Origin of the sequence: Halomonas heilongjiangensis, assembly GCF_002879645.1 — a bacterium.
GTDB lineage: Bacteria > Pseudomonadota > Gammaproteobacteria > Pseudomonadales > Halomonadaceae > Halomonas > Halomonas heilongjiangensis.
Window position 1 is genome coordinate 1 of the sequence record NZ_PNRE01000067.1, and the last position, 41,068, is coordinate 41,068.

34 protein-coding genes are annotated in these 41,068 nt (G+C 68.6%); 19 read left to right on the plus strand and 15 right to left on the minus strand.

The annotated features are described in order from the left end of the window. Together C1H66_RS22930 and C1H66_RS15200 are read left to right on the plus strand one after the other, a co-directional pair. Positions 1–269, plus strand: a 269-nt coding sequence (locus C1H66_RS22930) for a DUF4129 domain-containing protein (protein ID WP_205738675.1), incomplete at its 5' end; no start/stop codon positions are given. A gap of 74 nt (positions 270–343) precedes the next feature. Next, positions 344–829, plus strand: a complete 486-nt coding sequence (locus C1H66_RS15200; RefSeq protein ID WP_102628758.1) for a glutathione peroxidase — start codon at positions 344–346, stop codon at positions 827–829. 11 nt (positions 830–840) lie between these two features. On the opposite strand, the gene C1H66_RS15205 is transcribed toward C1H66_RS15200, so the two are convergent. After that, positions 841–1,227, minus strand: coding sequence for a DUF7079 family protein (locus tag C1H66_RS15205; protein ID WP_102628729.1), 387 nt, complete (start codon positions 1,225–1,227; stop codon positions 841–843). Between the two features lie 171 nt (positions 1,228–1,398). On the opposite strand from C1H66_RS15205, the gene fabV reads away from it, so the two are divergent. From fabV to zapE, 12 genes are all read left to right on the plus strand, one after another. Further along, entirely contained in the window at positions 1,399–2,610 is a 1,212-nt protein-coding gene (gene fabV / locus C1H66_RS15210; RefSeq protein ID WP_102628730.1) for an enoyl-ACP reductase FabV, read from the plus strand. A 77-nt stretch (positions 2,611–2,687) separates the two neighbouring features. Beyond that, positions 2,688–2,903, plus strand: a complete 216-nt coding sequence (locus C1H66_RS15215; protein WP_102628731.1) for a hypothetical protein — start codon at positions 2,688–2,690, stop codon at positions 2,901–2,903. Between the two features lie 122 nt (positions 2,904–3,025). Further along, positions 3,026–4,003, plus strand: a complete 978-nt coding sequence (locus tag C1H66_RS15220) for a GlxA family transcriptional regulator (protein ID WP_181423475.1) — start codon at positions 3,026–3,028, stop codon at positions 4,001–4,003. A 107-nt stretch (positions 4,004–4,110) separates the two neighbouring features. Next, entirely contained in the window at positions 4,111–4,668 is a 558-nt protein-coding gene (locus C1H66_RS15225; protein ID WP_102628732.1) for an isochorismatase family protein, read from the plus strand. Then, a complete protein-coding gene (locus C1H66_RS15230; RefSeq protein WP_240618353.1) occupies positions 4,652–5,623 on the plus strand; it encodes a GlxA family transcriptional regulator in 972 nt (323 codons plus the stop codon). The genes C1H66_RS15225 and C1H66_RS15230 overlap by 17 nt, the downstream gene beginning before the upstream one ends. A 189-nt stretch (positions 5,624–5,812) precedes the next feature. Further along, entirely contained in the window at positions 5,813–7,027 is a 1,215-nt protein-coding gene (locus C1H66_RS15235) for an aspartate aminotransferase family protein (RefSeq protein ID WP_102628733.1), read from the plus strand. Positions 7,028–7,077: 50 nt separating this feature from the next. After that, positions 7,078–8,151, plus strand: coding sequence for an arginine N-succinyltransferase (locus C1H66_RS15240; RefSeq protein WP_102628734.1), 1,074 nt, complete (start codon positions 7,078–7,080; stop codon positions 8,149–8,151). Continuing rightward, entirely contained in the window at positions 8,151–9,197 is a 1,047-nt protein-coding gene (gene astA / locus C1H66_RS15245; RefSeq protein ID WP_102628735.1) for an arginine N-succinyltransferase, read from the plus strand. The genes C1H66_RS15240 and astA overlap by 1 nt, the downstream gene beginning before the upstream one ends. Continuing rightward, the gene (gene astD / locus C1H66_RS15250) at positions 9,197–10,666 is read left to right on the plus strand and encodes a succinylglutamate-semialdehyde dehydrogenase (RefSeq protein ID WP_102628736.1); all 1,470 of its coding nucleotides are present in this window, start codon (positions 9,197–9,199) and stop codon (positions 10,664–10,666) included. Before astA ends, astD begins: the two co-directional genes overlap by 1 nt. After that, on the plus strand, positions 10,663–12,030 hold the full coding sequence (astB, locus tag C1H66_RS15255; protein WP_102628737.1) for an N-succinylarginine dihydrolase: 1,368 nt from the start codon (positions 10,663–10,665) through the stop codon (positions 12,028–12,030). Before astD ends, astB begins: the two co-directional genes overlap by 4 nt. Before the next feature lie 89 nt (positions 12,031–12,119). After that, positions 12,120–12,596, plus strand: coding sequence for a GNAT family N-acetyltransferase (locus C1H66_RS15260; protein WP_102628738.1), 477 nt, complete (start codon positions 12,120–12,122; stop codon positions 12,594–12,596). After that, entirely contained in the window at positions 12,593–13,732 is a 1,140-nt protein-coding gene (gene zapE / locus C1H66_RS15265; protein WP_102628739.1) for a cell division protein ZapE, read from the plus strand. The genes C1H66_RS15260 and zapE overlap by 4 nt, the downstream gene beginning before the upstream one ends. Before the next feature lie 52 nt (positions 13,733–13,784). Here the strand turns inward: zapE and C1H66_RS15270 are convergent, their stop codons facing one another. The 5 genes from C1H66_RS15270 to C1H66_RS15290 form a co-directional block, all read right to left on the minus strand. Then, positions 13,785–14,834, minus strand: a complete 1,050-nt coding sequence (locus C1H66_RS15270) for an SPFH domain-containing protein (RefSeq protein WP_102628740.1) — start codon at positions 14,832–14,834, stop codon at positions 13,785–13,787. Positions 14,835–14,836: 2 nt separating this feature from the next. Next, positions 14,837–15,331, minus strand: coding sequence for an NfeD family protein (locus C1H66_RS15275; protein ID WP_102628741.1), 495 nt, complete (start codon positions 15,329–15,331; stop codon positions 14,837–14,839). 121 nt (positions 15,332–15,452) lie between these two features. Continuing rightward, positions 15,453–17,351, minus strand: a complete 1,899-nt coding sequence (gene ftsH / locus C1H66_RS15280) for an ATP-dependent zinc metalloprotease FtsH (protein WP_102628742.1) — start codon at positions 17,349–17,351, stop codon at positions 15,453–15,455. 123 nt (positions 17,352–17,474) lie between these two features. Continuing rightward, positions 17,475–17,750 (minus strand): hypothetical protein, encoded by a 276-nt coding sequence (locus C1H66_RS15285; protein WP_102628743.1) that lies wholly within the window; start codon positions 17,748–17,750, stop codon positions 17,475–17,477. A gap of 116 nt (positions 17,751–17,866) precedes the next feature. Continuing rightward, on the minus strand, positions 17,867–19,342 hold the full coding sequence (locus C1H66_RS15290; protein ID WP_102628744.1) for an alpha-amylase: 1,476 nt from the start codon (positions 19,340–19,342) through the stop codon (positions 17,867–17,869). Between the two features lie 230 nt (positions 19,343–19,572). Between C1H66_RS15290 and malE the strand changes: the two genes are divergently transcribed. Genes malE through malG form a run of 3 tightly spaced genes read left to right on the plus strand, consistent with a single transcriptional unit; the run spans position 19,573 to position 23,329 of the window. Then, a complete protein-coding gene (gene malE / locus C1H66_RS15295; protein ID WP_102628745.1) occupies positions 19,573–20,763 on the plus strand; it encodes a maltose/maltodextrin ABC transporter substrate-binding protein MalE in 1,191 nt (396 codons plus the stop codon). 60 nt (positions 20,764–20,823) lie between these two features. Beyond that, complete coding sequence (gene malF / locus C1H66_RS15300) at positions 20,824–22,413, plus strand: maltose ABC transporter permease MalF (protein ID WP_102628746.1); 1,590 nt, start codon at positions 20,824–20,826, stop codon at positions 22,411–22,413. Positions 22,414–22,438: 25 nt separating this feature from the next. After that, the gene (gene malG, locus C1H66_RS15305; RefSeq protein WP_102628747.1) at positions 22,439–23,329 is read left to right on the plus strand and encodes a maltose ABC transporter permease MalG; all 891 of its coding nucleotides are present in this window, start codon (positions 22,439–22,441) and stop codon (positions 23,327–23,329) included. A gap of 163 nt (positions 23,330–23,492) precedes the next feature. On the opposite strand, the gene ugpC is transcribed toward malG, so the two are convergent. From ugpC to malT, 3 genes are all read right to left on the minus strand, one after another. Next, positions 23,493–24,608 (minus strand): sn-glycerol-3-phosphate ABC transporter ATP-binding protein UgpC, encoded by a 1,116-nt coding sequence (gene ugpC / locus C1H66_RS15310; protein WP_102628748.1) that lies wholly within the window; start codon positions 24,606–24,608, stop codon positions 23,493–23,495. After that, a complete protein-coding gene (locus C1H66_RS15315) occupies positions 24,596–26,272 on the minus strand; it encodes an alpha-amylase family glycosyl hydrolase (protein WP_102628749.1) in 1,677 nt (558 codons plus the stop codon). The genes ugpC and C1H66_RS15315 overlap by 13 nt, the downstream gene beginning before the upstream one ends. A gap of 133 nt (positions 26,273–26,405) precedes the next feature. Next, positions 26,406–29,129 (minus strand): HTH-type transcriptional regulator MalT, encoded by a 2,724-nt coding sequence (malT, locus tag C1H66_RS15320; RefSeq protein WP_102628750.1) that lies wholly within the window; start codon positions 29,127–29,129, stop codon positions 26,406–26,408. A gap of 139 nt (positions 29,130–29,268) precedes the next feature. On the opposite strand from malT, the gene C1H66_RS15325 reads away from it, so the two are divergent. Both C1H66_RS15325 and C1H66_RS15330 read left to right on the plus strand, forming a co-directional pair. Next, on the plus strand, positions 29,269–30,018 hold the full coding sequence (locus C1H66_RS15325; RefSeq protein ID WP_102628751.1) for a trimeric intracellular cation channel family protein: 750 nt from the start codon (positions 29,269–29,271) through the stop codon (positions 30,016–30,018). After that, positions 30,015–31,088, plus strand: coding sequence for a DUF3541 domain-containing protein (locus tag C1H66_RS15330; RefSeq protein WP_102628752.1), 1,074 nt, complete (start codon positions 30,015–30,017; stop codon positions 31,086–31,088). The genes C1H66_RS15325 and C1H66_RS15330 overlap by 4 nt, the downstream gene beginning before the upstream one ends. Here C1H66_RS15330 and C1H66_RS15335 read toward each other — a convergent pair. The 6 genes from C1H66_RS15335 to C1H66_RS22935 form a co-directional block, all read right to left on the minus strand. Beyond that, the gene (locus tag C1H66_RS15335) at positions 31,083–31,889 is read right to left on the minus strand and encodes a PEP-CTERM/exosortase system-associated acyltransferase (protein WP_102628753.1); all 807 of its coding nucleotides are present in this window, start codon (positions 31,887–31,889) and stop codon (positions 31,083–31,085) included. The genes C1H66_RS15330 and C1H66_RS15335 overlap by 6 nt on opposite strands. Before the next feature lie 58 nt (positions 31,890–31,947). Then, entirely contained in the window at positions 31,948–34,785 is a 2,838-nt protein-coding gene (locus C1H66_RS15340; RefSeq protein ID WP_102628754.1) for a bifunctional diguanylate cyclase/phosphodiesterase, read from the minus strand. 47 nt (positions 34,786–34,832) lie between these two features. Next, positions 34,833–36,050, minus strand: coding sequence for a hypothetical protein (locus C1H66_RS15345; protein ID WP_170064163.1), 1,218 nt, complete (start codon positions 36,048–36,050; stop codon positions 34,833–34,835). Next, entirely contained in the window at positions 36,019–36,414 is a 396-nt protein-coding gene (locus C1H66_RS15350; protein ID WP_102628761.1) for a hypothetical protein, read from the minus strand. The genes C1H66_RS15345 and C1H66_RS15350 overlap by 32 nt, the downstream gene beginning before the upstream one ends. Before the next feature lie 419 nt (positions 36,415–36,833). Then, on the minus strand, positions 36,834–38,318 hold the full coding sequence (gene nhaD, locus C1H66_RS15355; protein WP_102628756.1) for a sodium:proton antiporter NhaD: 1,485 nt from the start codon (positions 38,316–38,318) through the stop codon (positions 36,834–36,836). A gap of 150 nt (positions 38,319–38,468) precedes the next feature. After that, positions 38,469–41,068 (minus strand): hypothetical protein (locus C1H66_RS22935; protein ID WP_170064164.1); only part of this gene is annotated, 2,600 nt, incomplete at its 5' end.

The following is a 41,068-nucleotide window of genomic DNA, read 5'->3' on the forward strand; positions in this document are numbered from 1 at the left end:
AGCGGGCCCTGTTGCTGGCCCTGCAAGCCTGGCTGACCCGGCGTGGCCTGGGGCCGGAACCCGGTGAGTCTCCGGCGGCGCACCTGCGGCGTATCGCGCCACGGGCGGGGCCGGCCGGCCCGGCCCTGGAGGAGAGCGCCCGCCATCTCGAGCGACTCGTCTATGCCCCGGTGGGGAGCGCGGAGCGTCGCGAGCGGCAACGCCGACTGGCGCGGCGGGTGGCAGAGGTGCGTCGGCGACTGGAGCGCCGGAGCGCCCCGGCCCCATGAACCGAGGGCGGCGAGGCTGGCGTGCGGCCGGCGAGCGTGGCATCGTGGACACCATCACCCCTGAAGCTTCGACCATGTCCATTCACGATTACCAATGCCGCAACTATCGCGGCGAGCCCTTCAACCTCGGTGCCCTGCGCGGCCAGGTGCTGCTGATCGTCAACGTGGCCAGTCGCTGCGGCTTCACCCCTCAGTTGCGGGAGCTCGAGCGGCTCTACCGCCGCTATCGCGACCGGGGGTTCACCGTGCTGGGCTTTCCCTGCAACCAGTTCGGCCACCAGACGCCGGAGTCGGCGCTGGACTTCTGCGCCTTCAGCGAGCGGGAGTACCGGGTCAGCTTTCCGCTGATGGAGAAGGTCAAGGTCAACGGCGCCGACGCCCACCCGCTGTTCGAGGAACTCAAGCGCGAGGCACCTGGCGTGCTGGGCACCACCCTGATCAAGTGGAACTTCACCAAGTTCCTGGTGGGCCGCGACGGCCGGGTGATCCACCGTTTCTCGCCCCGGGACGGCGAGTTGGAGCTTCGCGAGGCCCTGGAGAAGGCCCTCGATGAGCCCTGAAGGTCGTTCGGTCAGGGCATCTCGCCGCGCTCGACCATCAGCCGTACCACCAGCTCGTTCCAGCGGTGACGCGTCATCATCGTGGTGAGCCCGGAGAACAGCGCCCAACTCTTGCGGCGCCAGCCCGTGAGGCGCAGGTTGTGGGCCACCAGCTGCTTCATCAGCTTGTGGTCGTCGAAGTGGCGCCACTCGCCGACCACCGACATCTGGTGGCGTGCCAGCACCGGCGCCAGCTCCAGCCGGAAGATCCACTCCAGCTCGCGCAGCGTCAGTTGGTGACGTTCGATGATCTCGATCATGCGGGCATAGTCGCGTTCGCCGGGCTCGCGTTCGAGCCACAACGGCGCCAGCGTCAGCCACAGCTCGCCGCGCTCGTCGACCAGGGTCTGTGCATCCATATCGTGACTCCAGCAAAAGAGGTCGTGCCCGGGAAGAGCATCCTGCCCCAGCGTCGCGCGCGGCTCAAGGGCGGACAGGATGCGGCGTGGTCGCTAGAATGTGCCCACTGCCACTCCGAATCAACGGGCGCGGCCAGGTGCCATGCCCGACACCCATCAGCGAGGTCTGTCGTGATCATCAAACCCAAGGTTCGCGGTTTCATCTGTACCACCACCCACCCCCTCGGTTGCGAGAAGAACGTGCTCGAGCAGATCGAGGCCACCCGGGCCCGGGGCCTGGACAAGAGTGCCGGGCCGAAGAAGGTACTGGTGATCGGGGCGTCCAGCGGCTACGGCCTCGCCGCGCGCATCACCGCGGCCTTCGGCTATGGCGCCGACACCCTGGGGGTGTTCTTCGAGAAGCCGGGCAGCGAGAAGAAGCCGGGTACCGCCGGCTGGTACAACGCCGCGGCCTTCGACAAGTTCGCCAAGGCCGAGGGGCTCTACAGCAAGTCGATCAACGGTGACGCCTTCTCCCACGAGGCCCGCGACACGGCGATCGAGCTGATCAAGCAGGACCTCGGCCAGGTCGACCTGGTGGTCTACTCGCTGGCCTCGCCGGTGCGCAAGCTGCCCGACTCGGGCGAGCTCAAGCGCTCGAGCCTCAAGCCGATCGGCGAGACCTACCGGGCCACCGCCATCGACACCAACAAGGACACCATCATCGAGGCCGAGGTCGAGCCAGCCACCGAGCAGGAGATCGAGGACACCAGGGCGGTGATGGGCGGCGAGGACTGGGAGCTGTGGATCGATGCCCTGGCCGAGGCCGGCGTGCTCGCACCCGGCGCGCGCAGCGTGGCCTTCAGCTACATCGGCACCGAGATCACCTGGCCGATCTACTGGCACGGTGCCCTGGGCAAGGCCAAGGAGGACCTCGACCGGGCCGCCGGCGAGATCGACAGGCGCCTTCGCGAGACGGGTGGCGGCGCCAACGTGGCGGTGCTCAAGTCGGTGGTGACCCAGGCGAGCGCGGCCATCCCGGTGATGCCGCTCTATATCGCCATGGTCTACAAGGTGATGAAGGAGCAGGGGCTGCACGAGGGCACCATCGAGCAGCTCAACCGCCTGTTCGGCGAGCGGCTCTATTCGCGTGAAGGCCAGGGCGGGGCGTTCATCACCGATGAGGCGGGTCGCCTGCGCCTGGACGACTGGGAGCTGCGCGATGACGTCCAGCAGGCGTGCAAGGCCCTCTGGCCCCGGGTGACCACCGAGAACCTGTTCGAGATAACCGACTATGCTGGTTACAAGCACGAATTCCTCAAGCTGTTCGGGTTCGAGCGCGACGACGTGGACTATGACGCCGACGTGGACCCCGTGGCGGAGTTCGATGTCGTAAACCTGTAGGCGGGCATTTCCGACCCGGCGTCTTCCCGGGCCACGCGCCTGCCACTCATCGACGACGGGATGCGCAGGAGGTCCGTATGGATACCAGGGAAAGCAAGACCCCGGAGGAAGAAAGGGACCACGTGATGGGACAGCGTACGCCGGAGGACTACGACAACCCCGAGCCGGACGAAGAGCAACCCGAGGCCAAGGCCCCCTCGCACGGGCTCCACCGCGTGTTGCCCATCGTCATCGTCGTCCTCGGCCTGCTGGTGGCGGCGATGCTGATCTTCAGCGGGGGCATCTTCGACTGACCTCCCGCCACCGGGCCGACCGGTCCGGTGGCGCCCGGTCCCTGGCCCGTCGTGAGGCGGGGCTGTGGTTCGCCCCGGCCTTGGGTAAGATAAGCCTTTGCCCGGCCAAGGCTCCGCTTCGCATGTCCGACTCCGTATCTCCTTCCCGCACGTCGACCCTGACGCGGCATGTCGGTGTCGTGGTGCTGCCCGGCTTCTCGCTGCTCGCCCAGGCCTGTGCCACCGAGCCGCTGGCGGTGGCCAACCAGCTCGCCGGCCGGCCCCTCTACCGGCTCACCACCTTCGGCCTCGACGCCCGCCCGGTGACCAGTAGTTCCCAGCAGGCGCTGCTGGCCCATGAGCGGGCCGGCGAGGCCTTCGTCGGGCTCGACATGCTGCTGGTCTGTGCCACCGGGCCGCTGGCGGCGGGGGTGCCCGAGGCCCTCTTCGAGTGGCTGAAACGGCTGGCGACCCGTGGGGTGGTGCTGGGCGGCATCGGCGGCGGGACCGAGGTGCTGGCCCGGGCCGGGGTGCTCGACGGCTACCGAGCCACGCTGCCCTGGCAGCGCTTCGACGCCTTCGCACGCGCCTACCCCCGGGTGAGGCTTTCCCAGCAACTGTTCGAGATCGACCGCGATCGCCTCACCTGCGGTGGCGGCACCGCGGCCATGGACATGATGATGACCCTGATCGGCAGCCAGCAGGGCAGCCAACTGGCCGAGCGGGTCTCGGAGCACTTCGTGCTCGAGCGGGTGCGCATGGGTGACGAGCCCCAGCAGGTCTCGCTGCGCTCGCGACTGGGGCATGCCCCCCAGAGCCTGATCGAGGCGGTGGCGCTGATGGAGGCCAACATCGAGGAGCCGCTCACCACCCATGAGCTCGCCGAACACCTGGGCATCTCGCGGCGCCAGCTCGAGCGGCTGTTCAAGAAGTACCTGCAGGCGGTGCCGAGCCGGTATTACCTTGACCTGCGACTGCAGCAGGCACGCAAGCTGCTGCGCGAGAGCGACCGCCCCGCCGGGGAGATCGCCCTGCAGACCGGTTTCTCCTCGGCGGCGCATTTCTCCACCGCCTACCGCAACCACTTCGGCATGACGCCCCGGGAGGAACGGCTGGGGTAACCATAGTGATATGGCCGAAATTGTCCGATGATGAGCCGCTCGTGGCCTGAGCGGGACTCTCGAGGACCGCTATGCTGGCATGACCATTCACAACGGAGACCATGCCGATGAGCAGCGCACTATTGATGATCGACGTTCAGGCGTCCTTCCCCGCCCGCGACTACTGGGACGAGGCCCTGGCAGCGCCGTGGCGCCCGCGGCAGCGCGCCTTGCTGGATAGCGCCCGGGAGGCAGGCATCCCGCTGGTGCGCATCTTCCACGAAGCGCCGGGGAGCGGTACGCCTTTCGATCCCTCGAATGGCCTGATTCATCCGCTCGAGGGTTTCGACGACCCCGCTGCGACGACCTTCCACAAGCGTGCTCACAACGCCTTCACCGATACCGAACTGGCAAGCTGGCTGCGCGAACGCGGCATCGGGCACCTGGTCGTCAGCGGCATCCGTACCGAGCAGTGCTGCGAGACCACCACCCGCGTTGCCGCGGATCTCGGCTTCAGGGTGGACTTCGTGAGCGAGGCCACGCTGACCTTCCCGATGCACCGTGCCGGTAGGACCTGGAGCGCCGAGGAGATCCGTGCGCACACCGAGCTGGTGCTGGAGGGGCGCTTCGCGCGCATCGTCGACGTCGCCACCCTCGGCGAGGAGTGGCGTGCACGGGTCGCCTGAGGGGCGGCCGATCCGGGTCGGGGTGCTGATGCTCCCCGGCCAGGTACCGCTCGACCTGATCGGCCCGTTGCAGGTGCTGCACAGTGCCCAGCGGCACTGCGAAGGCATCTCGATCCGCTACTTCGGGCCCTGCGCCTCGCTCGACTGGCTGGGGCCGCTGTCGCTGTCGGGCATCGAGCCCCTGCCGGTGCGAGTCGAGTCGTGGGACCTGTTGCTGGTGCCGGGGCAATATCGTCGCGGCATCGATCCCGCCTTCCAGTCGGCCTGCGTCGACTGGTTGAGGCGCGGGGCCGCCGGCGCCGACACGCTGATGGCCGTGTGTTCGGGGGCGCTGCTGCTGGGGGAGGCGGGGCTGCTCGATGGTCGTCGCTGCACCACCCACCATACCTTGCTGGATCGCCTGCGGGACGTGGCGCCCGGGGCCCAGGTACAGGGGGACTGTATCTTCATCGAGGATGGCCCCGTGCTGACCAGCGCCGGTATCTCCACCGGCGTCGACACTATGCTGCACTGGGTGACCCGTCGTCTCGGCCATCGCCTGGCGCTGGGCGTGGCCCGCGAGATGGTGCTTTACCTGCGGCGCAGCGGCCAGGAACCCCAGCTGGCCGGCTGGCTGGAAGGGCGCAACCATGTCGATGAGCGCATGCACCGCCTGCAGGATGCCCTCTGCGAGCGCCTGCGAGAACGCTGGACCCTGGAGGACATGGCCGAGGTGGCGGTGATGAGCGAGCGCCACCTGCGGCGTCGCTTTGTCGAGGTGGCCGGGATGTCGCCGCTGGACTATCTGGCGCGACTGCGCCTGCAATTGGCGCGACAGTTGATCGAGGAGACGCCGTGGAGCCTGGCGCGCATCGCCGAGGAGGTCGGGCTGGGCGGCGACCGGCAACTCAGGCGCGCCTGGAAGCGCTATGCGTCGGGCTCCCCCGGCGAGTGGCGGCGGTCCCGAGCCGGCTGAGCGCCACCACCGATTCTTGCCGGCCGGCCACGCAGTCACGGAGGGGCGCCTGGCGATCGTCGCGCAGGCGGCTCCCCCCGCCGCTGCGTTTTCACAAATTGGGGTCCCATTGCTGAAAGCTTCCCTCGACGCCGCTCCCTATACTCGAGTCTCATCCAGTGATTCCCGACCGATGGAGTGGAGACCGACATGAGCCAGACCCCGACCCGCGCCGATTTCGACCGTTACATGGTGCCCAACTATGCCCCCCAGAAGGCGATACCGGTGCGCGGCGAGGGGAGCCGCCTGTGGGACCAGGAGGGGTGCGAATACATCGACTTCGCCGGCGGCATCGCCGTCAACTCGCTCGGTCATTGTCATCCGGTGCTGGTCGAGGCCCTCACCGCGCAGGCGAGCCGGCTCTGGCATCTCTCCAACGTCTACACCAACGAGCCGGCGCTGGCCCTGGCGCGCTGCCTGGTCGAGCGCACCTTCGCCGACAAGGTCTACCTCTGCTCGTCCGGCGGCGAGGCCAACGAGGCGGCCCTGAAGCTGGCCCGGCGCTGGGCCCATGACCGCCATGGCGAGCACAAGCACCGCATCGTCTCCTTCGCGCAGTCCTTCCACGGCCGCACCTTCTTCACCGTCAGCGTCGGCGGCCAGCCCAAGTACTCCGCCGGTTTCGGCCCGGTGCCGGGCGGCATCGTCCACGGCGAGTACAACAACCTCGACAGCGTGCGCGACCTGATCGACGACGACACCTGCGCGGTGATGGTCGAACCGATCCAGGGCGAGGGTGGCATCGTGCCCGCCACGCCGGAGTTCCTCCAGGGCCTGCGCGAGCTGTGCGATGCCCACGACGCCCTGCTGATCTTCGACGAGGTGCAGACCGGCGCCGGCCGTACCGGCTCGCTCTACGCCTACCAGCAGTACGGCGTGACGCCGGACATCCTGACCAGCGCCAAGTCGTTGGGGGGCGGTATCCCGGTGGGCGCCATGCTGGCCACCGATGCGGTCGCCGGGGTCTTCACCCTGGGCACCCACGGCTCCACCTACGGCGGCAACCCGCTGGCCTCGGCGGTGGCGCTCGCCGCCGTCGAGTTCATCGATACCCCCGAGGTGCTGGCGGGCGTGACGCAGCGCCACGACCTCATTCGCGAGCACCTGGAGGCGATCAACCGCAAGCACGGCGTGTTCCGCGAGGTTCGCGGCATGGGGCTGCTGATCGGCGCCGAGATGGCCCCCGACTACGAAGGGCGAGCCAAGGACATCCTGCCGCTGGCCCTCGAGGAGGGGCTGATGGCGCTGATCGCCGGGCCCAACGTGCTGCGCCTGGCGCCGTCGCTGGTGATTCCCGAGGCCGACATCGCCGAAGGCATGGCACGCCTCGAACGGGCCGTGGCTCGGCTGGTGGCGGCGCAGTGAGTCGCCGCCCCGCCATGGTTGACGACGAATCCCGACCCGGAGGCACCGCCATGCTGGTCGTACGCCCCGTCCGCTCGGCGGACCTGCCGGCCCTGGAGCGGCTGGCCGGGACCGCCACCCCGCGGTTGACCAACCTGCCGGCCCATCGCGACCGCCTCGAGGAGCGCATCACCCGCTCCCGCCAGGCCTTCGGCCAGGAGGTGGGGTTTCCCGGCGACGAGCACTACACCTTCGTGCTCGAGGACCTGGAGCGCGGCGAGGTGGTGGGCACCGCCACCGTGCGTGCCCAGGCCGGTGCCCGCGAGGCCTACTACACCTATCGCCAGGAGACGCTGATCCACGCCTCGCAGCAGCTCGACGTGCGCCGCGAGGTGCAGACCCTGGCGCTCTCCCACGAGGTCTCCGAGGCGAGCCTGCTGTGCGCCCTGTCGCTCGATCCGCGCTACAAGGGGACCAGCGCCGAGAGCCTGCTGCGGCGGGCGCGGCTGATGTTCATCGCCCAGTACCCGGAGCGCTTCGCCGACATCCTGGCGATGGCCTTCCCCGGCTACCTGGACGACGGCGGCGAGTCGCCGTTCTGGAACAGCGTGGGGCGCCACTTCTTCGTCCGCGACTACCAGGAGATCAACTACCTGGCCGGGGTGCGTTCGAAGAGCTTCATCGCCGAGGTGATGCCGCAGTTCCCGCTCTACCTGGCGCTGCTCACCCCCCAGGCGCGGGCCGCCATCGGCCGCGAGCACCCGGACCACGAGGAGGCCCTGGCCGAGATGCTGGCCGAGGGCTTCCTGCGCTCGCGCCACGTGGATATCTTCGACGCCGGCCCGGTGATCAAGGGCGAGCGCGAGCGGCTCGCCAGCTTCCGGCGGGCCGCCTGGCACCCGGTGCGCATCCGCCCGGAGCATGCCCTGCCCGATGCCGAGCCGGCGATGGTCGCCAACCAGCAGCTGGCGGACTTCCGCTGCGTGGTGACGCGCTATGCGCTGTCGCCCACCGGCCAGCTGATGCTCTCGCCCGAGCACGCCGACCTGCTGGGGGTCGAGGACGGCCGCGCCGTGCTCGCGGCGCCGCTCGCCCTGCCGGGGGCGGACGAGCACGATCCGGGCTATGACGAGGGGGAACTGTGATGCGCATTCGACCCATCGCCGAAGGCGATCTGGACGACCTGCAGGCCCTGGCCCGGGAGACCGGCGTGGGCTTCACCTCGCTGCCCGACAATCGCGACTTCCTGGCCGCCAAGATCGCCTCCGCGGTGAGCGCCTTCGAGGAACGCATCCCGGTGGACCGGCGGCTCTACTTCTTCGTGCTCGAGGACGAGGCCCAGGGCAAGCTGGCCGGCTGCTGCGCCATCGAGGGACAGGTGGGGCGCGAGGTGCCCTTCTATCACTACCGGCTGGGCACCCTGGCCCACTCGTCGGTGCAGCTCGACCTGCATCGCACCATCGACACGCTGTTCTTGAGCTCCGACCATACCGGCGACGCCGAGGTCGCCTCGCTGTTCCTGCGCCCGGAGTACCGTGGGGCCGACCGTCGCCACCAGCGCAACGGCGCCCTGCTGTCGATGATGCGCTGGCTGTTCATGGCCGAGTTCCGCGACCGCTTCCCGGACAAGGTGCTGGCGGAGATGCGCGGCGTCTTCGACGAGCACGGCAGGAGCCCCTTCTGGCACTGCCTGGGCAGCCACTTCTTCCCGCTGGATTTCAACGAGGCGGACAAGCTCACGGGGCTGGGGCAGAAGAGCTTCATCGGCGAGCTGATGCCCAAGTTCCCGATCTACACCCCCTTCCTCTCGGACGAGGCGCGGGCCTGCATCGGCCAGGTCCACGAACAGACCCGGCCGGCGCTGGCGATGCTGAAGAAGGAGGGCCTGCGCTGGGAGGGCTATATCGACATCTTCGACGGCGGCCCCACCGTGGAGGCCTACATCGACGACGTGCGCGGCGTGCGCCTGTCGCGCCACTGCCGCGTCGAGGTCAAGGTCGGCGCCGCCCCCTCCGACGCTCGCCCCCGCTGGCTGGCGGCCACCACCGGCATGGCCGGTTTCCGGGCCGCCTGGGTGGGGCGCGGGCCCGACGCGCATGACGTGCTGACGCTGAGCGAGGAGGAAGCGCGGCGGCTCGAGGTCGCCGCGGGCGATACCCTGCGCATACTGGATACCGAGGAGGAGGCGTGATGAAGGCGAGACGGCAACTGCTGATCGATGGCCACTGGCAGGAAGGAAGCGGCGAGCACTTCGCCAAGCACGACCCGGTGTCCGGCGAGCGTCTCTGGCAAGGGGCGGCCACCAGCGAGGGGCAGGTCGAGGCGGCGGTGGCGGCGGCGCGCCGCGCCTTCCCGGCCTGGGCCCGCACCCCGTTCGCCGAGCGCCAGGCGCTGGTGGAGCGTTTCCGCGGGGTGCTGGAGTCCCACCGCGAGGACCTGGCCACCGCCATCGCCCACGAGACCGGCAAGCCGCTGTGGGAGGCGCGCACCGAGGTCGGGGCGATGATCGGCAAGGTGGCGATCTCGATCCGCGCCTACCAGGAACGCACCGGCGAGCGCCGCCGCGAGCTGGGCGATGCGACGGCGGTACTGCGCCATCGCCCCCACGGCGTGATGGCGGTGTTCGGCCCCTACAACTTCCCCGGCCACCTGCCCAACGGCCATATGGTGCCGGCGCTGCTGGCCGGCAACAGCGTGGTGTTCAAGCCCAGCGAGCAGGCCCCGCTGACCGCCGATCTCACCCTGCAGTGCTGGCAGGAGGCGGGGCTTCCCGACGGCGTGATCAACCTGGTGCAGGGCGCGGCCGCGACGGGCCAGGCGCTCTCGGCCCACCCCGGCATCGACGGCCTGCTGTTCACCGGCAGCGCCAAGGTGGGCGGGATCCTGCATCGTCAGCTGGCCGGCCAGTTCGACAAGATCCTGGCGCTGGAGATGGGCGGCAACAACCCCCTGGTGGTGAAGGACGTGCCCGACCAGGACGCCGCGGTGCTGACCATCCTGCAGTCGGCCTACCTCTCCGGCGGCCAGCGCTGCACCTGCGCGCGGCGGCTGATCGTGCCCGAGGGGCAGGTCGGCGACCGCCTGCTGGATGCGCTGAGTGACGCCATCTCGCGGCTGCGGGTCGCCGGGCAGTTCGCGGAGCCGGCCCCCTTCTATGGCGGCCTGGTGAGCCCCCGGGCGGCCGACGGCCTGCTCAAGGCCCAGGATGACCTGGAGGCCCTGGGCGGGGTGGTGCTGTCGCGCATGGAGCGCCTCGAGGCGGGCACCAGCCTGCTCACGCCGGCGCTGATCGACGTCACCGGCTTGACGGTGCCCGACGAGGAGCACTTCGGCCCGCTGCTCAAGGTGACCCGTTACCGGAGCTGGGACGAGGCCATCGCCCTGGCCAACGACACCCGCTACGGCCTCTCCGCCGGCCTGATCGGCGGCGAGCGCGCCGACTGGGACGACTTCCTGCTGCGCATCCGTGCCGGGATCACTAACTGGAACCGCCAGACCACCGGTGCCTCCGGCGATGCCCCCTTCGGCGGGGTGGGCGACAGCGGCAACCATCGCCCCAGTGCCTTCTATGCCGCCGACTACTGCGCCTATCCGGTGGCCTCCATGGAGAGTGAAGACCTGCATCTACCCGACCAACTGCCCCCGGGAGTGGTGTTATGAGCGATGCTGCCGACAGGAACTACCGTGAAGTCAATTTCGACGGCCTGGTGGGGCCGACCCACAACTACTCGGGCCTGGCGCTGGGCAACGTGGCCTCCATGACCCACGAGGGGCTGGTGGCCAACCCCAGGGAGGCCGCCCTGCAGGGGCTGGCCAAGATGAAGGCGCTGATGGACGCCGGCTACGCCCAGGGGGTGCTGCCGCCCCAGCAGCGTCCCGACCTCGGGGCGCTGCGCTCGCTCGGCTTCACCGGCAGCGACGCCGCGGTGCTGGCCCGGGCGGCGGGCGAGGCGCCGCAGATCCTGCGGGCGGTCTGTTCGGCCTCGAGCATGTGGACGGCCAATGCCGCCACCGTGACGCCGAGCCTCGACGCCCCGGATGGCCGGGTGCACTTCACCCCGGCCAACCTGCAGTCGAGCTTCCATCGCTTCCTGGAGCCGGCGACCACGGCGCGGGTGCTGGCGGCGATCTTCCGCGACGAGTCCCGCTTCGCCCACCACCCGGTGCTGCCGGCGAGCCCGGCCTTCTCCGACGAGGGGGCGGCCAACCACACCCGGCTCTGCGGCGGTCACGGCGAGCCCGGCGTGCACCTGTTCGTCTATGGCCGCGAGGCCTTCGGCTGGGGGGCGGAAGAGAGCGTCGCCCCGAAACGCTTCCCGGCTCGCCAGACCCTCGAGGCGAGCCAGGCGGTGGCGCGTCAGCACGGCCTCGGCGAGTCGCAGACGGTGTTCGCCCAGCAGCACCCCGATGCCATCGATGCCGGGGTCTTCCACAACGACGTCATCGCCGTGGGCAACGGCCCGGTGCTGCTCTACCACGAGATGGCCTTCCTCGCCGAACGGGCGACCCTGGACGAGCTGCGCGCCAAGCTCGCCACGCCCTTGATCCCGGTACGGGTGCCGCTGGAGGCGGTGAGCCTCGACGATGCCGTGGCGTCCTACCTGTTCAATTCGCAGCTGCTCTCCAACCCGGACGGCACCATGACCCTGGTGGTGCCCGGCGAGTGCCAGGAGCGCGAGAGCGTCTGGCGGACGATCCAGGATCACCTGCTGGCGGGCAACAACCCGATCACCGAGGTGGTGGTCAAGGACGTCAAGCAGAGCATGCGCAACGGCGGCGGCCCGGCCTGCCTGCGGTTGCGGGTGGTGCTCGGCGAGGCCGAGCGCGCCGCGCTCTCCGGCCGGGTGCTGCTCGACGAGGCCCTCCACGGCGAGCTCACCGCCTGGGTCGAGCGCCACTACCGCGACCGCCTGGCGCCGGAGGATCTCGCCGACCCGCAACTCGCCGTGGAGACGCTTGCCGCCCTGGACGAGCTGACGCGGATCCTGGCGATCGGCGCGGTCTATCCCTTCCAGCTGGGCTGACGCCGGGACGGCGTGAGGCCCCGGTCCGCCCTGGTGGCGGGCCGGAACTGCATGTTCACCCTGAGCGCAACTGGTGAAGGAGTACGCAGATGGATCAGCTGGAGATCGTGCGATTGACCGTCGATTCCCCGCACCTCGCCCGGGTCGCCGCCTGGCAGAACGCCGAGTGGGGGCACCTGACGCCCGGCGAGACGCCGACGTCGCGGCTGAAGGCGCTGCGCGGTGAGTGTGGCGATGCGGGAGTACCGTCGGCCTTCGCGGCGCTGTGCGATGGCCAGCCCGTGGGCACGGCCAGCCTGGTGGCCGACGACATGAGCGTGCGCCGCGAGCTGAGTCCCTGGCTGGCGTCGGTGTTCGTGCCGCCCGAGTGGCGTGGCCGGGGCATCGCCTCGCGCCTCGTCCAGCGGGTCGAGGCCGAGGTGGCGGCGAGTGGCATTGCCCGCTTGTACCTGTTCACCCCGGATCAGCAGGCGCTGTATCGCCGGCTGGGCTGGCAGGATCACGAGGCGCTGAACTACCGGGGCGAAGACGTGACCATCATGGTCCGCCGCCTGGACGCCGAATGACGGCGGCCTCGCCCCTGGCGACCTATCGGCAGGCGGTGGAACGCCAGGGCTTCGTGGCGGACGAGGCCCAGCAGTCGGCGGCCGCCCGGCTCGAGCGCTGCTTCCATGCCGTGCACCGCGACGCTGACGCGGTGCACCCGGAACGGATACCGGGCGTCTACCTGTGGGGACCGGTCGGGCGCGGCAAGACCTGGCTGATGGACGGCTTCCATCGCGGCCTCCGGGTGCCGGCCCGGCGCCTGCATTTCCACCATTTCATGCGCTGGGTGCACCGACGCCAGTTCCAGCTGCGCGGGACCGTCGATCCCCTGGCGGCCCTGGCCCGCGAACTGGGTGACGAGGTTCGGGTGCTGTGCCTCGACGAGCTGTTCGTCAGCGATATCGCCGATGCGATGCTGCTCGGCCGGCTGCTGAGCGCGATGTTCGACCACGGGGTGACGCTGGTCTGCACGTCCAATCAGGCACCCGACCAGCTCTATGCCGACGGCTTCAACCGCGAGCGTTTCCTGCCCGCCATCGCCGCCATCGAGCGCCATATGCAGGTGGTCGAGCTGGATGGCGGCCGCGATCACCGGCTACACCCCGGCGAGGCGCACCCGCGCTACTGGGTGAAGCAGCCCGATCGGCCGAGTGCGCTGGGCGCGGTGTTCGAGCGGTTGAGCGCGGGCGAGGCACGCGACGACGCTCCCATCGAGCTGGGACATCGCCGCATCGCAGTGCGGTGCCACAGCGAGACGGTGGTCTGGTGCCGCTATGCGGATCTGTGCGAGCAGCCCCTGGCGGCCCTGGACTTCATCGCCCTGGTCGACCGCTTCGCCCATGTCCTGATCGGCGAGGTGCCGCGGCTGAGCGACACGCATCGCGTCGGTGGCATCGCACGCGGTACCGAGGATGGCGCGGAACGCGTGGCGGCCGGGGAGCGGGAGCTGCCGCCGCTGTCCCGCAAGGACGACGGCGTGCGCCGCTTCATCGCCCTGGTCGACGAATGCTATGACCGGCGCACGCCGCTCTACCTGGAGGCCGAGGTGGCGCTGCCCGACCTCTACCCACGCGGCTACCTGGCCTTTCCGTTCCAGCGCACCCTGAGCCGCCTGCAGGAGATGCAGCTGGCGCGCTTCGGGGCCGAGGCCGGCTGAACCGACGGGCCGGGCAGGACGCCCGGCGCGATGCTTCGGGGCTGGGGGATGCTCAGCCGCCCGTGGCGGCCCCCCCGACCACGCCGCCGCGCAGGCCGCTCTGGTTGCCGCTGGCCCTCAGGTGGTTGGCCACGGCGTCTTCCGGGGAACCGGCCATCTCGCGGAACATGCCCATGGAGCCGAGCAGCGCACTGGACTCGTAGGGCACGAACACGCGCTCTCCTTCCCCGGCCATGTTCGGCAGGACCTTGATGTAACTCTGGCCCAGCAGGTAGCCGACCACGGTGCGCTTGTTCTCCTCGCTGTCGCCGATGGCATTGAGGACCAGCTTGATCGATTCCTGCTCGCCCTGGGCCCGCAGGATGGCCGACTCCTTGTCGCCCTGGGCGTTGAGGATCGCCGATTCGCGCTGCCCCTGGGCCTTGGCGATGGCCGCGGCCTTCTCGCCCTCGGCCTCGGTCACCGTGGCGCGACGCTTGCGCTCGGCGGCCATCTGCAGGCGCATGGCGGTCTCCACCTCCTCGGGCATGGCGATGTCCTGCACCTCGACCCGCGAGATCTTCACCCCCCACTTGGAGGCGGGCTCCTCCATGGCGGCCTGGATCTCGTTGTTGACCTCGGCACGGGACTCGAACAGCTTGTCGAGCTCCATCTTGCCGACCACCGACCGCAGGGTGGTCTTGGCCAGCACCTCCACCGCCTGGCTCATGTTCTCGACCTCGTAGACGGCCCGCTTGGGATCGATGATCTGGTAGTAGAGGGCGCCGTTGATGGTCACCGTGACGTTGTCGGTGGTGACCACCGGCTGGCCGGGGAAGTCCATCACCGTCTCGCGGCGGTCGATGCGGATCTCGTCGCTGGTGATGGCGTGATAGTCATCGCCCATCTTCCGGTAACGGATCATGGTGATGGCGCGGGGCTGCTCGATGAAGGGGATGATGATGTTGATCCCGCTCTCGAGCAGCCGGTTGAACGACCCCAGTCGCTCGATGACCATGACCTCGGACTGGCGCACGATCACCAGCCCCTTGACGATGATCAGGATGCCGATGACGACGACGATCAGGCTGAGGATCAGGCCCGGGCTGAGAGGTAGGTCCATGTTCACTGCTCCCTGTGTGGTGTGGATGAGACGCTTGTCGTGGAGGTGTCGGGGGGGATGGGCGAGACGAGGGCGGTCGTGCCGTCGAAGGTCTTGAAGGTCACCCGGGTACCCGCCGGCAGCTCGGTGGCGCCGGTTTCCACCACCCGCAGGCGGTAGAAGTCGCCGTTGATCTTGATGCCGGTGGCCCCGTCGAAGTCGCGCTTGAGGGTGGTGTAGGTGCGATGCTTCTCCACGCCGGTGCCGGTGGTGCCGTAGGCCACGCCACGGGGCGAGAACCGGGGCCGGATCACCATCACCGCCAGCGGCACCAGCAGCCCAGAGAACACGCCCATGCCCAGCAGCTGCCAGGGCAGCGACAACCCCATGGCGGCCAGGCCGGCGGTCAGGCCGGCGGCCACGCCCAGCGCCAGCAGCATCAGGCCGCCGGACATCAGCTCCGCGAGGCCCAGCAGCAGGGCGATGGCCAGCCAGAGATAGGCGAGGTTCCAGTCCATGGTGACTCCGGTCGACGTGAAGAGTGCGGGTCATGACCCGGTGTCGATAATGGCAGGATTTCGCCGGCCTGCCCATGGCCTGCTGCATGACCGCCCTGGTGGAGGGGCCGGCAGCCTCGGATCAGTCGGCGGCCTCATCACGCGGGCCGGTCGTGGTCCTGTCGGCATGAGTGTCTAACCGCCGCTCCTGCAGCGGGGCATCCTGCCGTGGGCGTTGGGACAGCATCGGGGGGAACTCGGCGGCCGTCAGCGTCTCGCGCTCGAGCAGCAGGGCGGCGCCGGCCAGCAGGTCCGCGCGGCGGCCGGCGAGGATCTCCGTGGCCCGGGCATAGGCCTCGTCGACCAACTGGCGCACGGCGAGGTCGATCTCCCTGGCCGTTGCCTCCGAGTACTCGCGTGGCTGGCTTGTGCCATAGATGTCCCCCAGGAAGGCCTGGCGCTCCTCCTCGTAGACCACCTGCCCGGCATCGTCGGCCATGCCGAAGCGGGTCGCCATCTGGCGAGCGATCTCGGTGACCTTGGCCAGGTCGTCGGCGGCTCCGGTGGAGACTTCATCGAAGACCAGGCGTTCTGCGGCACGTCCGCCCATCAGCACGGCCATGCGCTGTTTCAGGTCGCTCGCCGTCTGGAGGAAACGGTCCTCCGTGGGGCGCTGGATGGTATAGCCCAGGGCGCCGACCCCGCGCGGAATGATCGAGACCTTGTGCACCGGGTCCATGCCCGGCAGCGACGCCGCGACCAGGGCGTGGCCCATTTCGTGATGGGCCACCACGTCTCGCTCGTGGACATTGAGCAGGCGGCTCTTCTTCTCCAGGCCCGCGACGATGCGCTCGATGGCATTGGTGAAGTCGGCCATGGTCACGGCCTCGCCATCCCGGCGCGTGGCCAGCAGCGCCGCCTCGTTGACCAGGTTGGCGAGGTCGGCACCGGTGAAGCCAGGCGTCAGCGAGGCGAGGTGGTCGAGATCGACGTCTGGCGAGAGCTGGTGGATCCTGCCGATGTGCACCTTGAGAATGGCGAGGCGTCCCAGGCGCTCGGGGCGATCCACCAGTACCTGGCGGTCGAAGCGGCCCGCCCGCAGCAGCGCCGGATCGAGAATCTCCGGCCGGTTGGTGGCGGCGAGCAGCACGATGCCCGAGGACGGATCGAAGCCGTCGAGCTCCGCCAGCAACTGGTTCAGGGTCTGTTCCTTCTCGTCGTGGCCGCCACCCGGGATGCCCGCGCCGCGGGCCCGCCCCAGCGCATCCAGTTCGTCGATGAAGATGATGCAGGGCGTGGTCTTGCTGGCTTGCTCGAACAGGTCGCGGACCCGCGCGGCGCCCACCCCGACGAACATCTCGACGAACTCCGAGCCGGAGATCGAGAAGAACGGCACCCCCGCCTCGCCCGCCACGGCCCTGGCGAGCAGCGTCTTGCCGGTGCCCGGCGGTCCCACCAGCAGGATGCCCTTGGGCACATGGGCACCGAGTCGACCGTAGCGTTCGGGGTCGCGCAGGAAGGCGACCACCTCCTTGAGTTCTTCCTTGGCCTCGTCGACCCCGGCGACATCGTCGAAGGTGACCTTGGTGGACGTTTCCACATAGACCCTGGCCTTGGACTTGCCCAGGGTGGTCATCCCGCCGAGCCCCTGACTCCCAGTGAGCCGGCGAATGATGAAGCTCCAGAGGACGAAGATCAGCAGCAGCGGCAGGACCCAGGAGAGCAGCGTGGTCAGGAAGGGGTTCTCCCGGGTGCCGTCGAAGACGATCCCGTGCCGCGACAGCTCCTCGGCGAGCGCCGGCTCGATGCGCTGAGTGGAGAAGGCGGTGCGGCCGTCGGGCTGGGGCGAGGTGAAGGTGCCGGTGATCCGGTCCGGGCCGACCTCGACCTCGGCGATCTGCCCCGCCTCGAGCAGCCGGGTGAACTCCGAGTAGGGGATCGGCTCGACGGTCTGCACGTTGCGGAAGAGGTTCTGGAGCAGCAGGAAGAAGATGATGGCGGCGAAGATGTAGTAGATGTTGATCTGGTGTTTCTTGTCCATGGGAACCTCGCGCCGAGTCGCCGCGCCCGACTGCTGTCATGCCATGCGCCACGCCGGCGTGGGGGAGCTCCTTCACTCTAGCCCAGGATCGCCCGCCAGGGCCTGTGCTGGATCAAGGCAGCCTCACCGGCTTGCATCGGCCCCGGTGGCGGGCGGCCTCGAGCCACTCGGCTTGGAGAGCGAGATGGGGGGTACCTCGTGGCCGAATTCGCTGAGCAGCTCGACGGATACCCAGCGCACGGGCACGGCAGAGGTCCAGGTCGCTACGGCTGGCTGCACCGACACGCCCTCGTCGGGTGGGTCGGCTGCCGTGTTCTCCGTGGCGGTGAGGGCCCAGGCCGCGGCGGCGGCCAGTACGGCCCACTTCAGCGGACGCGCAATATGGCCATGGTGTTTCATCGCTTCAGCCTCCCAGGGGCAGGGAGCGGGATGCCCTACACAGTATAGCGGCTCAATTACGCGCGGCCTGAGCCGCGCAGACACCCCGCCGGGCGTCTCGGGCTCTGCGTTCACCGTCAGGGCGCGGGCCGCTCGGCACTCAGGACCACGGCGCCGTCCCTGGGAACCTCGGCCTCGGACCAGCCGTCGTCATCGACGCTCACCCGGGTCACGCAGCCGTCCAGCAGGTTGCAGTACTCGCCGGCGGGCAGCCCGGTGACGAGTTCCGCCTTCCAGGTTTCGTCACTGCGGTTCAGGGCCACGAAGCCGCGCCCGCCGCGGGCGAAGGCGATGCGCGACGCCCCCGCCTGCTGCCAGTGGGTCACCGGGGCATCGCCCATGGCCTGGCGGAAGTCGACCATCGCGGTGACCAGCGGCCAGCGGTGCTCGCAGACCCAGCCCCGGGTGTCGACCACACCCTCGTCCAGGCAGCCCAGGCCCTCGTCACCGTGGACCGGCAGGGTGCGCCAGCCCTCTTCCGCCACCGAGGGTGGGCCCTGGTCACCGTCGTCGAAGGTATAGCTCGACATCAGCTTGGGGGTGCCATAGGGCCAGGCCAGCATGAAGGTGAGCGCCAGCCGGTAGTAGTCGTCGCGGTGCATCAGCACCCCACCGCCCACGTGGCCGCGCTGCTTGTCGTGGTTGTCGACGAATACCAGGGCCGAATCGCTTTCCACCCACCCTTTTCCCTGACCCAGGGTCTCGAGGCTGGCCAGGTCACCGCTCTCGATGGCGGTGGCCAGGTGGTGGGAGTAGCCGAACTCGGTCACCGCGGCGTTGGTGAGGTACTCCCCGGCCTCGATCGGCTCATTGCCCGGGTCGATCACCTCCTGGAAGACATAAGGTTCGCCCTCCAGGCGCTCGAGGATCGCGCCGATGTCCTCGGCCGGCATGTGCTTGGCGGCGTCGATGCGAAACCCCGCTACCCCCATCTCCAGCAGCCCCTGCAGGTAGTCGGCGATGCGTTCGCGCACGCTTTCGGTACCGGTGGCCAGGTCCGCCAGTCCCAGCAGGTGGCAGTGCTGGACCTCATGGCGGTCCTGATAGTCGCGGATCTGATCGTCCTCATGGCGACCGCAGTGGTTGAAGTCCTCGTCGCGGGTATAGAGGTCGCCGTAGCGGAAGGGGGTGTAGGGCGTGCCGGCGATGCCCACTCCCTCGCCGATCCCGGCCATATGGTTGATCACTGCATCGACCAGGATGCCCACACCCGCGGCCTCGCAGCGCTCGATCATCTGCTGGAAGGCGGCGCGATCGCCGCTGCGCGAGGTCAGCGCGTAGCTGACCGGCTGGTAGCGGGCCCACCAGGCACCGTCGACGCCGTCGAGGGCGATATGCTCGTTGGGTGGCGAGACCTGCACGGCATCGATGCCGGCCGGGCCGAGGTGGGTCTCGCACTCCGTGGCGATGTCGTCCCAGCGCCACTCGAACAGGTGGACGATCACCGGCGACCCGCTGCCCAGGCGGGTCGGATCGCCCAGGGGGGAGGCAAGCGCATGGGAGGCGAGGCCGGCGGCCAGCAGGGTCAGGCCGGCCAGGGCGGAATAGCGCATCGGGAGGTCACTCCTTTGTGGTTGTTGGCGGCTCCATGCTAGGGGGTCGCGGGCCCGTCGACCTCCTCCTGCCCCTCGCCCTGACCGCCATGACTACGCCCCACCCATACGCCACCCCTGCGCCCCCCGGGGAGGAGGCCCTCGCCGCGGCGATTGGCGAGGCTAGCAACGTTCGACAGTCACGCGTCGGACACGACGCTTGATAACAACAACCAGGAGGTACGAGACCCATGATCAAGGCACGCCACGGTTTCATGTTCCCGCTGCTGGCCGCCACCCTGGCCGCCGGCCTCTCGCTGCCCGCCATGGCCTTCGAGGACGACCGCCTGACCATCTGGATGGGCGACAACAAGGGGCCCGAGGGCATCCGCGAGGTCGCCACCCGGTTCACCGCGGATACCGGCATCGCCATCGAGATCGTCCACCCCGACAACCTCACCGATCGCTTCCAGCAGGCCGCCGGCAGCGGCCAGGGCCCGGATATCGTGATCTGGGCCCACGACCGCATGGGCGAGTGGGCCCAGAGCGGCCTGCTCATGCCGGTTTCTCCCGGCGAGGGCTTCCGTGACCGCTACTTCGACTTCACCTGGGACGCCGCGCTGTGGAACGGCGAGACCTACGGCTACCCGATCTCGGTGGAGTCGCTGGGGCTGATCTACAACAAGGCGCTCGTCGACCAGGCGCCAGAGAGCTTCGAGGAACTGGCGGCCCTGGACGCCGAACTGGCCGAGCAGGGCAAGAAGGCGATCCTCTTCGATTACAGCGAGCCCTACTACGGCTGGACGCTGCTGGCCGCCAACGGCGGCTACCCCTTCCGCCAGACCGAGGACGGGTTCGACGTGGCCGACATCGGCGTCAACCACGAGGGGGCCATCCAGGGCGCCGAGCTGCTCGTCGAGCTGATCGAGAGCGGCGTGCTGCCCCGTGGCACCGACTACAACCTCGCCGACACCCGCTTCAACCGCGGCGAGGTGGCGACCATGATCAGCGGCCCCTGGGCCTGGAGCAACCTCGAGCGCAGCGGCATCGACTTCGGCGTGGCGCTGCTGCCCAGGGTGGGCGACGAGCGGGCCCGGCCGATGTTCGGGGTGATGACCGCGATGATCAGCTCGGCTTCGCCCAACGACTTCCTGGCCATCGAGTTCCTCGAGAACTACCTGCTCAGCGAGGAGGGCCTGCGCACCTTCAACGGTGACGGCTCGCTGGGGGCGGTGGCCCACATCGCCTACCAGGAGGAGTTGGAGCGCGATCCCAATATCGCCGCCACCCTGTCCAACGCCGAGATCGGCATGCCGATGCCCAACATCCCCGAGATGGGCGCCTTCTGGGCCGCCATGGAGCCGGCGCTGCAGAACATCGGCAGCGGCCGCCAGTCGCCCCAGGAAGCCCTCGACGCCGCGGCACGCCGCATGCGCCAGTAAGCTCCCATGCACCCCAGGCCGGTGGCTGTGTGCCGCCGGCTGACCCCGCAGGATAACGTCATGTACACAACCAACGCTGCCCGGGGGCTACCGCGACATCGCTCGCGCTACCCCGCCGAACGCTATACCCGCTGGGCCCTGCGTGCCCTGGTCGCCACCCTGGTGCTGGCCCTGCTGTGGCTGGTGCTGGCCTTCCACCTCAACGGCCAGTGGATGTTCGCGCTGTTGTTCCTGGTGCTCGGCGCCTCCATGGCGGTGGTGTTCACCCGGCGTACCCTGATGAGCCACCGCTACATCTTCCCCGCGGTGGCCGGCCTCGGGGTCTTCGTGATCTTCCCGCTGCTCTACACCATCGGCATCAGCTTCAGCAACTACAGTTCCAGCAACCTGCTCAGCGAGGACCGGGTGCGGGCCCAGCTGATGTCGCGCAGCTACCAGGAGGAGGGGGCCGCCTTCCCCTTCTCGCTGCATCGCGAGGGCGAGCTCGTCCGGCTCTACCTGGAGGCGGAGGCGAGCAGCGAACTGGATGAGGCCATGGCGGGGGCCAGGCGCTTCGTCAGTGCGCCGCTGAACCTGGCCAACGAGGAGGCGCGGACCATCGACGTCCAGCCCGTGGAAGCTCCGCCGCAGGCCGAGCCGCTGGCCATGCGCGAGGTGATCGCGGCACGCGGCGCCCTGCAGGGCCTGACCCTGGTCACCCCGGAAGGGGTCGAGCTGCGCATGGCGGGCATGAGAAGCTTCGCGCCGATGCTCGATCGCTACGAGGCCCGCGACGATGGCTCGCTCCATGACCGTCGTGACGATCGCGTGCTGACCCCCGACCGGGAGACGGGTTTCTTCGTCACCGACGACGGCGAGCGCATCACCCCGGGCTGGCCGGTGGCGGTGGGGCTCGACAACTACACCCGCATCGTCGCCGACCCGGACATCCGCGGGCCCTTCGTGCAGATCTTCGTCTGGACCTTCGCCTTCGCCGGGCTCACCGTGCTGTTCACCCTGATCGTCGGCTTCGTGCTCGCCTCGCTGCTGCAGTGGGAGCAGCTCAGGGGCAAGGCGATCTACCGCACGCTGCTGATCCTGCCCTACGCGGTGCCGGCCTTCATCTCGATCCTGATCTTCAAGGGGATGTTCAACCAGCACTTCGGCGAGGTGAACATGATCCTCGACTCGCTGTTCGGCATCCGCCCGGAGTGGTTCACCGATCCCTGGCTGGCCCGCACCATGCTGCTGATCGTCAATACCTGGCTCGGCTATCCCTACATGCTGCTGCTCTGCATGGGGCTGATCCAGTCGATCCCGAAGGATCTCTATGAGGCCTCGGCGGTGGACGGCGGCGGCCCCGTCACCAACCTGCTCAAGATCACCCTGCCGCTGATCCTCAAGCCGCTGACGCCCCTGCTGATCGCCTGCTTCGCCTTCAACTTCAACAACTTCGTGCTGATCGCCCTGCTCACCGGGGGTAACCCGGACATCCTCGGCGCGAGCACGCCGGCGGGCACCACCGACCTGCTGGTGAGCTACACCTACCGCATCGCCTTCCAGGACGCCGGCCAGAACTTCGGCCTGGCGGCGGCCATCGCCACCCTGATCTTCCTGCTGGTGGCCGGCATGTCGCTGCTCAACCTGCGCCTCTCCAAGGTCAAGGTCTGATTCACACGGTCTCAGGAGCTTTCCCATGGCAATGGTCCAACCCCGTTCGATCCGCGCCCGCCGGCTGGGCGCGCACCTGGCGCTGATCGGCTTCGTCTCGCTGATCGTCTTCCCGCTGCTGCTGGTGATCTCGATCTCCTTCCGCGAGGGCAACTTCGCCACCGGCAGCCTGATCCCCGAGCGCTTCTCCCTTGAGCACTGGGCACTGGCCCTCGGCATCCCCTGGGAGCGCGCCGACGGCTCCGTCATCCAGCCGCCGTTCCCGGTGCTGCTGTGGCTGTGGAACTCGATCAAGGTGGCGGTGGTATCGTCCTTCCTGATCGTGCTGCTGGCCACCACCAGCGCCTACGCCTTCGCCCGCATGCGCTTCAAGGGCAAGGAGCCGCTCCTCAAGGGCATGCTGATCTTCCAGATGTTTCCGGCGGTGCTCTCGCTGGTGGCACTCTATGCGCTGTTCGACCGCCTGGGCCAGCTGGTGCCCTGGCTCGGCATCAACACCCACGGCGCGCTGATCGTCGCCTCGCTGGGCGCTGTGGCGCTGCACATCTGGACCATCAAGGGCTACTTCGAGTCCATCGACGGCTCCCTGGAGGAGGCCGCCATGGTCGACGGCGCCAGCACCTGGCAGGCGTTCCGCTACATCCTGCTGCCGCTGTCGGTGCCGATCCTGATGGTGGTGTTCATCCTCGCCTTCGTGATGAGCATCATGGAGTACCCCATGGCCTCGGTGCTGCTGGTCGACGAGCACAAGCTGACGCTCGCCGTGGGCGCCCAGCAGTACCTCGCCGACCACAACCAGCGCTGGGGCAACTTCGCCGCCGCCGCGGTGCTCTCCGGCCTGCCGATCACCGCCGCCTTCCTGATCTGCCAGCGCTGGATCATCGGCGGACTCACCGCCGGCGGCGTCAAGGGCTGACGCCATGGCATGAACCGGACTGTTTCCTCGTCCTGAGCAGAGCCTTGCTCGACCCCGGCCGGATGGTCGGGGTTCTTCTTGTCCGTGCGGGGGAGCCACCGATAGCAAGACGCCCCGACCTCTGACGAGATCGGGGCGCCGCTGGCGGCCGTGGACGCTGGAGCTAGTGGGTCACGCCGGGAATCTGCACCTGGCGTGGGCAGGCGTCGCCGTCGGGGCCGAACAGGTGGCAGCGCTCACCGGCCAGCCCCAGTTCGACGGTCTGGTCATCCTCGAGGTGGGTCAGGCCCTCGAGGCGCTGGGTGAGGGTCGCCGCGACGCCATCGAGGCGCAGGTGGGCGAGGGTCTCGTAGCCGAGCTTCTCGGCGACCATCAGCCGTGCCGCCAGGCGTACCTCGGCCTGGTCGGGGGCGACGAAGTCCTCGGCGCGCACGCCGAGGGTGGCGTCGTCGCCGGCCCTGAGGCGGGCGCCGTCCACCGCCACGGCCAGGGTGTCGCCGCTCGGCAGGCGCACCGCGGTGCGCTGGCGGCCCGGGTCGACTACCGTGACCGGCAGGGTGTTGATGCGCGGCGAGCCGATGAACTCGGCGACCTCGAGGGTCCTGGGGAAGTGGTAGAGCGACAGCGGGGCGCCGACCTGGGCGATGCGCCCGCGCGCGAGCAGCACGATGCGATCGGCGAGCGTCATGGCTTCGACCTGGTCGTGGGTCACGTAGATCATGGTGGCGCGCAGGCGCCGGTGCAGCTCGGCGATCTGTACCCGCATGTCGACCCGCAGGGCGGCGTCGAGGTTCGAGAGCGGCTCGTCGAACAGGAACACCGCCGGCTGCTTGACCAGGGTGCGGCCGATGGCCACCCGCTGGCGCTGGCCACCGGACAGGTCCTTGGGGCGGCGCTCGAGCAGTTCGGTGAGGTGCAGCATCTCGGCGGCATGGTCGACACGCCGGCGGATCTCGGCCTTGTCGGTGCGGGCGAGCTTCAGGCCGAAGGCCATGTTCTCGGCCACGCTCATGTGCGGATAGAGGGCGTAGGACTGGAACACCATGCCGATGTCCCGCTCCTGGGGTGGGATCTCGTTGATGCGCTCGCCGTCCAGGCACATCTCGCCGCGGGTGATGTCCTCGAGCCCGGCGATCATGCGCAGCAGGGTCGACTTGCCGCAGCCAGAGGGGCCGACGAAGACGACGAATTCGCCGTCCTCGATGGTCAGGTCGATGTCCCGCGAGATCTCGACCCCGTCGTAGTCCTTGCCGATGCCTGCCAGTGTCAGACGGCCCATGTGGTGTCCTCCTCTGTGGATTGCGCGCAGCGCGCGATGGCGATGCCATGGGCGGGCAGGTGCAGCTTGCCGTGCGCCCACTCGCCGTTGATCAGCGCCGGGGCACCCTCCAGGGCCTTGGCCTGGCGGGGGGCCGGTAGCGTGCGGGCCTCGCCCGCGAAGTTCAGCGCCACCAGCAGGCGCTGGTCGCCATGGGTGCGCTCCAGGCACAGCACCTCGTCGCGTACCGGGTGGTAGTGCACCGCCCCCTTGACCAGCGCCGGCAGCCCGCGGCGGAAGGCCAGGAAGGTGCGGTAGGCGTTGAGCAGCGACGCGGGATCGTCGTCCTGTTGATCCACCGCCAGGCCCAGGTGATCGTCGGGTACCGGCAGCCAGGGCGCCGTGCCGGAGAAGCCGCCATGGCGGGCATCGGCCTGCCACGGCATGGGCGTGCGACAGCCATCGCGGCCCTTGTAGGACGGCCAGAAGGTGATCCCGGCGGGGTCGACGAGCTGTTCGAAAGTCAGCTCGGCCTCGGTGAGGCCCAGCTCCTCGCCCTGGTAGAGGCAGACGCTGCCGCGCTGGGTGAGCAGGAAGGCCAGGTAGAGGCGCAGCTTCGCCGGCTCGTTCTCGGCCTGCCAGCGCGTGGCGAGGCGCGTCACGTCGTGGTTGCCCAGCGCCCAGCAAGGCCAGCCGTCGCCGATACGCGCCTCCATCTCGGAGAGGGTCTCGTGCAGGTAGTGCGGGTCGGCGGTCTCGGTCAGCAGGTTGAAGGAGTAGCACATGTGCAGGCGATTGCCGCCCCGGGTGTAGTCGGCCATCACCCCCAGGGAGTCGTCGTCGCCCACCTCGCCGACGCTGGTGGTGCCGGGATACTCGTCGAGCAGGGCGCGCAGCCGTTCCAGGAACACCAGGTTCTCGGGTTGGGTCTTGTCGTGGAGGTGCCGCTGGAACCCGTAGGGGTTGTCCGGGCGCACGCCGATGGCGCCTTCCTCGATCAGCGTCGAGGGCGGGTTGTCCTCGAGCGCCCCATGGGTGCAGAAGTTGACCGCATCGAGGCGGAAGCCGTCGACGCCGCGCTCCAGCCAGAAGCGCACCTCGCCGAGGATCGCCTCGACCACCGCGGGGTGGCGGAAGTTGAGGTCCGGTTGCTCGACCAGGAAGTTGTGCAGGTAGTACTGACAGCGGCGGGTGTCCCACTGCCAGGCACTGCCGCCGAACACCGACTGCCAGTTGGTGGGTGGTGAGCCGTCCGGCTTGGCGTCGGCCCACACGTACCAGTCGGCGCGGGGGTTGTCGCGGCTCGCCCGGCTCTCCTCGAACCAGGGGTGCTGGTCGGAGCTGTGGGAGAGCACCTGGTCGATGGTCACCTTGAGGCCGCGGGCGTGGGCGGCCTCCACCAGGCGGTCGAAGTCCTCCAGGGTGCCGAACATCGGATCGACGCCCCGGTAGTCGCTGACGTCGTAGCCGAAGTCCTTCATCGGCGAGGTGAAGAAGGGCGACAGCCAGATGGCGTCGACATTGAGCGAGGCGATGTAGTCGAGCCTGTCGATCACGCCCTGCAGGTCGCCGACGCCATCATCGTTGGCATCCATGAAGCTGCGCGGGTAGATCTGGTAGATCACCGCGCCGCGCCACCAGTCGGCGCCGTGCTTGCCGAAACAGGGGGAAGTCTCTGTGGTCATGCACCTTGTCCTTGTCGTGGGGCCCGCGCGGGCGTGAGCCGCAGGAAAAAACGTCCAGGATCATGGTGGCGGCAGTGTCGGGCAGGGACATCCTCCCGAGGGGAGGAGGGGCGGCGTAGGTGGGGGGAGGAGTCTACTCCCCCTGAATCCGGGCGAGCAGGTCGCCGGCCAGGGCGATGGCTTCCTCGCGGCGGCGGATGTTCTGCTTCTGGTAGAGGCTCCTGATATGGGTCTTGATGGTGGTGGGGGCCACCGCGAGCTGCTCGGCGATCTGCTCGTTGGAGAGCCCGGCATGGATCAGGCCGAGGATCTGCCACTCGCGACGGGTCAGCGGGGAGGTACGGATCAGCTCGGGGACGTCGGGGCGCGCGACGATATCGGCGATCACCGATTCGTCGAGCATCAGCCTGACGCCGCGGCCGAAATCGCGCTGGCGGCCGGCCAACTCGACGAGCCGCCGCGCCCGGGCCTGGGCCAGGTCGTCGAGCCGGTCGGTCGCCAGCAGGGCCGGCAGCATCTCGCCGAGGGGGCGGCCGAGGCGCAGGAAGCTGCCGATCAGGGCCGTGCGGGAGGCGAGCTCCAGGGCCTGGGCGAGATGCTCCAGCGCCGCCTCGTGCCGGCCGCGCTGCCACTCCAGGGCGGCCAGGCAGAGCCGGTTGCGGTTGGCGTCGGTGACCAGGCCGAGGCGTTCGGTCTGTGCCTCGAGAGCCGTCAGCAGGGCGTGGGCCTCGTCATGCCGGCCGAGCAGGGTCAGGGCGCGGGCATGGTTGCGCAGGTTGCACTGGGCGAAGTGGTTGCTGGCCGTCGCCGGGTCGCCCGGCGGGGCCTCCTGCCACCAGCGGGCCACGGCGTCGAGGTCCTCGGTGGACTGCCACCAGGCGAGCAGGGTGGCGTGGGCATTGGCCTGCCAGTCGATGTGGTAGTCGCCCTCGGCGAGGATCTTGCGCAGGCGGCGGATATGGTCGGCGCACTGGGCCTGGTCGCCACGGGCCTGGGCCACCTTGGCCAGGCTGATGTGGCACTGCAGGCTCCAGCGCTCGCCCTGGTTGTCGAGCACGGCGATGCCCTTCAGCGCCGCCTGCTCGGATTCGTCCAGCCGGTGCCACTCCCACAGCAGCTGGCTGCGAATGCGGTAGAGGAACTCCGAAACCGGCAGGCGATCCAGCCCGCTGCGCTCGACGTGGGCGATGGCTCGTTCCTGGATGTCGAAGGCGGCCTGCAGTCGCCCCTGGGCGACCAGGGTCTCGGACTGGTGGCAGAGCGACCAGAGCCGTAGCTGGTCGTCGTCGATGCGGCCTGCCTCGCGCTCCACCTCGCGCACCCGCTGCAGGGACTCGTCCAGGTGCCCCTGCACGAAGCGCGACTCGCCGAGCAGCGCCGCCGCCGTGGCCGGCGTCGCCGCGAGATAGCGGGCGGGGAGGATCAGTGCCTGCTCGGCCAGGGGGGCGGCACGCTCGGCATCGCCCTGGTTGATGGCCAACTGGGCGCGCAGGGTGGCGAACTCGGCGGCGAGTTCCTGCCACGCCGGCGTCTCGAGCTGGGCCTCTATCCAGTCGATGGCCTGGCGGGTGCGCGAGAACTGGTACTGGGCGTGGGTGACCCAGCCGTGCAGCAGCGTCAGGTGGGGCGAGGCGGCGATACGCGTGTCACCCAGGCTTGCCAGTGCCCGGGCCATCAGCGAGAAGTGGCCGTTGGCCAGCAGGTGCGGGCCGTGTCCCTCGAGCAGGGCGGCCAGGGCGGCCGGGTCGTTCGCCTCGATGGCCTGGCCCAGGGCCATGGCCGGGTCATTGAGCGCCAGCCAGGCCTGGCTGGCTCGCCGGTGCAACCGACACTGGGTTTCCGGGCTCAACTCGTCGCGGCGATGGCGCAGGTAGCCGGCGAACAAGCGGTGGAAGCGGAACCACTGGTCATGGGGGTCGAGGCGCTGCAGGAACAGGCCCTGCCGCTCCAGGGCCTCGAGGCGCTGGAAGATCCGGTCGCCCTCGACGAGGCGAGCCACCAGGGCCGGCGAAAAGCGCTCGAGCACGCCGAGCTGGAGCAGCAACCGGCGCTCCGGTTCGTCGAGGGTCTGTTGCAGCAGGTCGTCGAACCACGCCACGAAGTCGGGGTGGGCACCATCGAGACGGTCGACGAGGCTGTCGAAGCCGGCCCGGGTCGTGGTGCGTTCGATCAACCAGGCCAGTGCCATGACCCAGCCCTCGGTACGCCGCAGGGCGCGCTCGAGGCTGACCCGGGTGGGCGGGAAGCTGAGCTGCTCGGCGCACAGGGTCTGGGCCTCCTCCAGGTCGAAGGCCAGCTCCGTCAGGCCGATCTCCTCGAGCTCGCCGCGCAGGCGCAGCGCGGGGAGGCCCAGCGCCGGGTGGGTTCGCGAGACCAGCGTCAGCGTCAGCCAGGTCGGCTGGTGGCGCAGCCAGTGGCTGAGCCCCGCGAGGATCTCGGGGTGAGACAGGTGCTCGAACTCGTCGATCACCAGCCGACAGGGCTCGGCGGCGTCGGGCAGTGCGGTGAGCCAGGCCTCCACGGCATCACTGAAGCCCCGGCCGTCGTGGGGCAGGAAGGCACTGGCCACTGGCTCGCCGACCGGTGAGTCGCCACAGAGCGTCGCCAGGGCGGCATGGAAGTAGCCGGCAAAGCGCGCCGGCTCGTCGTCCCGCTCGTCCAGCCGCAGCCAGGCGGCCCGCTGTTCCAGGGCCGGCAGGCGCTCCGCCACCAGCGTGCTCTTGCCGTAACCGGGCGGCGCCTGCACCACCAGCACGCGGATGCGCTCGTCGAGCACGAAACGGTCATTGAGGCGCGGACGGGCCACCAGCGACAGGGGCAGGGGTGGCGGCGCGAGCTTTTCCTGGATCAGCGGCATCGGGCTCGGATCATGGGGGGAACGAGGCACTCCAGTATGCCCGAGCGGCACCGGCCTGCGGGCGGGTTGCGACGAAGGTCAAAGGCAAGTCGTCGGCGATGCGCTATGCTGCCGCCCATGTCGTAAGGGAGGACGAGATGTGACAGGGGCAGTCTACTGGCTGGACATGGCAGGGGTGATCGTCTTTGCGCTGTCGGGGGTGATCCTCGCCTGCCGTTCGCGAATGGACCCCTTCGGCATGCTGGTACTGGCGGCGGTGACCGGCATCGGCGGCGGCACGCTGCGCGACCTGGTGCTGGGGGTCCGCCCGGTGTTCTGGGTCTCCGACCCGACCTACCTCTGGGTGATCCTGGGCACGGTGGGGCTGTCGATCCTGGGGTTTCACTATATCCACCGCCTGTCGCGGGTCTTCCTGCCGGTGGCCGATGCCTTCGGCCTGGCGCTGTTCACCGTGATCGGCACCCACAAGGCCTTGTTGCTCGAGACCCCCGGCGTGGTGGCGGTGCTGATGGGGCTGTTGACCGGCGTGGCCGGCGGCATGGTGCGCGACGTGCTGGCGCGCCGGGTGCCGATGGTGCTGCGCCAGGAGGTCTATGCCACGGCCTCCATCGCCGGTGGCGTGACCTACGTGATGCTCGAGGCGCTGGGCAGCCCCGTCGCGGTGACCATCGTCCTGGCTCTCGGGGTCACGCTCTGCCTGCGCCTGGCGGCCATCTACTGGCGGCTGACCCTGCCGGTCTTCGCCTGGGTGGTCATCCCACCGTCCCCCGACAGGGTTCCTCCCCAAGGCGAGCCCCCTGACCGGCCGCCGCCGACCGCCAGGCCCAAGGTACGGGTCCGGTTGATTCGTCCGGGACAGTCGAAGCGCAAGTCGAGGCCTCGAGCATGACCGTCCAGGCATCACGACGAGGTTCCCCGCTCCTGCGCTGGGCATGGTTCGGTCTGCTGGCACTGCTGGTCGGTTGCGCCGCCTTCGCGCCGGAGCTCGAACGCGAGCGTCACCGTCAAGCGGGGCTCGCCATCCAGGCCGTCTACGAGGCGGCACTGCCCGAATTGCCGCCGGGCAAGCAGCGCCACTATGCCCAGCGGCTCTATCGGATCACCGGCGATGACCGTTACCTCGAGCTCAACCGCGAGTATGGTCGGCGCCTGCTGCAGCAGCTCGACGAGGAGATCGCCGGGCTGGCGGAGCCCGGTCATGCCGCCGCGCGCAGCCGCGAGATCGTCGAGGGGTATCCGCAGCGCACCGCCAAGCGGCGGGCCAGGCGGGAAATGCTGGCCGACTGGGGGGAGATCGCCTTCGCCAGGCAGCTGCTCTTCCGTCTGGTCCAGGCCGATTACCATGGCCTCCTGCCGGAAATCGAGAACCTGGCGCGGGCACGGGACTATCTCGCCGGGGTCGACTGGCGGGCCTTTTTCGTCGATCCGGAGGTCATGCGCATCTATGCGGCGCAGGTGGCCAACCAGGTGGTGTTCCTGCATCAGCTGGGCATCGTCGACCTGCGTCGCGAGGTGGTCGACGCCTTCCGGCATCAGTATCCGGCCGGCAGTGCCGAGTGGCTCGACGAGGAGGAGTACTTCAACAGGCTCTACGGCATGACCCACTTCGTGATCGCCGCCAGCCGTTACTACCAGCAGCGCGTGGATGCGGAGGAGTTCGCCTGGGTGCTGGAGGCGTTCGAGCGAGAGATCGAGGATATCCTGGCCCGGGCCACCGAGGATATTCAGGCCGAGGTCGCCCTCAGCTTCCTGCTGGCCGGACGGGAGGACCACCCCGTGGTGGGGCGGGTCCGCGATGCACTGGCGGCGGCCGTGGATCCCGCGGCGGGCATGATTCCTTCTCCCTCGGGCGGCACCGACCTGGCGCGAGGGGAGCATCGCAACGTGCTGGCCATCATGGTGTTGCGCTGGCCGGGAAGGCTCTACCCGGGGCCGGACCTGTCCCCGGCGGGGTCATGACGTTGACGTCGCGAGCCTGCGGTGCGGCATGGCGGCCGCGAGTTGAGGAGCCAGCTGCTGCTTGATGTGCCGATAAAGCGGCTTCAACTCTTCATGCATCTCCGCCTCGGCCTGTCGCTGGTCGATGTAGAATGCCGCCCGCGGGCCGTGGTAATCGATCAAGTCACCGACTTTCTGGAATTTCAGGCCTGATATCTTCAGGAGTCTCGCAAATCGTGGCTCCATCATGGCGAACACATGCTGCCTGTTCGCCATTCCCACGATGGCCGTTGCCGCAAAGAACAGGCTCAGCCCTACCGGTAGGGAGCGATGCTCGACCTCCAGGTCGTGAATGTCCTTTTCCTTGACGCCCGCGATGTTGCTTCTGGTCTTCCGGAATGAAGGGTGTACCGCGAGCCTGGAAACTTCGCAGATACTCTCCTTGGGGAAGCCGTCGGGATGTAGCGAGGGGTGCGTCAGGCTCTGCCCCCCGTAGGTGAGCAGAGGAAGCTTTCGGTTCGAGAAGTCGCCGCGGACCGGTATCAGGACGACACGCATGCATCCCACCGTCAACCCTGTCCGATTGTGCTCGACCACGCAGTGAATGGCGCTGTCATCGAAGGCGTCATATTCAAGCTGACGCTCGGCATCCGTGGGGGGCTCATAGTGCAATTCTGCGCAGTAGACATCATGGCGCAGATGATAGGCACGGCGCTTTTCCTGTTCATTGCAGGGTAGCTTGAAACTGAATTCGTTTCTAAAGCAATGAAACAGCTCCGTTATCGATCTTTCGTTTCCAGGCGAGGAGGAGGCGGAGGTCATGCATTGATTCCCTTGCGTAATGGTCGTATCAGAAGCTCGTGTTGTTTAAAATTTTATATTAGCTTCTTTTGGGCAGAATGCCGAAGGCCTCTTCGAGGGCGATGGGCCTGCCGAGATGAAAGCCCTGCCCATAGGAGATGCCGTACGACTGCAGAATCGGCAACAGGGCTTCCTGATCGACGAATTCGGCGATCGCCTGCTTGCCGAAGCCGCTGGCGATATCGGCGATCGCCTTCACGATGACTCGACTGTCGGCACTGACCGGCAGGCTGCGGATGAAGCTTCCGTCGATCTTGATGTAGTCCACCGGCAACTGCCCCAGATAGTGGAAGCTGCTGAAGCCGACGCCGAAATCATCCAGGGCGGTGCGACAACCGAGATCGCGCATCGCCTGCAGTACCCCGCGTGCGGTGGAAAAGTCGGTCACGGCGGCGGTCTCGGTGACCTCGAGGATCAGGTAGTTCGGATCGGCGCCGCTGGCGTTGAGCTCGTCGGCGAGGAATTGCTTCATGCCGTCATCGTGGAGGGACTGGCCCGAGAGGTTGATCGCCAGGCTGATGCCCTTCTCCTGCAGGTGTCTCAGGACCTGCAGGCTGTGGCGGAGTACCCAGCGGTCGATCTGGACGATCTGGCCGCTGCGTTCCGCCAGCGGGATGAAGCGGCCGGGCGAGATCAGGCTGCCATCGGCATCGCGCATGCGCAGTAGCACCTCGTAGTGGCGTATGTCCCCGTCCTCCAGGCGCATGATGGGTTGCACCATCAGTTCGAAATCGTCGTCCTTGAGTGCCTTGCGGACACGCTCGACCCAGTAGACGCGCTCCTGCAACTCGTCCTTGGCATTCTCGAGAGGGGAGAGCAGGTGCCAGCGCTGGATGCCGTCCCCCTTGGCCTTGTACATGGCCACATCGGCATTGGCCATCAGGTCGGTGGGATTGTCGCCCAGGGCCGGGAACAGGGCGATGCCGGTACTGGCGGTGACACTGTGCCGGCGCCCGCCGGCATCGAAGCCGATGGACTCGAGCAGGTGGGTGATCTGCTGGGCGACACGTACTGCCTGCTCGGCATCGGCTCCCTCCAGCAGCAGCGCGAATTCGTCCCCCCCCAGCCGCGCGATCACCCCACGGTGGCCCAGCTCCTGGAAGAGCGTGTCGGCGACCTTGCGCAGCAGGCGGTCGCCTGCCTGATGGCCACTCAGCTCGTTGACGTCCTTGAACTGATCGAGGTCCATCAGCAGCACGGCGCCACTCCGGCCCTGTTGCAGGGCGCTGCCGAGGGCTTCCTGGAAATAACGACGGTTGTAGAGCTCGGTCAGGGCATCGCGCTCGGCGAGCCAGGTCAGCCGTGCTTCCGCCGCCTTGCGTTCGGTGATGTCGAGCCCGACCGAGATGCGCGCGGGGGTGCCGTCGTTGCCGGTAGGCAAGGGGGCATGGTACCAGGCGATGGTTCGGTGCCGGCCTTCCGTCGTCACCAGGGTGCGCTCTTCCTGATGCGGAACGGCGAGACCCGTGGTGCCGATGGATGGGGCCGCGAAGACATCATCGAAGTGGCGGCCCAGCAACTTCTCTTCCCGTATGGCCATCACGGACAAGGCGTAGTCGTTGACCAGGGTGATCCGCCCATGCTCGTCCTGGGTGACGATGAAGACGCGGGCGGTATCCAACAGGCTGCCGACGAAGTCCCGCTCACGGGCCAGTTCCTCGACCCGTTCGGCCAGCTGTTCGCCGCGGGCGCTGACCTCCTGCTCGAGGGTCTCCAGCTGACTCGAGAGCTCGAGGGTGGTGCCTTCCAGCACGTCGATCTCGTCGGTGAGTCGGCGCCTGGGGTGGGGGATGGCGGCTCGTGCCTCGGCGAAGCCACCATGGGCGAGCACCGGCAGTACCCCGGCGAGGCGGCGCAGCCTCGCCATGGGGCTCAGCAGAATGGCCAGCAGCAGCAGTTCGGCCGCCAACCAGCCGCCCAGGCCGACGAGCATCAGGGTGCGGGTATCCTGGTTGATGGCCCCGATCTGGGAGGTGATGTCCGAGGCCATCAGGAAGTAGCCCGTGCTGCGGCGGTCACCATCCTCCTCCATGCGCACCGCGCTGAGCTCGATGTCGCGTCTGCGATGGCGAAGCTGCAGCGGGGCCTGCACGAGATCCGGCATCGCCGCCTGTTGCGAGGCGGTTCTCAACAGCGAGAGGTTCTCTTCCTGCCGGGTCAGGGCCACCAGGTAGCCGTTCCATGCCTCCAGGTGGCGTTCGGCGTCCAATCGATCGTCTGCGGCCATGGGGCCGGTGACCAGCAGGGCGACGTCACTGCCGGACACCTGCTGTGCCTGGCGCGTCACGTCGGCCAGCGAGCGCGACAGGACCACCGTGCCGACGCTCTGGCCTTCGACCAGCACAGGCACCGCGGCATACTGCCGGCAATCGGTCGAGCAGCGCAGGGCCGTCAGGGGTACCTCGGTGTCCATGACCCGGCGGACCCAGGTCTGGATCGGTCGCGTATCCTGTGCCTGGCCGTCTCCCCAGTCGGCCAGTTGCTCCCCTTGTGCATCGAAGACGAGTATCTCGTCGATACCGGCCTCGAGCTGCAGGGTCGGCCACTGGGGGCGCAGGGAGGTGAGGATGGCATCCCGTTGGCGAAGCTCCAGGGCGGGTCCTAGCTGGGGAGAGGCGGCGGTCAGGGCGGCCAACTGCTGAAGGGCACCCTCCGAGCGTTGCAGGGCGAGATGGATCTCGCGCATCTGGCGTTCGTTGTGCTCGTCGCGGCTCTCCTGGAACTGCCGCGTCAGGTTGGCATGGCCGAGCCACGAGAACAGCACCACCAGGCCCAGCAGCAGCAGGCTGCTCAGCGCAATGACCCGCCAGGTCAGGCTCAGGCGATGGCGTGTTTCATGGGCGTTCTTGGCGCTCATTCCAGCATGTCCCGGGCCAGTGGAGGGGAAGCCGCGAGTCCGGCGCGTCAGAAGCGGAGCGAAAGCTGGAACAGCAGCATGTTCCAGCGGCGGCTGGTTTCGCTCGAGTCGGGGTTGTCCTGGTTGGGCAGCCAGCCGGTACCGTCGACATGATGGTATTCGGCCGCCATCAGCACCCGGGGATTGATGTTCCACTGCAGTCCCAGGGTGATGTCATTGGCGAACTGGGAGTGAGCGGGACCGGCACCGCTGGCCGCAAAGGCCTTGCCGGAACGGTCATCCCGGTTGCTGGTCAGGCTGTCATAGCGTACCAGCCACTGCCAGTCGTCATGGAAGCGGCGGGTATACTGGACGTACCAGCTCTCGCCTGTCACATCGAAGTTGAACCTCGGATCGTTGAAGTTCTCGAGCCCTGAATTTCGCAGGGCGAACTCACCGGTGAGGCTCCAGAGCTCTTCGTTGTATTGCAGCGACAGGATCCAGGGACGGAAATAGAAATCCCCGTTGCTGAGGCCCGGGGTGCGGGAGGTGAAACGGGCATTGGCGCTGGCGGTGGTGAGCGCGGCCACGAAACGGCCACCGTCATGTTCATAACGAACCTGGGCGATCGCCGAGGTCTTGGGTTCCAGCTTGCCGGGAAAGGTATCCAGCCGGAGCGTCTGCCGCAGGTCATTGCCGGTTTGTGTATCCCCGATACCGATGTGTGCCCGAATATTTCCCGTGGCCAGTCGCTCTTCCATGTAGGCCGACACGCCATCCGCGGCCAGTCCAAGCGATCGGGTGCGGTCGAAGTAGATCGATTGCGGGAGCAGGATGCTCGGGCGGGTGAAGGCCACGTCCCGGGTCTGGTTATAGAAGCCGAACGGGTTCTTGAAGCGGCCGACCTGTACGCCCAGGGTGCGCTGCTGGTTGGAGAGCATCTGGTAGTCGACGATACCGTAGTCCAGCACGGGCTTGGCGTCACTGCCGTCGCCGCCGGCGCGGCGACTCAGCACCTGGGCGGCGATCAGCACGTCCTGATGAGGGCGGAGCGAGGCGTTGGCGCCGATCTCGGTGTACTTGAGGCTACCGCTGTCGCTGCTGCTGGGGCCGAAGAAGTTGTTGCGATCGGTGATCACCAGGGCCTGGCTGAGAAAGCCATGCATCTGCAGGGTATCGAGTACAGGGGATTCGGCCCGGGCCTGCGTGCTGGTAACCAGCAGCAGGCCGCCGAGCAGCATGCCGGCGCAGGCCTCAGTCCATCGTAATGACTTGGACACGATCATCCAGGTACTCCCTTTCCAGATAGCCCAGGGCACCCGGGGTGCTGGCGAGGCGCTCGCGCATCTCGACCTGGGTGGTAACGCGGTTGGGCGCCTGGCCGGTGCCCGAGAAAACCATGCGATCCCAGGCCAGCTGCAGTTGGTGTGGGTAGACGGCCAGTTGCTCCTTGGCGAAGCGCGCGTGCACCGGATGGTCATTGGGCAGTACGAAGACTCGCACGGCCTGGCCATCGGGCCAAGTACGCTGGCGCATGGCGAAGATGGCGCGGGTGGTGTCTCGGGTCAGTTGCCGCGAATCGACCCCGGCATGGGCCACGAGCAGCACGGGGGGCTCCGCGGCCTGAACCGAGGAAAAGCCCGCCAGCATCAGCAGGGCCCACAGCAGGCTGCGTGTCAGCCGTACCATGAGCCAGACTCGCCGTCTGCCGGTGCGCGGTAGGTTGCCGCTGCGGCAGAGCGGTTCAGGACGAGGAGCTGCATCGCGTGGAGAGTTCCCTTTGTCTGCCAAGCGTCAAGCGCATGCACGGTGCGGTGATGGTCCGCACTTCGGTTGTGAATGAGTCGATGACCCTGCCCCCCCTGCCATCCGTGTCGAGCATGCTGCCCGAGTTCTTGTTGGTACGCCGGGGAAATCGCCAGTAGATCAGCTGACTACTCGGGCCCGGCTGTGCCTTTTCGAGCCACCATAACCCGATACGCTACATCACTGGAAGGCAATGTAGATTTTTTTGCTTCAACGCCGCACGACAGGGAAGACCCGGCGGCGGAGCGCCGCCGGGCGGGAGGTCAGCCGTAAATGGCGAAGCTGCCGGCGTTCAGCCACAGGTGGACGGCCACGCTGGCGGCATAGCCGAGCGCGATCACCGGCGCCCAGCGGAGGTGGCCCATGAAGGTATAGTTGCCGCGGGCCTGGCCCATCAGCGCCACGCCGGCGGCGGAGCCGATGGAGAGCAGGCTGCCGCCGACGCCGGCGGTCAGGGTGATCAGCAGCCAGTGGCCGTGGGACATCTCGGGTTGCATGGTGAGCACGGCGAACATCACCGGAATGTTGTCGACGACCGCCGAGATCACCCCCAGGGCGATGTTGGCCCAGGTGGCGTCCCAGCCGGTGTAGAGGGCCTCGGAGAGCAGGCCCAGATAGCCCATGAAGCCGAGCCCGCCGACGCACATGACCACGCCGTAGAAGAACAGCAGGGTATCCCACTCGGCGCGGGCCACACGGCTGAATACATCGAAGGGCACCACGCTGCCCAGCCGCTCGAGTTTCTTCTGGTCGCCGCGCTGACTGTAGCGGGTGCGCTTGCGCTCCAGCGAGCGGGGCAGGCTGCGGCGCAGGTAGTAGCCGAAGAACTGCAGGTAGCCCAGACCGGTCATCATGCCCAGCACCGGCGGCAGGTGCAGCAGGGTGTGGCAAGCCACGGCGGTGGCTACGGTGAGCAGGAACAGCGCGATGATGCGCCGGGCGCCGCGCTTGAGCCAGATGTCTTCCTGGACGCTGTCCGGCTTGCGGTTGTTGATGAAGGCGCTCATCACCACGGCCGGGATCAGGAAGTTGACCAGTGACGGGACCAGCAGTACGAAGAACTCGTTGAAGGCGATCAGTCCGGCCTGCCAGACCATCAGGGTGGTGATGTCGCCGAAGGGGCTGAAGGCCCCCCCGGCGTTGGCCGCCACCACGATATTGACGCAGGAGAGGTTGATGAAGCGCTTGTCGCCCTCGGCCACCTTGGTCACCACGGCGCACATCAGCAGCGCGGTGGTCAGGTTGTCGGCGATCGGCGAGATCACGAAGGCCAGTACGCCGGTGATCCAGAACAACTGGCGGTAGCTGAAGCCCTTGCGGACCATCCAGGAGCGCAGGGCGTCGAACACCCGGCGCTCTTCCATGGCGTTGATGTAGGTCATCGCCACCAGCAGGAACAGCATCAGCTCGGTGAATTCCAGCAGGGTCTCGCGGAAGGCGTGCTCGGAATCGGCAGACAAGCCGTTCTGGACATAGACCCAGCCGATCAGCGACCAGATGATGCCGGCCGCCACCAGCACCGGCTTGGACTTGCGCATGTGGATCTTTTCCTCGGCCATGACCAGGGCATAGGCGAGGACGAAGATGGCGACGGCAAGGAAGCCGACCATCGAGCCCGTCATGTCCAGTTCGCCGGTTACCGCATGGGCGAAGGGACTGAACAGCAGGGCCAGAACGGCGAGCACGAGGGTACCCGACCACCAGGCGAGTCGCCGGGGCCTTTGTCGTGAACTGCAGGTTGTCAGCATGGCTGAAAAGTCCTGGGAAAGGAGGAAGGGAAGGGTCAGAAAGTCGCGCGGATTCTACCACATCATGGTGCGATGCAATATGAACGAAAGTCGGTAATCGCACCGTTTCCCATGCCGCTCTTGCATACCCGATGCGCCTGGTCGAGCGCATCAGGGCCTGGTCTCGAGGGCCTCGTGCCACACGGGTGGGGAAGACTCGAGTATCTCGGCGTCATGCCCCGGCAGGCGCTCCTCGTACCAGCGTCGAGGGGCCCGCAGGCGCAACCGGGTCTCACCGTCTTCCAGGGCGATGCCCAGGCCCAGGCTCCCCAGGCGCGCATAGAGGGCCCCCGCCAGGGTCTCGTCACGCATCACCAGATCGGCGAGCAGGGTCAGGTTGCCGCCCTCCAGTCGGGCATCCCGTAGTTGCAGGCTGTCATCGTCGAGCCTGACCCGAGCACTGCCGCGGATGCCGGATACGGTCAGCAGGCGGCCGAGCCAGTCGCGCTCTCGAGCCCCGGCGATGAACAGTCCCGCCAGCAGGCCGCTGTCGCGCATGGCCAGGCCCAGGCGGGCATCCAGCAGCAGCGGCCGGGACCAGGTGAGACGACCCTCCTCGAGATCGAGCCTCGCCCACCAGCCGGCATCCCGGCGGCCGGCGGCGTCTTCGCGGGAAATGTTGTCCAGCCGCAGCCGCGAGCCCGAGGCGTCGAAGCGCCGTTCGGCCAGGTCGCCATCGCGCAGCCGTGCCTCCAGGCGAAGATCCCCGGCCAGGTGCTGGTCCGCCAGGCGCAGCGTCGCGCCGAAGGCCTGCAGGGTCAGGTCGCCACGGGCACGCATGCCCTCGAGGACCAGTTCCGTCTCGAGGCTGGCTCGGCCCGAGAGCAGTTCGAGGCCGGCCGAGTCGGGGAGATAGGCATTGTAGAGGCCGAGATCCTCCACCTCGGCGATGGGCAGGCCGATCCGGGTGGTGAAGGCCTCGGCGGGGGGGCGCCCGGCATTCATCCGGAAGTCCGGCGTGGTGGTCTCCAGGGTGAAGTGACGCCCCTCCAGGTGGGCCTGTGCCTCGCCCTGGCGTGTCAGGTCGAAACGTGGGAGTCCCAGCTCGAGACGGGCCCCGGGGGCGGTCGCCTCACCTTCGATGCGGGCGTCCAGGGTGCCGCGGCCGCCGGCGACATGGTCGAGGAAGTGGGCCTCGAGGTCATCGGCATCGACGCGTAGCCGGCTGCCCGGCAGCAGGGTCTCGTCCCGTAGTTGCAGGTCGGCCTCGAGCCGGCCGTTGCCGCGGATCGACAGGCCATGGGCCTCGGGCAGAAAGGCGTCGAGGAAGCCGAGCCGGTTGACCATCCCCTCGAGCATCAGCCGGCCGCTGCGCGGGCCACGGCGGTCGGTCGATGGCAGCGGGTGGGCGAAACGGGCCTGGCGGGCGACCAGCACGGTGCGCAGCCGCTGGTCCTGCTCGGCACGCTCGGTCTCGGCCTGCAGCTCCAGGCGTGTGCCCGACAGGTCGAGCCGGCTGCCGTCGAGCCGGGCCTCGCGCAGGGCCAGGTCGAGCACCAGCTCGCCCTCGATGGCTTCACCGAACAGGATGCCGGCGATGCCGTGCCCGGCAAGCCGCAGGGTCCCGTTGGCGCCATCGCCCTCGATACTCAGCTGGCCGTGGGTCGTGGCGCCGCCGCGGGATAGCGCGAAGGGAGCGGCCGGCGGCAGGTAGCGGTTCAGCACGGCCACGTCGGGAAGGGTCGCATCCTGCCAGGCCAGCGCCACCGATTCGGCGGTCGGGCGCCCGGCGGCCGCCGTCGGTCGTCCCTGGGCTGTCAGCGTCAGGTTGGCCCCCTCGAGCAGCCTGGCGCCGTCGGAACGGCGATGCATGCCGGCCTCCTCCAGGGTGATCCCTATCCGCGCGACGTCGCCCTCGCCGGTGTCGAGCCACTCGGCGACGAGTCGACCGCGGCCACCGGCCCGGAAGTCGAGCAGCCGCGCGGCCAGGTCGTCGCTCTCCACCCTCAGGCGGCTGCCCGGGGAGAGCCGCCCCTGGGCCAGCGTCAAGCGGGCGGCCAGGTCGCCGCCACCCTCCAGCTCGAGCCCACGACCCTCGAGGACGTCCGACAGGAACGGGTCGAGGAACCCCAACTGGTCGATCCGACCGCTCACTACCAGGCGGCCATCGAGTGGCAGCGCCCCGGGACGGGCGATCAGCACCTCCAGGGGCGTGTTCGCTGCCAGCCGGGCCTCGTGCAGGGTGAGGTCGCTGGTCAGGGGGGCATCGTCGGCACTCGTCCCCGCGCGAACTTGCAGCCGGGTGCCGGACAGATCGAGTCGCTGTCCGACAGGGTCGAGTTCGGGCAGGCGCAGTGCCAGGTGCATCCCGCCGATGATCCGCCGGCCGAGCAGGTCCAGCTCGACCTCGCTGCCGGCGAGATCGAAGTCGCCGCTGACCACGCCATCGCGATAGTCGAGGCGGCCGTCGAGTCCGGCACGGCCACCGTGCAGGGCGAAGGGGGCCGATGCCGGCAGATAGCGGGCGAAGACGCTCACGTCCGGCACTTCGGCGCCTTCCCAGTGCAGGCTGGCCGTCTCCGGCTCCCGCGGTGGGGTCGCCAGGTCGGCCTGGGGCAGGGTGGCCGAGAGGCGGAAGTGTTGGCTGGTCAGGAAGGGCGCCGGCAGTTCGCCCAGGTGCATGTCGAGATCATCGAGCGCCACGGCGAGACGGGCCGGTGCTCGCCCATTCGCTTCCTCGACGGTCGCCGTGACGCGACCGGCACCGGCGA

Excerpts from the sequence above, each read along its gene's own strand:
- C1H66_RS15200 (WP_102628758.1), top strand. The coding sequence starts at position 344 with ATGTCCATTCACGATTACCAATGCCGCAACTATCGCGGCGAGCCCTTC.
- C1H66_RS15205 (WP_102628729.1), bottom strand. The coding sequence starts at position 1,227 with ATGGATGCACAGACCCTGGTCGACGAGCGCGGCGAGCTGTGGCTGACG.
- C1H66_RS15215 (WP_102628731.1), top strand. The coding sequence starts at position 2,688 with ATGGATACCAGGGAAAGCAAGACCCCGGAGGAAGAAAGGGACCACGTG.
- C1H66_RS15220 (WP_181423475.1), top strand. The coding sequence starts at position 3,026 with ATGTCCGACTCCGTATCTCCTTCCCGCACGTCGACCCTGACGCGGCAT.
- C1H66_RS15225 (WP_102628732.1), top strand. The coding sequence starts at position 4,111 with ATGAGCAGCGCACTATTGATGATCGACGTTCAGGCGTCCTTCCCCGCC.
- C1H66_RS15235 (WP_102628733.1), top strand. The coding sequence starts at position 5,813 with ATGAGCCAGACCCCGACCCGCGCCGATTTCGACCGTTACATGGTGCCC.
- C1H66_RS15240 (WP_102628734.1), top strand. The coding sequence starts at position 7,078 with ATGCTGGTCGTACGCCCCGTCCGCTCGGCGGACCTGCCGGCCCTGGAG.
- astA (WP_102628735.1), top strand. The coding sequence starts at position 8,151 with ATGCGCATTCGACCCATCGCCGAAGGCGATCTGGACGACCTGCAGGCC.
- astD (WP_102628736.1), top strand. The coding sequence starts at position 9,197 with ATGAAGGCGAGACGGCAACTGCTGATCGATGGCCACTGGCAGGAAGGA.
- astB (WP_102628737.1), top strand. The coding sequence starts at position 10,663 with ATGAGCGATGCTGCCGACAGGAACTACCGTGAAGTCAATTTCGACGGC.
- C1H66_RS15260 (WP_102628738.1), top strand. The coding sequence starts at position 12,120 with ATGGATCAGCTGGAGATCGTGCGATTGACCGTCGATTCCCCGCACCTC.
- zapE (WP_102628739.1), top strand. The coding sequence starts at position 12,593 with ATGACGGCGGCCTCGCCCCTGGCGACCTATCGGCAGGCGGTGGAACGC.
- C1H66_RS15270 (WP_102628740.1), bottom strand. The coding sequence starts at position 14,834 with ATGGACCTACCTCTCAGCCCGGGCCTGATCCTCAGCCTGATCGTCGTC.
- C1H66_RS15275 (WP_102628741.1), bottom strand. The coding sequence starts at position 15,331 with ATGGACTGGAACCTCGCCTATCTCTGGCTGGCCATCGCCCTGCTGCTG.
- ftsH (WP_102628742.1), bottom strand. The coding sequence starts at position 17,351 with ATGGACAAGAAACACCAGATCAACATCTACTACATCTTCGCCGCCATC.
- C1H66_RS15285 (WP_102628743.1), bottom strand. The coding sequence starts at position 17,750 with ATGAAACACCATGGCCATATTGCGCGTCCGCTGAAGTGGGCCGTACTG.
- C1H66_RS15290 (WP_102628744.1), bottom strand. The coding sequence starts at position 19,342 with ATGCGCTATTCCGCCCTGGCCGGCCTGACCCTGCTGGCCGCCGGCCTC.
- malE (WP_102628745.1), top strand. The coding sequence starts at position 19,573 with ATGATCAAGGCACGCCACGGTTTCATGTTCCCGCTGCTGGCCGCCACC.
- malF (WP_102628746.1), top strand. The coding sequence starts at position 20,824 with ATGTACACAACCAACGCTGCCCGGGGGCTACCGCGACATCGCTCGCGC.
- malG (WP_102628747.1), top strand. The coding sequence starts at position 22,439 with ATGGCAATGGTCCAACCCCGTTCGATCCGCGCCCGCCGGCTGGGCGCG.
- ugpC (WP_102628748.1), bottom strand. The coding sequence starts at position 24,608 with ATGGGCCGTCTGACACTGGCAGGCATCGGCAAGGACTACGACGGGGTC.
- C1H66_RS15315 (WP_102628749.1), bottom strand. The coding sequence starts at position 26,272 with ATGACCACAGAGACTTCCCCCTGTTTCGGCAAGCACGGCGCCGACTGG.
- malT (WP_102628750.1), bottom strand. The coding sequence starts at position 29,129 with ATGCCGCTGATCCAGGAAAAGCTCGCGCCGCCACCCCTGCCCCTGTCG.
- C1H66_RS15330 (WP_102628752.1), top strand. The coding sequence starts at position 30,015 with ATGACCGTCCAGGCATCACGACGAGGTTCCCCGCTCCTGCGCTGGGCA.
- C1H66_RS15335 (WP_102628753.1), bottom strand. The coding sequence starts at position 31,889 with ATGACCTCCGCCTCCTCCTCGCCTGGAAACGAAAGATCGATAACGGAG.
- C1H66_RS15340 (WP_102628754.1), bottom strand. The coding sequence starts at position 34,785 with ATGAGCGCCAAGAACGCCCATGAAACACGCCATCGCCTGAGCCTGACC.
- C1H66_RS15345 (WP_170064163.1), bottom strand. The coding sequence starts at position 36,050 with ATGATCGTGTCCAAGTCATTACGATGGACTGAGGCCTGCGCCGGCATG.
- C1H66_RS15350 (WP_102628761.1), bottom strand. The coding sequence starts at position 36,414 with ATGCTGGCGGGCTTTTCCTCGGTTCAGGCCGCGGAGCCCCCCGTGCTG.
- nhaD (WP_102628756.1), bottom strand. The coding sequence starts at position 38,318 with ATGCTGACAACCTGCAGTTCACGACAAAGGCCCCGGCGACTCGCCTGG.